Below are 42343 nucleotides of genomic sequence, written 5' to 3' on the forward strand. Positions count from 1 at the left end.
TCGAAGCCAAGACGTGGGGATACGTCTCTGACACCGGGGATGCGGCCATTGAGGCCACCGCCGGCGACGTCCTCCAGGTCGATATCACCAATGAACTGCCTGAGAGCACCTCCATCCACTGGCATGGCATCGCACTCCACAACGCAGCCGACGGTGTGCCCGGCATGACCCAGAACCCCATTGAACCTAGCGAGTCTTTCTCCTATGTTTTTGAAGTCCCCCACGGTGGCACCTACTTCTACCATTCCCACACCGGCCTGCAGCTTGATCGCGGCCTCCACGCCCCACTGATCATCCGTGACCCGCAAGACGCTGAGGACCAGGACGTCGAGTGGACCATCGTGCTCGACGACTGGGTGGACGGCATCGACGGCAGCAGTCCCGAGGATCAGCTGACCATGTTGACGGGGATGGACATGAGCGGCCACGGCGAGATGGACATGGGCGGCCACGACCAGATGGTGCACGGCACCCCGGATCAGGTACTGGGCGGGGATGCCGGCGATGTGATGTATCCGCACTACCTCATCAACGGACGTATCCCCCGTGCTCACCGGACCTTCGAGGCTCGCCCGGGCGACAAGGCCCGCCTGCGGTTTATCAACTCCGGCGGTGACACCATCTTCAAGGTGGCCCTCGGTGGTCACCGCATGACCGTCACCCACACCGACGGCTTCCCTGTCCAGCCCTGGGAGACCGAATCGATCTACCTGTCCATGGGCGAGCGTGTCGACGTCGAGGTCATCCTCGGCGACGGCGTCTTCCCGCTCACGGCTTTGGCGGTGGGTAAGGACGACCGCGCCTTCGCCGTCATCCGCACCGCCGGTGGCCAGGCCCCCCGCCCCGATGTCGACTTCCCCGAGTTGTCGTCCACCGGACTGCTTCTGTCCTCCCTGAAGCCAGCAGACCGTGCACTCCTACCCGAGGGCACACCAGACCGAGAAGTCAGCATCGACCTGGGCGGGCAGATGATGCCGTATGAATGGAGCATTCTCACCGACGGCCAATCCTCCTCCGCGACCGTGCAGGAGGGCCAGCGCCTGCGGATGGTCATGCGCAACAGGACCATGATGCCCCATCCCATGCACATCCACGGCCACACGTGGGCGCTGCCCGGCAGCGGCGGGCTACGCAAGGACACCGTCCTTCTCCGCCCGGGTGAAACCATGATCGCCGACCTGATCGCTGAGAACCCCGGTGAGTGGGCATTTCACTGCCATAACGCCTATCACATGGAAGCCGGGATGGTCAGCTCGCTTCGCTACGAGTAACCCCCACAGCAGGGTTGAGTGCCCAGGTGGGCAGAGTCGCTGCAGACCGCCCACCGGGCAGCACGATGACCTTCCTCGGTGTTGTGGTCTTCCGGGACAACCAGAACACCGTCTTCTTCCCCACCGGGTTACTGATGATCGGCATCCTGGCTGCGGCAGCTGCAGGTCTGATCTCGTTCGCTTCCTCGTGCGTCGGGTGCTGTTGCAAAGTTGGGCGGAGAGCCGAGACGACCCAGTTTCTCATTTCCTGATGGCCGCTGCGTGTGGGCGTTCTCAGGCCGTCTCGAAGACCCGGTTGGCGATCACCGCGTCCGGATTGGGGTGCCCATAAGCAAACATCGTGCCCTGACCTTTCCGTAATGAATGCATCGCCTCCATCCCTTTCAACGTCCGGTAGGCAGACGTCCGATTTTTGAACGCCCCCTTCGGTCCCAGGATTCTTTTAAGTCGGCCATGATCTCCCTCGAGAACGTTGTTCAGGTATTTCACCTGCCGGTGCTCCACCGTCTGAGGGCAGATTCCCTCCGCCTTCAGCTCGGCGATTGCCCTGGCTAGGGAGGGTGCTTTATCGGTGTTGATCACTCTGGGATACCCGGCTGACGCATTGGGTCTGAGGGCCTTGGCCAGGAAACGCTTCGCTGCGACCACGTTCCGCTTCGGAGAGAGGTTAAAGTCCAGGGTCTGGCCACCGGCGGTGATCGCCCGGTAGAGGTAGCACCACCTGCCGCCGACCCGGATATAGGTCTCATCCACCTGCCAGGAACTGGCCTGCCAGTCGGGTACCTGCCGGTACCACCGTGTTTGCTTGTCCAGCTCAGGGGCGTATTTCTGCACCCAGCGGTAGATCGTGGTGTGATCGACTGGCACACCCCGCTCGGTCATCATCTCTTCGAGGTCGCGGTAGCTCACGCCGTAGCGGCAGTACCACCGCACCGCCCACAGGATGATTTCACGGGGGAAATGACGACCGGAGAAGATACCCATGGTTGTGATTATTTCACGCCGGTCTTCCTACTGCCCCAACTTTGCAACAACACCCCCGGAAGTCATCACCACTCCCAAGCGAGTCAAAGACGAGCTCAATACACTGGCAGTCCAGGTCAACGCCTGTATCGATGAACACCTGATAAAGATCGGCGAGATAGCACAACGCCCGAGAAACGTCGGTAAAAACATCGATCTGATCATCTGTAGCTTTCGCCGTTAAGTGGCGGGGTTCTGTCGACGTTTCGTGGCGGCCTCCACTCCCGGGCGATGCTGGTGGGGCTGCGCTGGCTGGTGTTCCGTAAGCCGATCCCTGAGCGGGAACGGTGAGCATCACGTTCCTCGTGTTCGGACCGAAGGCCGTTCAGCAGGCGTCGGAGCTTGATCGCGAAGGCCGCGACCCATCAGGAGAGTTGCTCCTACGAGGACCGTCCAGATGCTGAGGATGTCAAAGGAGAGTCGTTCGGTGCCGCCGAAACCCAACCAGGGCACCTCGGTGCCCTCCAGCGCCGCGACGAACGCTGCGAAGCCGACCAGTGACACCACTAGCGCCACGATCGTGAGCCGGCGGAAGTGTCCTGGTCCAGCGACCATGGCGAGCAGTCCCATGGCCAGCCACTGCGCGACTGCCTGGCCGAGCGCGGCGCCGTCATGCACGTCAGGATGCGTATCCCACGGTGCCAGGCCGACTATCGCAACCAAGAGCCCGGTCAGCGCCATCAAGATCGTTCCGGCACGTCCTGCGCGACTGTCCCACCAGCCGTGCAGCAACACCGCGCCGATCATGATCAACACACCGGAGGCGACCATGCCTGCGTTGAATAGCGGGTGCCACGGAGAGCAGACGTCGCGCACCTGCTTGCCCTGTTCAGAGAACTGTCCACAGATGGTGACACCGAGGTCGCTGATGGCATTGTCAGTCATTGAGTACCCCTGGGGCCACCGCAGCGCGACCAGCAGCTGCACAGGGAACAGCACGGCGCTGGCCATCCAGGCCACCGCTCCGGCGCGGTATCGGTTCACGACATCATCCTCCTTGGGTACCATACGACCGTATGGGCAATGTTAACGACGGCCGCGCACGATCACAACCCCGCGCACGCGGCGCGGGGAGCACAGCTGGTGATGGACGCTGTGGTGCGAGTACTGGTCCGCGACGGCCTCGACGGCCTGTCAGTACGCCGGGTGGCCGCCGAGGCAGGCATCTCGATCGGCGCCGTCCAGGTGCTGTTGCAAAGTTGGGCGGAGAGCCGAGACGACCCAGTTTCTCATTTCCTGATGGCCGCTGCGTGTGGGCGTTCTCAGGCCGTCTCGAAGACCCGGTTGGCGATCACCGCGTCCGGATTGGGGTGCCCATAAGCAAACATCGTGCCCTGACCTTTCCGTAATGAATGCATCGCTTCCATCCCTTTCAACGTCCGGTAGGCAGACGTCCGATTTTTGAACGCCCCCTTCGGTCCCAGGATTCTTTTAAGTCGGCCATGATCTCCCTCGAGAACGTTGTTCAGGTATTTCACCTGACGGTGCTCCACCGTCTGAGGGCAGATTCCCTCTGACTTCAACTCGGCGATTGCCCTGGCTAGGGAGGGTGCTTTATCGGTGTTGATCACTCTGGGATACCCGGCTGACGCATTGGGTCTGAGGGCCTTGGCCAGGAAACGCTTCGCTGCGACCACGTTCCGCTTCGGAGAGAGGTAAAAGTCCAGGGTCTGGCCACCGGCGGTGATCGCCCGATAGAGGTAGCACCACGTGCCGCCGACCCGGATATAGGTCTCATCCACCTGCCAGGAACTGGCCTGCCAGTCAGGTACCTGCCGGTACCACCGTGTTTGCTTGTCCAGCTCAGGGCCGTATTTCTGGACCCAGCGGTAGATCGTGGTGTGATTGACCGGCACGCCCCGCTCCGTCATCATTTCCTCCAGATCGCGATAGCTCACCCCGTAGCGGCAGTACCACCGCACTGCCCACAGAATGATGTCACGGGGGAAATGACGACCGGAGAAGATACCCATGGTTGTGATTATTTCACGTCGCTCTTCCTACTGCCCCAACTTTGCAACAACACCTCTTCAATCCCATATAGACCCGTTGGGTCAAAATTGTTCACCGGGTCCCCACCAGCATAGGCATACCGATTCGCATTAACCGGATCCAAAGGTGCATCCAAAGAATCCTGCTGCGTCCACACCCCCTGACTCGGATCATAAAAACGAACACCAAACAAATAACGACCCGTACCACCATGATCAACCAAACCAAAACGGTAACGGAACGGATCAAACACATCACGCGGAACAACCGTAGTAATCTCATCACGAGCACCATAAGGATCAAACTCCTTAAAGTTAGCCGTCGTAGCGTTATCCTTCACCAAACGAATATCAGAATCCACCGGATCAGATAAATACATATGAACACTCTTCTGATCCGTATCACGCAAGAACAACGGATTACCGGTTACCGGGTCATGCTCCACAAAAGCAGTAGCCCCATCATGACGAATCTTCTCAATCATCGGATTACCATACCGGTCATTCAACCCGTGCGTATAAACAAAAGTACCCTCAGTAGAAGATTGTTGAGCAATCAACTGCTTCTGGCTCATACCAGCAAAGGTATTAGTCGTGGCATTAGACCCATCCTTGAGCTCCGAGCCCACATTCTGATTCACCGAATTGTACGAGAGGTTCACCGCATCAGTTGACGTCAAGTTACCATCAGCATCATAAGCCCAATTATCACTGGTCATTTGGTTCTGAGCGTTGAAGGTATCAGCCTCACTGATAATCTGCCCGTCACCGGTGCTCTGCACGGTCTTGATTTTATTACCACGAGCATCATAGGTGTACTCATACTTACCCTCTGGGCTACCCGGGGTATTGACAGTGAGCAAATGCCCCGCAGCATCATAGGCATACGAGGTGACAAAACCAGTGCCGGTGGCCATATTAGCCGTGTACAAGGCCTGAATCTTATCCACCGCGTTAGTAGCATTGACCGGACAAGAACGAGGGTCCACGCCCGGGACGTAGCAGTACTTCTTCTCAGTCAGAGTCCCTACGCCCTTAGGGTTAGTAGAGGTAACCGGTGCGCTTTTGGCTTTTTTGCACCTTCTCACCAATGAGATTACCCGGACGGTCAAAGTCTGAATGTTTCCAGACTTCCCAGTTATCAGCGCTAGTATTCGCATCAGCCCATACCAGGTATCTGCACCCAGCACGCTGGTGCCGTCGGTAACCAGGACGCGCTGCCCGGCGTAGCGGCTAATCTCGGGATGCTCTGCTTCACGCAGCCAGACATCGAGTTCTGAGTTGAGGCAGATATCCCCGCCCTTGTAGTCCACAATCTTCGCTTTGACGTCGGGGGAGAGGCTGACGTCCACGGTGTCTAGATGGGTGCAGAAGCCAACGGCTGGGGCTGTAGCGCCAGCAACCAAGTTGCTGGGTAGCTTTGCGGTGAGCACGCAGGTATCACTGAGGTGTACATCAGAGGCGCCGGCTTCGAGAAGCTCCTTCTCTAACAGGCGGGCCAGATCCCACTGCCCCTGGCTGGTGGGCACGGTGCTTACGCTGGTATCACTCTACGACGATATAGCGGTATAGCGTAGGAAACGGGTGGCAAGGGCATCTTGAAGGGTAGCTGAAGAAGTCATGACACCAGTGTAATTCACGTCTCCCTAGCCCATAACTTGGCAGCCGGGGCAACGGTAACTGATCCGGTCAACGTCCTCGGTGCGCTGAGTGAGGTGCCCGGGAGTGTAGCGGGCGGCGCCGACTCCCGCATCCGACATGTCCTCACGCACAATTGAGGCCCCGCACCGGTAGCAGGGGCGGCCGGCCCTGCCGTAACACCAGAGTGGGTCGGCACTGGTATGGGTGACGCGGTGGGGCCGTTGGCGGTTGGCATCTAAAATCAGGCGTGCAATGGTGAGGACGCCGGGTAAATCGGGGACCTGCCCCACCGGGGTCCGAGGGTCCACGCCTGCGAGAAAGAGGGTTTCTGCGCGGTAGATTGTGCCGATGCCGGCCAGGTTCTTTTGGTCTAAGAGGGCAACACCGATGGTGCGTTCGGGACGCCGCAGCAGGTTGGTGGTGGCACGCTCTAAGGACCAGTCAGGGCCCAGTAGATCAGGGCCGAGAAAGGCTAGGTGGTCTGCTTCTTGTTCGGTGGGGTAGACCTCAAGGAGACCCAATGCGAATCCTACGGCAGCAACCGGTGTGCTGCCTCCCAGCACCTGCCCCGAGGCGTCCAGGCGGGCATTAGCTTCGATGAGGGCGCGCACCTGCTCAGCCGGCCGCCGCCACTTCTCCTTGCTACCATCCGGGTTAGTGCCGTAGAGGTGCCAAATCCCCTCCATTTTGAGATGGGAATGAAGGGTGATTTCACCGATGCGGAGCAGGATGTGCTTACCCCTCGCCAGAGCTCCGTGGATGGGTTGCCCAGCTCCATCAATCTCGGCAAGATCTGGGAAACGCAAATCAGTTTTGTGGGCTATTCTGCCGGAAAGTCCCCGGTGTAGAGCTTGTGCCTGACGCCATACGGTATCGCCCTCTGGCATGGTTTCTCCTCTGCAGGTAACAGCCTGGTATGCACCAAGGGGTTAGGGTCTTGGGTGGTGTAAAAAAGTAAATTTCAGTAAGAACATACTAGTCCGCACGGTAATGCGTGTATAGTATCAATCATGCTACGCGCCCATCCTGGCGGCGGGTAGCCTACCTACCACACCCCCGGAATCTCGGTTGATCCCGGCGCATCTCCCCTCACGAGCGTCATACATCAGCTGGAGATTTCGCTCCCGGGCCGTCCCCCACATTGCGGTCCTTCCCCTACTTGGAGGTCACTGATGGTTCTGTTGACAGTCTTGATGGTTATTGTGCTGATGATGTCGGTTGGCGCGCTCTGCGTTCACCTGCATCGTAGTGTACGCGAATTCTGTGCGGGTTACGCAGAAGCAGCAGACTACGTGAGCACCTGGAACAAATGTTCATCGAATCTTCCTGACCGCGGGGTGCAACGCCGGGCCCCCTGCTTAATAGAGCCGGCTCGGCATTTTCTTCGCCTTTAGGCCGATCCGGGTGCGCTAGGTGAGGTCACGACGCCTGAAAAATAGCAGTCCCAGAACTATCACCGCTCCCACTAGCAGAGCTAAGTGAAGAACACCGGCCCCGTCCAAGCCGTGGGTGAGGGGTGAATTCCCGAACGCCCAGTGGTAGGGGGAGAAACGGTGCATCCACTCCCAGTCTGGGTTTTGATGGCCCAGGGCATTGAGCACATAGCCGGTGACGGCCAGGGCGGCACCCGCGCCGGTGGCTGCTTTGCGTGAGCCCGTCATGGCGCCCACCGAGAGGGACGCGGCTCCGGCAGAAAGCCCCAGCAGCCAGTAAGCGAGCACCATAGGCGCTATATTTTCTAGGTCGATGTTCAGATCACCGGGTACATTCCAGGCCCAGGTGGCAAGGCCTGCGGTGGCTGCCATGGCTGCGGTGCGTATGAGCAGGGCAAGAAGCATATTGAGGTAGTAGCCGCTGCGTGAAACGCTGTGGGCAAGAGTGAGTTCTAGCCGCCCATTTTCTTCTGCTCCGGCCACCGCGCTAGAACCCCAGCTGATGCTGGCGATGGTGATGAGCACAAAACCTAAGAGACCGTAAAGGGTGCTCTGCGCGTAGCCGGCACCGGTGGTGATAGCGTCGAAGCCAACCGTTTTGGTCAGGGCTTCGGGCATCTGGCTGACCATGGAGTTGGGGCCGCTGACGAGCCCAGCAATAGACCCGTAGAGGCCCAGGTAGAGGCTGGCGGCTGCCAGCACCCCCAGGCACCAGAGAAACAGCGCCCGCGAGGTGCTGCTCACTTCATTTCTCAGAATTTCAAAGCGCATGGCTACCCCTTTTGTGAGCGGTGACTGAACCAGCAGGTGTGTCTGTGCTGGTGCCGTCCTGGTAGTAGTGCAGGATGCTTTCTTCGAGATCAGGCTTTTCAAGGTTGAGTTCTTGCACGGTGTAGGTGCCCAGCAGGGAAAGGAGGGCCGGCACCGGATCACGCAGGGTGCCACGAACCAGGGTGCGGTTGCCCTCCTCTCTAGCCGTCAGGGTGGACGCCGGGAGTTGCCGGGCTAGCTGGCTTCGCAATTGATGTGCCACTAGCCCCTCTAGGCTGGCGTGCATTTGCTGACCAGCGGCGTCCCTCAGCTCTGCCACGCTGGCAAGAGCGAGCAGGCTACCGTCTTTGACCACGCCCACCCGATGGGCGGCATGCTGTATTTCGCTGAGAATGTGGGAGGAGAGAAAGACAGTCTGCCCGCGACCAGCCGCTTCGAGGAGTAGCTCCAAAAAGACCTGCTGGACCAGGGGGTCTAGGCCGCTGGTAGGTTCGTCCAAAATGAGCAGGTCAGGTTGGTGCATAAAGGCCTGAATCAAACCGATTTTTTGCTTGTTGCCCTTTGAAAGTTTTGAAATGGGGCGGTTCAGCTCGGCACCTAACCGGCGGATGAGCGAATCATGGTAGGCGGAATCAGCCACGGGGTTCAGCGCAGCAAAGTGCTTGAGCAGCCCCTTGCCGGTGAGGGAGGGGACCGTGAGGAACTCCCCGGGCAGATAGCCGATGTGCCGGCGCAGGGCGGTATTATCGCGCGGATTTTGGCCCAGCACCCGAATGCTGCCGCTCGTAGGGCGCAGGGCGTCAATGAGCATGCGCATGGTGGTCGACTTGCCAGCACCATTGGGGCCGACCAGGCCAAAAATTTCACCTCGGTCAACGCTAACATTCAGCTGGTTGACAGCGGTTTTTGCCCCAAAACGCTTGGTGAGGTCCCGGATGCTCAGGGCGGTATCGGTAGTCTTCACAGCTACCCCTTTCCTCTTTTAGGGTACACCTCAACGCACCATCGTGTGCCCTAGCCTCGGCGCATACGAAGTCCTCGGGGAGTGGGATAAAAACCGGCGGCAAGCAGGGCGGTGCGCAGGGTAATTACCGGGTGCTCGGCCAGCTCTCCCTGCGGGGCTTCAGCCCCGGGCAGGGGAGCCGGGGAGTCCAGGATATCCATGCCACCGGCGGTCTCAAGAGCAATTTTGTCGGCGGCTCCTGCCCGCACCAGCTCACCGAGCAGAGGCGCTGCGGCAGCAATGATGGCGGGGGAATCGGTGAAGGGCAGCACCGTTTTAGCGCCGCGTTCTAGGTAGAGAGCCAGCTGACCGTCCACCAGCACCACGCAAGCACCTGCCTTACGACCCGGGCGGTGTTTGACCGGTGTGCGCTCGGAGTCCCAGGGGGTAACTGCTGGCCAATCCAGGGTGGAGCCGTAAGGGTTAGCAGGGTCAGTGGCGGCCAGTAGGACGGTGCGATGTTTGGTACGCCGCACCGGGGTGTAGACCGGTGAAGCTGAGTTCTCAGCCTGATCAGTATCGGTGGTTACCTCGCCATCCCTGTCATATTCGCGTAGACGGTCCACGGTGCTGGCGCTTGCGAACTGGGCTGCCCCCAGCTGTTCGATGAAGTAACCGCGCCGTGCCAGTCCCTTTTCTTCAGCCACAGAAAGCACCCGGTAGATCCCGGCAAAACCGCCCGGCACATCCTCTACTGCTACCGCTCCACGGGTCAGTACCCCGTAACGGTCCATGAGAAGTTCAGCGCGGGCGTGAGCGGCGACGGTGGAGTCAAGGTCCTCGGTCTCAAGCCGGGACCAGCGGCCAGCGTCCACCGGGGCAGTGGCCGGTGCCGCGGTAGGCCGAGTGCCGGTAGCAACCCCAAACCGGGCACCAGAGAGGCGAGAAGCGCCGCGGCGCATTCCCACGCTGCGAGCGCGCGGAGCAGGCTTGCTCAGCTTATGAGCGGAAGAGCCGCCGGCGAGCATGGCACGCACCGGGGCAAAGGTGTCGTTGGTGGCAAGACCTGCCCAGACCAGGTTCCATAGGGCGGCGGAGATTTCCTTGTCAGGTGGTGGAGTTTCCCCGCTGGCCGTCGCCAGGGCAGTTAGCTGCGCCTGAATCTGGTGGAAGAAGAGCCCCCCAGAGAGCAGAGCGTAGACGGTCTGCTCCAGCGGGTCCAGGGCGGCGAGCGCTTCGGCACGCTCGGCTTCGGTGGGTAGGGTGAGTGCAGCAGTTTCGCCTAGGTGCAGGCTAATCCAACCGTCGTCGCCCGCTAGGGCGCCGTCCCCACTCCAGATGATGTCCCCAGCGCTCATGGCTTTATCGAGCAGTGCGGGGGTGTAGTCGCTGATGCGGGCACGCAACACGAGAGCTTCAAGGGCTGAGGCTGGCAGACGGACCCCAGCCAGTTGGTCCACGACGGTCAGTAGACCGTCGTAGCCGCTCAACATCGCCTTTTCATCGCGCCGCACGCGCGCCCCACTGGTGGCACCAAAAGTGCCGGGTGCAGCGGTGGTTTCAGTAATTTCCCATTCGCCCACGTGCTGCCAGGCGGGCAGGAATCGGGCATAAATATCCCCGGTCACCGGTTCCACATCGGCGCGTAAGGCCGCCAGAGAGCGTGCTCGCAGGGTGCGCAGCACCCCTGAATCTACCCACTCATTACCAGAAGTTTCGGCGGTGCCGGTACGGGCAAAGGCTAGCTCGCCGCGTAGCTCATCGGGTAAGAACTCACCGGAGATGACGCGGCGGTCAGCGGCCAGCGCTCGCAGGGCGCTATCCACAACAGAGACCCCCAGCCCCAGGGCATGAGCAACCTGGGTGGCGGTGAAGGGGGCATGGGTGCGCGCATATCGAGCTACCAGGTCGGTCAGCGGGTTCTCGACCTGCTCTAAGAAGGCAAGGGGCACCCCAATGGGCAGGGGCACACCCAGAGCGTCGCGCAGGCGGGCGGCGTCTTCAACGGCGGCATATACCTCGCGTTCGCGCAGCCGGAAGCGGAAGGCGCGGTTGGCTGCCACGAGATCTTCTAGGAAGCCGCGGGCGGTTTCGAGGGTGACGGTGCTTTCGGCAGGTGCTTCATCTGATGCTGTCTCCGACGCTGGGGTCGGGGAGCTGGCCGCCTCTGGCTGGCGCAGACGGGCGGCGGCATCCTCAGCGCTGAGCGGCCCTAGGCGCCGTAGCAGGTCAGCGGTGCCTTCCACCCCGCGCAGGCGGTAACCGGCAGCGGTGCGTTGCAGACGTTCTTCGGTGGAGCGGATAACATCCACATCCAGTAGCTCGCGCAGCTCGTCTTTGCCCAGGAGTTCTGCTAGCAGAGCCGGGTCTAGTGCCAGGGCAGCGGCGCGGCGTTCGGCCAGCGGGGAGTCGCCATCGTAGAGGAACTGAGCGACGTAGCCAAAGAGCAGGGTACGGGCAAAGGGGGTGGGGTTCTCGGTCTCAATTTCAGAAACCTTGACCTTCTTGCTCTCGATAGACCGGTGCAGGTCTAGAAGGGCAGGCAGGTCATAGACGTCCTGCAGACACTCGCGGGCGGTTTCAAGGAGCAGGGGGAAGCTGGGGTATTTACGGGCAACATCTAATAGTTGGGCACTGCGCTGTCGCTGCTGCCAGAGCGGAGTGCGGCGGCCCGGGTCCTTGCGGGGTAGCAACAGGGCGCGGGCGGCGTTTTCCCTGAAACGGGAGGCAAAGAGAGCTGAGTTGCCCACGCGCTCGGTGACGAGGTCTTCAAGTTCTTGGGGGTCAAAGAGAAAGAGATCCGCGCCGGGTGGTTCGGCTTCCATTGCGGGAATACGCAGTACGATGCCGTCATCGGCGGCCATAGCTGATGCATTGACTCCGTAGCGTTCTTCGGCGCGGACCCCCACCGCCAGCGCCCAGGGGGAGTGCACGGGCATACCCAGGGGTGAGTGGAGCACCACACGCCAGTCGCCCAGCTCATCGCGGAAGCGCTCTAGTACCAGGTGCTGTTCACTGGGGACGTCCCCGGCAGCTTCGACCTGTTCACGTACGTAAGCCATGAGGTTATCAGCTGCCCAGGCATCCAGCCCGGTTTCGCGGAGGCGAGTGTTGGCCGCGTCCGGGGCAGTTTTGATATCGGCGGCTAGCTCGCGGGTGAAGGTGCCCAGGGCTCGGCCCAGGTCCACGGGGCGGCCGGGCGAATCCCCATGCCAGAAGGGTAGGCGGCCGGGGACGCCGGGGGCAGGTGTCACGGTCACCCGGTCATGGCTGATATCTTCGATGCGCCAGGATGAGGCACCCAGGGCGATGACGTCCCCGGCGCGGGATTCATAGACCATCTCCTCATCTAACTCACCCACGCGCTTGGGTGCTTTAGAGTCTTCCGCGCCAGCAATAAAGACCGGGAAGAGGCCACGGTCAGGGATGGTGCCGCCGCTGGTGACGGCAAGCCGCTGGGCGCCGGGGCGGCCCTCGATGGTGCCGGCATCCCGGTCCCACACCACGCGGGGGCGCAGCTCTGCGAACTCATCCGAGGGGTACTTTCCTGCCAGCAAATCGAGGGTCGCCTCAAAGGCAGCTCTGGGCAAGGAAGCGAAGGGAGCGGTGGCGCGTAGTGCCTCAAACCAGGCCTCAACGCTGATGGGGCCCAGGGCGCAGGCTGCTACCGTCTGCTGGGCAAGAATATCCAGGGGGTTGGTGGGAATCGAGAGTGGTTCAATGTGCCCGCCCAACATACGCTGCACGGTGACGGTGGCATTCAGCAAATCGCCACGGTGTTTGGGGTAGAGGTAGCCGCGGGATGTTTCACCCACGCTGTGCCCGGCTCTACCTACTCGCTGTAGACCCGATGCCACCGAGTGGGGGGATTCCACCTGAACCACCAGGTCAACCTTGCCCATATCAATGCCCAGTTCTAGGGAACTGGTGGCGACCACACAGCGCAGCTGCCCTGACTTTAGAGCCTCTTCAATCAGGGTGCGCTGGTCTTTGGAAACAGAACCGTGGTGGGCACGAGCCAGTACCGGCGGCGCCCCGGTAGCGGTGCCCGAACCACCCGCCATCTGTGCTGGTGGGCGCTGAACTGAGGGCGACGCTCCAGCCAGGCGGGAGTCATCGGTTTCTAATCGGGCGGGAGCGCCCTGAGCCAGGGCACGGGCAAGAATGGCAGAGACCGATTCAGGCTGACCATGAGCGTTTGTCTGCTCAGAGCCAGACCCCGAATCAGCGCCGCTGACGGTCGTATAGGTTAGTGCCCCGGTGCGGGCATTGCCGGTGACTTCCCCTAGCTGCCCCCGAGCTTCCAACCGTCCGATGTAAATTTCGTTGAGGCGGGCGGTGAGCTTTTCTGCCAGTCCGCGGGAGTTAGCGAAGACGATGGTTGAGCGGTTAGCTTCCACCAGGTCTACGATGCGCTCTTCAACATGCGGCCAGATGGACGCCTGGTAGCCAGAATTATCCCGCGGCTGCTCAGCCGGTGGGGAAGACTCCACCTCTTCGATATTAAAACCGGCAGGTAGGGCACCCGAGGCTGGCTGGGTGAAATCAGAGTCGGTGAGCTTGGGTCCAGCAGAATGAACATCGGTGTCTAGTTCTTCTTCGCCGGGGAAGACTCCCACCGCGTCGAAGAGTGCCCGCTCGGCATCATGAGAGGGGCTGGCTGCTGTGCGAGGGGGCTGGGGGAAGTCATCAAAGAAGCCGTCACCGGCACCCGGTTCTGCTGGGCTGCTACCTGCGCCCTTGCCCACTGCTGGCCCCGTCACGGGTCTGATGCCCAGGGCGTCAGCCAGGGTGATGCCCTGGGGCAGGCTTTCCGCTAGACCCGCACCGGTGGCAGGGTCTGACTCTTGCGCCAGAGAGTCGGTGTGTATAGCCCCGTCATCATAGGTAGGGATAGCGGCTTCATAGTCCCTGACCCTTTTCTGGGTACGTTGGTTGAGCTGGTCTACAAAGCTGGGTTTGGTTGGGGTGTCTGTACCTGCCGCCCCAGCGGTGTTCGAGGCTGAAGAGTTGTTGACGAAGCCGCCGGCGTTAGGGCCGCCTAGCGCGGTCATATCGGGCACCGGCACCGAGACAGTTAGCTCCCACTTCTTTTCAGAGGGTGGGCGCACCACTTCAACGGGTGCGCTACCGCCCAAGAAACGAGCGACGGTTTCTACTGGTTCTACGGTGGCAGAGAGCCCAATGCGTTGGGCGGGGGCGGGCAGAATCTGATTAAGTCTCTCCAAAGTCACCGCCAGGTGCGCGCCACGCTTGGTGCCAGCCACGGCGTGCACCTCATCAATAATGACGGTGTGTACCCCGGTGAGGGTAGAGCGTGCCTTGGAGGTCAGCATCAAAAAGAGGGACTCGGGGGTTGTAATGAGAATGTCCGGCGGGGAGGAAATAAGGGCGCGGCGCTCCTTAGGCGGGGTGTCTCCGCTGCGCACTCCCACCCGCACCTCAGGCGGTTGAACCCCTAAGCTTTTTGCTGTTTGAGCAATACCAATCAGCGGGGCACGCAGGTTCCGTTCTACGTCCACACCCAGGGCTTTGAGGGGCGAGATGTAGAGAACCCGGGTACCGCCCACCGGTGCGGACGCCGCGCCCCCGCTGCCCTGGCCAGCAGAGCCGGCCTCGGCACGGGCGTCGTTTTCAAAGTGCAACCTATCGAGCGCCCAGAGAAAGGCTGAGAGTGTTTTACCTGAACCCGTGGGGGCAACAATCAGGGCATGCTGACCTGCACTAATAGCCTTCCATGCGCCGGCCTGAGCTGCTGTAGGCGCTGAAAACGCCCCGGTAAACCAGGTGCGTGTGGGGGCAGAGAAGTGGGCGAGGGCTTCGTGCGGTTGATCAGCGGTCATTGTCCCATTATCCCGTAGACCGGTCAGAAAGCACCCTTTGTATGCCAGGTGGCGAGCAACCAGTTCGAAGCGATGAGGCGGGTGTAAAATCAAAACCGTAAATATTTTCTTGGTAAAGGAATGTTATGGCGCTATCTGTCTCAGCCCGCGAAGAGCTCTTCATTACCCCACGCACCGTCTCTCACTTCACCGATCAAGAAGTCACCGATGAGATGCTGCGAGAGATTTACAACCTCACCAAAATGGGCCCCACCGCTTTCAACTCCCAGCCCCTGCGCATCACCTGGGTGCGTTCAGCAGAAGCCCGCCAGCGTCTGGCTGCCCACATGGTCGCTTCTAACCGGGCAAAAACCATCGCCGCACCCGTGACCGCTATCCTCGGCTTTGACCGCAACTGGTTCCAGCGCTTTGGCGAGTTCAATCCCCGTTCAGCGCCGAATATGCAGCCCATGTTTGAAGGTAACCCCGAGGCAGCTGACGGCACCGGGGCGCTTTCAGCCCATCTGCAGGCAGGCTACTTTATTACCGCCGTCCGCGCCCTGGGCCTGGACGCTGGCCCCATGACCGGTAGCGACCTAGCAGCTATCACCACGGAGTTCCTTGCCGACAAAAACCAGCAGGCCTTCCTCATCGTCAATCTTGGATACGGCATTGAGCCCAGCTACCCCCGCAACTTGCGTTTTGAATTTGAGGACGTCACCGAAACCATCTAGCTTTCCGGATTAAAGAGCTAAGGGCGGTAAAGCACGAGTGCTTTACCGCCCTTTCGCTAAGACTCATGGTGGCAGGCTTGAGTCTAGGGGTTTGCCCCTACCGCACCCACCGATAGCTGTGAAATCTGGCTGTTAGAGCAGGCTTCTGCGGGGAAGTTCAGCACCAGAGCCTGTGAAGCTCCGGGTGCCTGTACGGAGTACCCTGCCGAAGGCTGGGCTTGGCAACTTTCACCGAAGAGCTGCGCTCGGGTTTCGCGCAGGGTAGCGCTAACGCTCTGGTTAGTGCCCAAGACGGTGCCTGAGGCTGACCATTCAGTAGCTTGAGCTGCACTGGCGCCAATCTGGTGGTTTGAGGCGTCCACATAGTGCACCGATGGGTAGCCACTCATGGTGCAGTCAGACTCGCCAGTATTGGTGAAGGTGAGCGTGATGTAGCGAGAACCGGCAGCTCCAACTCCTTCGGCTACAGCCGCTGATATGTAGAGCTGGTCGTAGTCGCAGACGGCCACTCCTGCCGCAGAACTCGGTGCCTGGCGCGGAGCTTCACTAGCCTCTTGTGGTGGCTCGCCGGTGGAAACTGGGGTGGGTTCCACGGTGGTCACGGTGCCGGTGGGCACCGGTTGAGATGTAACCTCTGACCCCGGCGCAGGCGTTTTTTCAATAACCTGAGGAGAAGGAGCCGTTGCAGTGGGGCTGGGCTGGGCGCTGGGCGTAACCGTAGCAGTTGGGGTGGTGCTGGGAGCGCTGGTTGAGGACGCTGGGCTACTGGGGCTTACTACTTGTTCCTGGGAGTTAGACTGGGACGCACCGCAGGCACTCAGGAACAAAAGTGCAGCCAGACTGCCGAGGGCTGCGATTTTGGGGGATCTGATCATAGGCTGTCTACATCCCGGGTTGCAGGGTGATGTGAGCGCCGTCCATGCCCTCGGAATACTGGGTTTGGCAGCTGAGACGCGAGCATTCGTTGGCGACGTCGTCAATCATATCGAGTAGGTCTTCTTCCGCTTCTTCGCGGGGGAGGGACGCCTCAATGTGGTCGGGGTCAATAAAGGCGTGGCAGGTGGCGCAGGAGGCGTTGCCGCCGCAGGTTGCCAGCACGGGGAAACCGCCAGCGATTACTGCCTCAAGCATGGTCTGGTCTGATTCCCAGGTGAGCTCTTTGGTCTCACCGTTTTCGTCGGTGACAGTGATGTTTACGGTCATCGGTTTACTCCTCGTTTTTAGCGGCGGTCACCGGGCAGGTGGCCGTGTGTCTTCCCTCATTTTATGGGGGGCCAGGGGGCTGGCCCCTATTTTGTGGTGAATGCTACGTTCATGTGTCTCTTTGTATACCGTACATAGAATAATGGGGCACGAAAAAACCGGCCTCCCGAAGGAGACCGGCTTGTGATGTGCGCCCGAAGGGATTCGAACCCCCAACCTTCTGATCCGTAGTCAGATGCTCTATCCGTTGAGCTACAGGCGCATTTTGCATTAGCTGGTTTCATCAACCTGCCTCAGCAACAGGTAATACTTTACGCAGGTTCTTAAAGGTGCGCAAATTGAAATCCCGTGACGGTTGTCTCAGCTGGCTCCTTCGGTATGTAAATTCCTTGAGATAGCAAGGTTTTTGGTGTGAAAATTATTTTTAGAGGGGACTGGACCAACAGTTTTCTGTTGCCTGCGCCACGGGCCTGAGCGTTAGGTGTCGAAATATTTTGTCAGATGCAGAAAAAAACAATCAATCTGGGTACGCTGGTTACACACGATGAAGTGATGTGTGCACCGCTTGCACGACGCGTTCATTCATATCCATGGGTGGCGCGTTTTCTATTTTTGCCTGTTTGACTACGGCCTTAGGCGAAGAGGAGAAGCAGGTGCACGTCGTCCGGCACAGTGGAGTGCCGGTTGAACAAACCTAAAGGGGAAGCGTCAGATGACTGACTTTTCAATTGAAAACGTATCCGCCCAGGCACCCACCACGCATGCAGAGTTGCTGCAGTGGGTTGCTGATATTGCACAGATGACTCAGCCTGACCGCATCTACTGGGCCGATGGAACGCAGCAGGAATACGACCGTTTGGCGGGGGAACTGGTTGAGGCTGGCACCTTCCGTAAGCTGAGCGACCACGAATTCCCTAACTCATATGTAGCGTTTTCTGATCCCGACGATGTTGCTCGCGTTGAGGAGCGCACCTTTATCTGCTCAGAGACCGAAGAGGGCGCCGGCCCCACCAATAACTGGCGCGATCCTCAGGAAATGAAGCAGACCCTGACCGGTCTCTTCACCGGTTCCATGCGCGGCCGCACCATGTACGTCATCCCCTTTGTCATGGGCTCGGTGGACGCTACCAACCCCAAGTTCGGTGTTGAAATTACCGACTCAGCTTACGTGGTCTGCTCGATGCGCATCATGGCGACCATTGGCACTGAGGTCTTGGATAAGATGACCGCCACCAACGCTTTCTTTGTGAAAGCACTGCACTCAGTGGGTGCTCCTCTGGAAGCCGGTCAGCAGGATGTCCCCTGGCCCTGCAACCCCGAGAAGTACATTGTGCAGTTCCCCGAGAGTCGTGAAATCTGGTCCTTCGGTTCGGGCTACGGCGGTAACGCCCTGCTGGGTAAGAAGTGCTACGCCCTGCGTATCGCCTCAGCGATTGGCCGTGATGAGGGCTGGATGGCTGAGCACATGTTGGTTCTCAAGGTGACTAACCCAGAGGGTAAGAGTAAGTTCATGTCTGCTGCCTTCCCTTCAGCCTGCGGTAAAACTAACTTTGCCATGATGGACCCTACCGTTGAGGGCTGGAAGACCGAGATGGTGGGCGATGATATCGCCTGGATCGAATTCCGTGACGGTAAGCCCTTTGTGGTTAACCCTGAAGCAGGTCTTTTTGGTGTTGCTCCCGGGACCGGCTGGTCCACTAACCCCAATGCTATGCGCGCTGTCGCCAAGGGCAACACCATCTTTACTAACGTTGCGCTCACCGATGACAATTCAGTGTGGTGGGAAGGTAAGACCGATGAGGTGCCCGAGCACCTGATCGACTGGCAGGGTAATGATTGGACGCCGGAATCCGGCCGTCCCGCTGCCCATCCCAACTCTCGCTTCTGCACCCCCATTGCCCAGGCTGACATACTGGCTGAAGAGTACTACGCTCCGGATGGCGTGCCCCTGTCTGCCATCATCTTCGGAGGTCGTCGCAAGACCACTGTGCCCCTGGTGACCGAGGCAAGTAGCTGGGAGCAGGGTGTCTTCCGCGGTGTCACGCTTTCATCAGAGACCACCGCTGCCGCTAAGGGCGCTGTGGGTGTGGTGCGTCGCGACCCCATGGCGATGTTGCCCTTCATCGGCTACAACGCTGGTGAGTACATCCAGCACTGGATTGATCTGGGCAAGAAGCACGGCGAAGAAAACATGCCCAAGATTTACTACGTCAACTGGTTCCGTCGCACCCCTGACGGTGGCTTTGCGTGGCCCGGTTTTGGTGAGAACTCCCGCGTGGTTAAGTGGATCTTTGACCGACTGGAGGGAACTGCTGGCGGTGAAGAAACCTTCCTGGGTGTCGTCCCCGGCCCTGGTGACCTGGATGTCACCGGTCTTGATATCACCGAGGCTGAGTTGCAGGCTGCTCTGGCTGTCAATAAGGATGAGTGGGCACAGGAGCTGCCAGGCATGGACGAATGGTTGACCGCCCTAGGCGATAAGCTACCTGCTGAGATGCATGCCCAGCGTGACGCACTAGCTGAGAACCTGGCGTCCTAAACCAGACCTGTAAGAGGGGCTCTTGTTCATATTGAGCAAGAGCCCCTCTTTGGTGTTCGCTATCGTGGCTTCCTGTGAAGTTCATTCCAAAATCATTTTTTCTCTTGTGCTGGAACTTAAGGAGTATAAAACTGTAACAGTTACCATCCTTAGAGGTTCTTGTTCGTTATTTCCGAACTAATAAATAATCTCGATATTAAGGATCATCCCGGCTATCACTAGGAGCTACGCAATGCGACTCACCGCTTTTTCAGACGTCTCATTGCGCATCCTTATGCTTCTTTCTGGTCTTGACGGGCAGAAAGTCTCCACTCAGACCATTGCTGAGGGTGTGGGTACCCCCTATAACCACGTGGCTAAGTCGGTAGCTTTCTTGGTGAATATGGGCCTCCTCGAATCAACCCGTGGACGCACCGGCGGGGTTCTCTTATCGGACGCCGGTCGGGCGGCAACTGTCGGCCAGGTACTGCGGGCTACCGAGAACGGTGTGGCTATGGTGGAGTGCGAGGGCGGGTCTACCGACTGCCCTATGCGCCATGCCTGCTCCCTAAGGAGCGTTCTTGCTCATGCTCGTGAGGAGTTCTTTAAGTTGCTAGACCCTGTAGTCATTTCTCAGCTGCCCAACGAGAAGCAAATGGGGCCTGTCTTTGTGGAGTTGGGGTTGGGGCCTCTTGGTGGAGCAAGAAGTTTGCCCTCAGCCGCCTAGTGCTGATTGACGAAAACAAAACTGCTGACACAACCGGGTGTCAGCAGTTTCTTTTTCTTCTTTATTTCGCATTTATTATGCTAAATTGGGTGAGGTTGAGAAACACTCAGTTATTAAGGAGACGGATATGCTGTCCGAGAAGTCCCGCCCCGTCATCGAGGCCACCCTGCCCGTTATTGCGGAGCGCATTAATGACATCACCCCCGATTTTTACCAGCGCATGTTCACCGCCCGCCCTGACCTCATGGACGGCCTGTTCTCACGCTCATCCCAGCTAGAGGGCACTCAGCCCAAGGCACTGGCAGGCTCTATCGCCGTCTTTGCCTCCTACATCCTGGCTCACCCCGGCAAGTACCCCGATGAGGTGCTCTCCCGCGTCGCCCACAAGCACGCTGCTCTTGGCCTGCGTGAAGAAGAGTACCCCACTGTTTACAAGTATCTCTTCGAGGCAATCGCAGCTAACCTGGGCGATATTCTGACTCCCGAAATCGCTGAAGCCTGGACCGAGGTTTACTGGCTCATGGCAGATGCCCTCATTAAGCTCGAAAAGGGGCTTTACGCTGTTCAGGCGAACAACGCCATGTTCGCCCCCTTCGCTATTGTGAGCCGTGAAGAGACCGGTGAGAACGTGGTTGTTCTGACCCTTGAGCCCGCCAACGCTATCGCCATGACCGACGCTGTTGCCGGCCAGTACGTCTCTATCATCACTAAGGCTAAAGACGGTCTGCGTCAGCCTCGCCAGTTCACCCTGCTGCCCTCTGAGAAGAACCAGCGCCGTGTTGCTATCAAGCTGGACCTCGAGGGCGAGATGACTCAGATTCTGCACGAGAAAAAGGTGGGCGACATCCTTCAACTCTCTAACCCCTACGGTGATGTGACCCTGGGTGTTTTCGGCGATTCAGAAAATCAGCCCCTCTACCTCTTCTCAGCAGGTATTGGCGTGACCCCCATGATCGCTTTCCTTTCAGAGCTGGCAGCTGCCGGCTCCAAGCGTGAGGTCATTGTGGTCCATGCTGACCGCTCTTTCACCACCTGGCCTCTACGCGATGAGATGACCGAGTACGTCAACCTCATCGAGAACGCCAAGCTGGTTTCCTTCGTTGAAGCAGGCGGCGAAGGCAATTTCGAAGGCCGCGTAGACATTAGCAAGCTGGGCGTCCCTGCTCACGCTTCAGCCTACCTCTGTGGCCCGCTGCCTTTCATGCAGGGTGTGCGCTCCCAGCTCATTGAGGCTGGTGTTCCCGGTACCAACATCCAGTACGAGATCTTCGGCCCTGACCAGTGGATGCTGCACGACCAGGCACGCGGCTAGTCTGGCCTTAATATAGAGCACCTCCTTAAAATGAAGAAGCGGTGGGCACGTAAATCGTGTCCACCGCTTCTTCTTATCTTTGGTTAGCTTTCGCGAACGATTGCAAGAATCTCATCGCGGACACGCTCCATGGTCGCTTGGTCCGGCGCTTCAAGGTTGAGGCGCAGGAAGGGCTCGGTGTTAGAAGGGCGCAGGTTAGCCCACCAACCTTCGGTCTTGTGCTCGAAGGTGGTGCCATCCATGGTATTGATGTCCACGGTGTCGCCGTAGTGGTCGGCAACGCGGGCAATGGCGCCGGCCTTATCCTCAAGCTCTGAGTTAATCTCACCGGAGGGGACATAGGGGGAGTACTTCGCACCAATCTCTGAGAGCGCCTTCTTGGAGGTGCCCAGTGCTGCCAGCACGTGCATAGCAGCTAGCATGCCGGTGTCAGCGTTGAAGAAGTCCTTGAAATAGTAGTGGGCTGAGTGCTCGCCGCCGAAGACGCCATTTTCTTTTGCCATGACAGCCTTGATAAAGGAGTGGCCTACACGGGTCTTGATGGCCTTGCCACCCTTAGCCTCAACCAGCTCGGGTACAGCCTTTGAGGTAATCAGGTTGTAGATGATGACTGGCTCTGCGTTGCCTTCTGCCTGGGCGCGGGCGATTTCACGCTCTGCAACCAGTGCGGTAATCGCTGAGGGGGTGACAGGTTCACCCTTTTCGTCGATGACGAAGCAGCGGTCGGCGTCGCCGTCAAAAGCAAGACCGATATCAGCGCCGTGCTCAACTACTGCTTTCTGTAGATCTACCAGGTTGGCAGGCTCCAGAGGGTTAGCAGGGTGGTTGGGGAAAGAACCGTCTAGCTCGAAGTAGAGGGGAACGATATCCAGGGGCAGACCGGGCAGGATGGTGTCGCCCAGCACGGCGGGGGTGGTCATGCCGCCCATGCCGTTACCGGCGTCCACTACAACCTTGAGGGGGCGGATGCCCGAGAGGTCCACCAGGTTGCGCAGGTATTCGGAGTAGCCCTTCAGCACATCCTTTTCGCTGACCGTTCCTGGGGTTTCAACGGTGGGTATGGTGCCCCCGTTCAGGTATTTCTGTGCCAGGTCGCGTACCTCGAAGAGACCGGATTCTGAGGAGATGGGCACCGCACCGGCCTTGGACATTTTCATGCCGTTGTACTCGGCGGGGTTGTGCGAGGCGGTGAAGGTAACACCGGCTGCATTCTCTACACCGCAGGCGTAGTAGAGCTCATCGGTAGAAATCAGACCGATGTTAATGACGTTTGCGCCGCGGGCAGTGGCGCCTTCAGCGAATGCTTCCATGAATTCGCTGCCTGAGGGGCGCATATCGGCACCGACCAGGACGTTCTGGCCCGCCAGTTCAAGCACGTCAACGAAGGCAGCGCCGGTGGCGCGAACGGTTTCTGCGGTGATGGTTTCCCCCACAATGCCGCGAACATCGTAAGCCTTAAAAGATGCAGTTAAATCAATAGTATTCACAGGGCTAGTCTAGTAGTCTGGACAGGTTCTACGGCTTAGGTCAAGGCTAATTCTGCTGTGATTTATGGCGATAAACACCCGGGGGTAAACCCTGCATAGCTGTCGGCGACAAGGGGTCCATGGTTTCATAGTGAGTATGGGTGAATTATTTTCTCTTGATAATCCGATTCAGAATTATGCGTGGGGCTCACGTGAAACGCTGGGGCTCATGCGTGGTGTGCCCGTACCCACTGAAGCACCTGAGGCTGAACTGTGGGTGGGCGCTCACTCGTCTGCACCCTCCCTGGCACACGTGGACGGCGGCGCTCAGCCGTTGGACACGCTGGTGGCGCAGAACCCCGACCGGTTTCTGAACCCGAGGCGAGAGAACGATACTTTCCCTTTTCTATTCAAAATTCTTGCCATTGAGTCGCCCCTGTCGATTCAGGTTCACCCCACTGCTCAGCAGGCTGCTCGCGGGTATCGGGAAGAAGAGGCGCGTGGAGTTGCCCTGGATGACCCTACCCGCAATTACAAGGACCAGTTCTCTAAACCAGAGACCCTTATCGCACTGACCCCCATGCGCATTCTCACCGGCGTGCGGGACTTCGCTGAGTTACGTGGCTTTGCTACCACCCTCAAGCTGGACTGGCTCAACGGCGTTCTGGCCCAGGCAAAGACTCCCCGTGATCTGCTGGTTGCGATTGTGCGTATTCCTCATGACGCCGCTAGTACAGCGACCGCTAAAACCGTCAAAGCTGCCAAGAAATGGGCTAAAAAGCATCGGGACGTGCAGGAGCAGAACTCTGCAATTGCCGGTGCGGTTGAACTGGTTGCCCTGGTGGACGCTAAGTACCCGGGGGATCGCGGTCTGCTGTTGGCTTTGGTGATGAACCTGCTGCACCTGAAACCCGGCGATGCTGTCTTCACTCCTGATGGTCAGGTGCACGCCTATGTTTCGGGTACGGCTATTGAGCTGATGTACCCCTCCGATAACGTGATGCGAGCGGGCCTGACCAGCAAGCACGTTGATGAAGAAGAACTTATCACCGTTTTGGGCGAGCACCAGAACATCCCTACCATTCAGCGTCCTGCCGCGGGTGCCCTGGCAACCTACACCATGTGGGATGAGCGCTTAAGCGTCACCCGCCTGAGCGTCACAGAGGGCGAAGAGCTCGCCCTTCCCCTGGAAGGCGTTGCTGTGACTCTCTGCACAGCTGGCACCGTGGTGGTGCGTGATGAGACCAAGACCTTTACCCTCACCGGCACCCAGTCTGTCATGTACGTGGGCGATCCTGGCCAGCTAAGTGTTGCGGGGCAGGGCGAACTCTACATAGCTGCCCAGCGCTAGACCCCCTCTGACATCTACTAAGATAGGGGTGTATCTCGCACGTAACCATCGTGCCCAGCGCTATCAAGGACCAGTATGAAAATCATCCTGACTGTCACCGGCCTCGACCATGAAGGCATCATCGCAGGCGTCACCGGCAAGCTCGCCGAGCGCAAGGTTAATATCGAAAACCTCTCCCAGACTCTGATGCAGGGCTACTTCACCATGATTCTGCAGGGCAGCTTTGATGAAAACCAGCAGTCCATCACCGAGCTACAAGAAGCTATGAAGCCGGTAGAAGAGCAGCAGCAGGTGCAGATTCGCATCCAGTCCGATGCCATTTTCCAGGCCATGCATACCCTCTAGGAGCACCATGTTTTCCGATCGTTCAAGCTCCGTTCTTGAGACCCTGCAGATGATTGACGAGGACCGCCTCGATATCCGCACGGTCACTATGGGTATCTCCCTGCTGGATTGCGCTGACTCAGATGGCGCCGTCGCCCGCCAAAAAATCTACGACAAAATCACCTCCCGCGCTGCTCGCCTGGTGGAGGTAGCTGAGGGCATCGAAGCTGAGCTGGGCATCCCCATCATCAACAAGCGCATTTCGGTGACCCCTATCGCTCTGGTTGCCGGCGCCAGCCAAGACGAAGACTACGTAGAGTTCGCTAAGACCCTAGACGCCGCCGCTAAGGCTGTAGGGGTTAACTTCATCGGCGGTTTCACCGCTCTGGTTGATAAGGGCGCCACCCCTGCCGATGAGAAGCTGATGCGTTCCATTCCGCGCGCGCTCAACGAGACCGATGTGGTCTGTGCGTCCGTCAATATCGGCTCATCTCGCGCCGGCATCAACATGACGGCGGTGCGTACCATGGGTGAGATCATCCGTGAAACCGCTGAAGGTTCAGCGGAGGCTCACGGCTTCGGTTGCTCCAAGCTGGTGGTCTTCGCCAACGCTGTTTCAGATAACCCCTTTATGGCAGGTGCCTTCCACGGCGTCCAAGAGGCAGACACCGTGGTCTCTGTGGGCGTCTCGGGCCCCGGCGTCATCAAGCGAGCACTGGAAAGCGCTCGCGGTGAATCCTTTGACGTCTGCGCTGAGGTTATCAAGAAAGCAGCCTTCAAGATTACCCGCATGGGTCAGCTGGTAGGCACCCTGGCGGCTGAACGCCTGGGTGTTGAATTCGGCATCGTCGATCTGTCCCTGGCACCTACCGCTGAGGTGGGCGATTCGGTGGCGCACGTGCTGGAAGAAATGGGCCTGGAATCGGTGGGTACCCACGGTACCATTGCCGCCCTTGCTCTGCTCAACGACGCGGTGAAGAAGGGCGGGCTCATGGCCTGCTCGCACGTAGGTGGCCTATCTGGCTCCTTCATCCCGATTTCTGAGGATATCGGTATGATTGAAGCCGCTGCCGCCGGCAAGATTACCTTGGATAAGCTAGAGGCCATGACCGCTATCTGCTCGGTAGGTTTGGATATGGTGGCTATTCCCGGTGACACCCCGGCGTCCACCATCGCGGCCATGATTGCCGACGAAGCGGCAATTGGCGTCATGAACCACAAGACCACCGCCGTGCGTGTCATTCCTGCTATCGGACTAGAAATCGGTGACATGGTGGAGTTCGGTGGCCTGCTGGGTCGCGCCCCCGTCATGCCTACCCACCCCGAATCGGCTGAGCTCTTTGCCGCTCGCGGCGGTCGCATTCCCTCACCGGTGCATGGCTTCCGTAACTAGACCTCTTGATTAAAACTGCGGCCCCCTATTCAGCTGATAGGGGGCCGCAGTTTTTATGTGGCTAGTCGCCGTTATCTCCGTCAGTTCCGGGTTCTGGGCGTCAGGCGCACTGTCACCTTGGGGAGGAACCAGCCGATGAGCGGACCGATGGTGAAGGCAATGAGTAGAGTACCGATACCGAACTGGCCACCCATGGCGATACCGGCAAGCACTACGCTGACCTCTAGCAATGAACGCACTAGCCAGACCGGGCGTCCGGTCACCCGCACCAGGCCGGTCATAAGACCATCGCGCGGACCGGAGCCGAACTGCGCACCCAGGTAGAGAGCATCAAAGAAAGAGAAGAGCAGGATACCCGCCAGCAGGTAGGCCCACTGCAGCAATGTATGAGAGGGGTCGGGAATTAAGCCCATAGCAACATCCGCTGAAAGACCCACCAGCACGGCGTTAGCCAGGGTGCCCAGCCCTGGCATCTCTTTGAGGGGAATCCAAAAGAGCAGCACCACAAAAGAAGTGATGATGGTAATCAACCCGTAGGAGGCTCCGGTGAGTTCCATGATGCCTAGAGTGAGCACATCCCAGCCCAGGGCGCCCAACCCTGCCTTGATGAGAAGAGCGCAGGACGCGCCAAAGCCGATCAGTCCGATGACGAGCATGGGTAGGCGCAGGGCCAGCTTGCCAGCTCGTAGCTGCTGCAGTGGCGTCAGATGGGCCAGGGATGAGGGGCTTGTTTGGGGCATCCTTCCATCATAGGGTTTGCCGTCAGTTCTCTGAAAACACCGGTGTGATGCAATCAATTTTTGAGATGGAAACCCTTGTTGTCGACAGCAAAAATCGGTGATTTAGAGCGGTGAAAAATATAGAAGGGATATTCTACTAAGCCAATCTCAACCTCTGCAGAGACGGTCTGTCTACAAAGACTGCAGTTCAATAGGAATACTGTATCTAGTGGTTGTATTTCTAAGGAGCTACTAGATGTTGTTGTCAAATGTTGATCGTCTTGAAACGGCTATCGAACAGTTGAGGGCTCAGGATTCTGCGGTCATTCATGAAAACGCTAATAAGGACGCCACCGTTTTCAATACCCAGCGTGATCTCACCGCTGGTGCTGTGGCTAAAACCTATGCCCTTACCCGTCTACTTCCTCCCCGGGTGGCTGAAGCCCACGAGCGAGGTGACATCCATTTTCACGATCTGGACTATTCCCCCTACTCGCCCATGACCAACTGCTGCCTGATCGATATTGACGTCATGCTGCGCCAGGGTTTCCGCATCGGCAACGCTAACGTCGAGTCGCCCCGGTCTATCAATACTGCCACCGCTCAGATTGCCCAAATTATTGCCAACGTTGCTAGCTCCCAGTACGGGGGCTGCTCGGTAGACCGCATTGATGAGGTGCTGGCACCCTACGCTCAGCTCAACTACCGCAAGCACCTGGCGGAGGCTACCCTCTGGGTAGAGCCGGCCCGGCAAGAGGACTACGCCCGCATCAAAACCGGTAAAGACATTTACGATGCTATGCAGTCTTTGGAGTACGAAGTCAACACCCTCTATTCCTCTAATGGACAGACTCCTTTTGTGACCTTGGGCTTTGGTCTGGGCACTGGTAGGTGGGAGCGGGAGGTTCAGCGGGCTATTTTGCAGGTGCGTCTGGCAGGTATCGGCAAGGACGGTTATACCGCGATTTTCCCCAAACTGGTCTTTGGGTTGCGTCGGGGCATCAACCTCGAAAAGGGGGACCCCAACTACGACCTCAAGCAGCTGGCCCTGGAATGTTCGGTCAAGCGGATGTACCCGGATGTGCTCAGTTACGACAAAATTGTGGAACTGACCGGTAGCTACAAGGTGCCTATGGGCTGCCGTTCTTTTCTGCAGAGCTGGCAGGACGAGGCAGGGCAAGAGGTTAGCGCCGGTCGTATGAACCTGGGGGTCGTCACCCTTAACCTGCCCCGCATCGCGCTGGAAACTACACCCCAAGCTAGGGTAGGGGCGTCGGCTTTGAGCGAGCAGGAGCGGCAGGGTGCCTTAACGGATTTCTGGAACCTTCTAGAGGACCGGCTTGAAACTGCACGGCAGGCTCTCTTTTACCGTGCTGAGCGCTGTACGCAGGCACTGCCTGAGAATGCCCCTATCCTTTACCAATACGGAGCCTTTGGGCGGCGGGTAGAGAAAGGGGAGTCAGTGACCCCTTTTTTTACTGGCTACCGCGCCACTATTTCCCTGGGCTACATTGGGCTTTATGAGGTGGGCACGGTCTTTTTTGGCCCCGACTGGGAAGCTAACCCGGCGGCTAAAGCCTTCACCTTGGAGGTTCTAGCGCGGCTCAAGCAAAAGGCTGCTGAGTGGAGCGAACATACCGGGTTCTGGTTCTCCGTCTACTCGACGCCCAGTGAATCCCTGACCGACCGCTTTGCCCGGCTAGATTCTGACCGTTTTGGGCCGGTTGAGCACATTACCGATAAGGGCTACTACACCAACTCTTTCCACCTGGACGTTCGAAAGAAGGTCAGCCCCTTTGAGAAGCTGGACTTTGAGAAGGACTACCCTGCCTACGCTTCGGGCGGCTTCATTCATTACTGTGAGTACCCGCCCCTAACTCATAACCCACAGGCACTGGAAGCTGTCTGGGATTATGCCTATGACCGGGTGGGTTACCTGGGAACCAACACTCCCATTGATGCCTGTTTTGAGTGCGGTTTTGGCGGAGAGTTTGAGCCCACGGCAGACGGTTTTACCTGTCCTCAATGCGGCAATGCTAACCCGGAAACCTGCGATGTGGTCAAGCGGACCTGCGGTTATCTGGGGAACCCGGTTAAGCGTCCTATGGTGGCGGGGCGCCACCGCGAAATTGTCGCTCGGGTTAAGCACTATGACGGGAGCAAATCCCTAGCTGAGGGCGGTTTCTTCGATGACTAGCCTGACAAGGTCGGACGAGTCCCCGCGGCAGCCTCCCGCTGACGGTAGTTGGAATTCAGCCCGGTTTTCAGCCGACTACCTGGCTAGCTACCAGCCTTTCAGTTTCACAGACGGGCCAGGCGTCCGCTGCGCCGTCTATGTCTCTGGGTGCCCCTTTGCCTGCGCGGGCTGTTATAACCGGGCGGCCCAGAGTTTCCGTTACGGGCAGCCTTTTACCGAACAGATGGAGCAGCGCATTATGGCTGACCTCGCACAACCCTATGTGCAGGGGCTTAGCCTATTGGGGGGTGAACCCTTTCTCAACACCGGGCTCTGCCTGCGCCTGGCTCGGCAGGTGCGGGCAGAGCTACCTGATAAGGATATTTGGTGCTGGAGCGGCTACACCCTGGAACAACTTCGGGGTTCGGTGAATGCCGGTAACACCGACCAGGGAGAGCTGTTAGAACTCATCGATGTGCTGGTAGACGGCCCCTTTATCGAAAGCCGCAAAGACCTCTCTCTGGCCTTCCGCGGCTCCAGCAACCAGCGCGTCCTTCACCTGAAGACCGATGAGGCAGTCCCTACCTAACAAACCCTGTCATCATTGCCTCAAAAGCTAGGCGGGGGCTGGCATTGCTCTGCAGACGGCGCCGGGTAGCGGCAACAGCGTCCAGGCGGGCAAGGGTGTGTTCTGCGGAGCCAGCTGCTGCATAGTCGTAGAGGCCCTGGCCCAGGTGGGCGTTGATGAGCGCCGAATCGGTGCGCAGCTGTAGGGTCAGCACATCCCTCAACACGGTCTGAATATCAGCCAGGAAACGGTCCAGGGTATCAGTCTGTATGCGCTTGGCGCGACGTTTCTGATCCTCTTCTAGCTGACGTAACTGCGAGCGGTGAGTGGGCGAGAGCCGCTCACCGTCCTCGTAGCCTAAGGACGTCAGCAGAGCAGCTCGCTCCGTGTCATTACGGGCGCTAGCATCTGCTTCAGCTTCAGCTTCGGCAATGGAAATCAGTTCGTCGGCTGCTTCCATCGCAGCAGCCACGGTAGGCAGGGAGATCGGTAGACGCACCACCCTACTGCGGCGCTTACGCGCATCTTCATCCTCGGCCAGCCTGCGAGCTACCTCAAGGTTGCCTTGAGACATACGGGCCGCCAGTTCAGCGGCCTCCGGCGCGTGCCCACCTGAGACCAGAGCGGCAGTAACAGCATCAGTGGTGGGTACCCTTAGGTTTACCGGGCGGCAGCGTGACCTGATTGTCACCAGCACATCGGCGGGGGAGGGCGCAGTCAACAGCCAAATAGTATGTGGCGGCGGCTCTTCAATCGCTTTGAGCAGCACGTTCGAGGTGCGTTCAGGCATGCGGTCCGCATCCTCAATCAGCATGACGCGCCAGCGCCCCACTGCCGGGCGATCTTGCGCCCGCACCACAAAATCACGAGCCTCGTCGATAGTAATCTGCGTTTTTTCGGTTCTGAAATGCACAAAATCCGCGTGGGACCCACTCAGCACGGTCTGGCAGGAACGGCAGGTACCACAGCCGCGCTGGCCGAGTTCGCGCTCGCAGAGCAGGGCAGCTGCAAAGGCGAGGGCTGCGGTCTCCCGCCCGGCTCCGGGCGGGCCGGTAAAGAGCCAGGCATGGGTGGGGCGTTCATCGGCGGACGCCCGCTGCAGGGCTGTCAGCGCATCGGGCTGGCCGATGAGGGTATCCCAGACGCTCATGAGAGCACCTTCAAGGCTGCTGCTAAGACGTCCCGGTGCACTTCCTGAACAGACCGTGCACCGTCAATCACCGCGTAGCGTGCGGGGGCAGCCGCGGCGCGGGCGCGGAAGGTTTCGTGCAGGGCCGCGTAGAAACTATCATCTGCTGATTCCATACGATCAGCCTGGCCGCGGGCACCGGCGCGCTCGCGGCCTTCTCCTAGAGGAACGTCCAGTAGCACGGTGGTGTGGGGCAGAAGATTGGAAGTGGCCCAGAGACTCAGGTCGACAATGTTCTCGACGCCCAGACCGCGCCCTGCACCCTGGTAGGCAGCTGACGAGTCGATGTAGCGGTCGCAAAGCACCACTTTGCCCTCTGCTAGGGCTGGGCGAATTTTCTGGTGGGCATGGGCAGCTCGGGAGGCCGCGAAGATGAGCGCTTCGGTGTGAGGGTCCACTTCCCCTTGTCCGTGTTCCAGCACTAGAGCGCGCAGTTTTTCCCCGATGTCGGTGCCTCCTGGCTCACGGGTCACCAGCACATTAAAGCCGCGGTCTGTCAGTGCCTGGGCCAGCAGTCTGATCTGAGTGGTCTTGCCCGACCCATCACCACCTTCAAAGGCAATGAAAAAGCCGCTACCGGTATTCTGCCCGACAGTGGCGTCAATTTCTGGAGTGTAGTTTAGCGCGTGTCTCACGGGTATAAGCCTACCAAGGCCCAGCGATGGTCACGGTTGCCCGAGTCTTAGCAGTTGAACTTTTGTGACTACGGATGAGCCCGGTGGGCGTAGGCTAGTGTTCATGACTGAACAGAAGCTATCCCCTGAAACCCTGGCCGTCTCTGCCGGCCGCCCTGCTCATGAGCACGATGCCCCGGTCAACACTCCGATTATGATGACCTCCACCTTCCGTGGTGCTGGCACCGTCGATACGATTAACGACAAGGTATACGCGCGGTTTGATAACCCCTCCTGGAATGGGCTCGAAGAGGTTATCGCTGATCTTGAGGGGGCCTCTCTGCCCGGTCTACTTTTTGCTTCGGGTATGGCCGCGGTTGCCGCTGTTGAGGATCTCGTGCCGGTTGGCTCCGCTATCTTGATTCCCAAGCATGCCTACATGGCTTCTATTTCTATCGCTAAGAAGCTTGAACGCCGTGGTATCACCGAGGTGATCCGCATTGACTTGGACGATACTCAGGGAGCTATTGAGGCGATGGAAGCTGCGGCTGCGGCTCGCGGGGTGACCGCGCAGAACATTGATTATGCAGCGCCTCAGGTGCTGCTCTGGTTGGAAAGCCCCACCAACCCCATGCTGGAGGTGGCTGATCTTCCCGCTCTCATTGAGGCAGCCCAGCGTCTTGGTGTGGTTACCGCTGTTGATAACACCTTTGCTACTCCGCTGCTGCAGCGCCCCCTGCAGTTGGGCGCTGACATTGTGGTGCACTCGGCCACCAAGTTCATTGCGGGGCATTCGGATGTGGTACTGGGCCTGGCCGTCACCAACCGCCCTGAAATTCGCGCCGTCATGCTGGAGCACCGCTCACTCAACGGCGCTATTCCCGGCCCCTTTGAAGCCTTTTTGGGGTTGAGAGGCGCACGCACTTTGGCCCTGCGTATGAAAAAATCAGTTCAGAACGCCCAGGTTCTTGCTGAGCGTCTGAGCCAGCACCCCGCTGTTGAAGAGGTCCGCTACCCAGGTCTTCCCACTGACCGCTACCACGAACGCGCCAAGGCGCAGATGGACGGCTTCGGCGCTATCCTCTGCGTGGTGCTCAAGGCTGATGTAGCCCAGACCGAAGAGGTGATGAACCGCCTGCATCTCTGGACTCCCGCAACGTCCTTAGGTGGCGTAGAATCACTGATTGAGCGCCGCCGCCGTCACGGATCCGAGCCGGTCAGCATCCCTGAGTCGCTTTTGCGTCTATCGGTGGGTATTGAGAATGCCGATGATCTTTACGCTGACCTTGACCAGGCGCTGACCCTTCTGACCGACTAAGGAAAAGGCACTATGCGCCCCTACGAACTTGTAATCTTTACACAGTATTATGTTCAGTTGATACTGGCTGTGGCTTTGGCTGCCGTCGCAATTTTTGCTTTCATTGAGGCTACTCGTGCTAGCGGGTATGCCTACCAGAGTGCTTTTAAACGTACTAAGGGTTTCTGGATGGGTGTTACCGGGGCCTCCGCAGTTTTCTTGGTTCTCATGGCGGTGCAGGCTTCACAGTTCGTGGGTGGCTCCCTCTTCATACAGCTCATTGCGGCAACTGCCGTAGGAGTCTTCCTGGCGGACGTCCGCCCGGTCGTTTCGGTGCGTCGCCGCTAAGACCTCTGCACCCCTGCGGGCGTAGGTAGCTGTCTGCGAGTCTGTGCGTTGAACCCACACAGTTCATGGTGAACTGCCCGTACTACGAGCGGTTTTCGTGAATCTGTGTGGGTTTACCTTTTATTTGCAGGGTTTAAGTGGGATAATGATGCTATGACTTACAAATTGGTACTGCTCCGTCACGGGCAATCAGAATGGAACGAAAAGAACCTCTTCACCGGGTGGGTAGATGTGGCACTGACCGAAAAGGGTCGTGCTGAGGCTACTCGCGGCGGCGAGCTGATGAAGGAGCGCGATATCCTCCCCGATATCGTCCACACCTCTCTGCAGCGTCGCGCTATCAACACCGCTAACCTGGCTCTTGACGCGGCTGACCGTCACTGGATTCCCGTCAAGCGCAACTGGCGCCTGAACGAGCGTCATTACGGTGCGCTCCAGGGCAAGGACAAGACTCAGACCCTAGAGACCTACGGTGAAGAGCAGTTCATGACCTGGCGTCGTTCCTACGACATCGCTCCTCCCGTTCTTGATGATAATGATGAGTTCTCACAGGCTAACGATCCCCGTTACGCTGACATTGAAAACGCTCCTCGCACCGAGTGCCTCAAAGACGTCCTCGAGCGTATGCTCCCTTACTGGGAATCAGACATTAAGGAAGATCTGAAGGCTGGCAAGACCGTTCTGGTCGCTGCGCACGGTAACTCCCTGCGTGCCCTGGTCAAGAAACTTGAGGGTATTTCAGATGAGGACATCGCCGGTCTGAACATTCCTACCGGTATCCCCCTCTACTACGAGCTGGATGAGAACTTCACGCCTGTTGGCCCCGGCGAATACCTGGACCCCGAGGCAGCTAAGGACGCCATCAAGGCTGTAGCTAACCAGGGTAAGAAGTAAATCTTTCACCTAGGCTAGACCTTAAAGCCGGACGCCGGCACCCACTGGGGTGCCGGCGTCCGGTTTTTGTATTTTCTGGGCGGAATTGCCGAGTTTTACAGGCCGTGGGGAACCGCGTTCCAGTCACCGGTGACCAGGTAGGTCACCTTGCGAGCTACTGAAACCCCGTGGTCGCCGAAGCGCTCTAGGTAACGGGAAGCGAGAGTGACGTCAACTGTTGTCTGTGCGGGGTGGTCCCAGTCGTCGGCTGCCATGCGGTTGAAGACCTCTACGTGTAGTTCGCTGATACGCACCTTGTGCTTGGCAATATCTTGGGCGTGCGAGAGCTCGCGGGTTTCGAGTAGAGCAATCACGCTATCGATGATTTTTTTATCCAGTTCAATGATTTCAGTGAAAATGGGGGTGATGGAATCGGGAAGCACGGGGGCAGGGTAGCGCATGCGCGCTACCTGGGCTACGTGGCGTGCAAGATCACCCATGCGTTCTAGGGAGGAGCTCATGCGCAGAGCACCTACAATCATGCGAAGGTCAGAAGCAACGGGCCCCTGCAAAGCCAGAATGTCGATGGAGCGTTCGTCCAGCTCATTCTGCATGAAGTCAATGCGAGCATCGTTGGAAATAACTTCTTCGGCTTCTTGGATATCAGTTTCTAAGAAGGCGTTGGAAGCACGTTCTAGAGCTTCTTTGACGAGGGTTGCGATTTGAATGAGCTCTTCGCCCACATGCTGGAGTTCAGCTTGGAAGACTTTACGCAAGAGCGCGTCCTTTCCACACGGGTACATTAGCGGTGTGCAGCGGCGCGCGGCCGATGCTTACCCTTTAGAGTCTCAGGTTCATGTGAACGAAACTCTATACGTGGGTAAACGTTAGTTGAACCCACGGGATTATTGGTGGTTTTCGTGCTTAAAAGATGACGGCGCCCCCTAAGCTGATAGGTGTGAACTTTATCGTAAGCATTTTATGCGCAGCTCTTCTGGGCCTGGTGGTGGGCGCTGTCAGCATCCTTGCTGTGCAGCGTAGCGAGCGGCAACGGGCTCGGTGGGCTGATGTTGGGGAACCTACCGTAAGTGACGGTGCTGCTGAGGTACTGGCTGTGATTGGCAGGGCCTACGTGGTGGTGGACGCTGTGGACGGCGTGGTGCAGGCTTCTCCGGGCGCCTATGCCTTGGGCCTGGTAAGGGGCCACACGGTGGTTGCGGAGGAGATGCTGGAGCTGATCGATCAGGTTCGCACCAAGGGTGCTATCGCTGAGAAGGAGATTGTGCTGACTCGCGGTTTTTATGAGGAAAACCGTTTGGTCATTGATCTGAGAGTTGCACCGGTAGGTGATGAGTACATTTTGGTCTTGGCTGATGACCGCACTGAGATTACACGCGCCCAAACCGTGCGTACTGACTTCGTCGCTAACGTTTCCCATGAGTTGAAGACACCGGTGGGTGCTATTGGTTTAATGGCTGAAGCTATTGAAACTTCGGTCGATGACCCGGAATCAGTGCTTTATTTCTCTAGTAAGCTCAAGAAGGAATCCCAGCGTCTGGCTGCCCTGGTGCAGGATGTCATTGAGCTATCCCGCCTGCAGTCTGCTGACGTGGTGCTGACTTCTACCCTGGTTGATATCAGTCAAATGGTTGCCGATGCGGTGGACCGCAACCGGCTAACGGCAGAAGGCAAAAATATCAATTTGCTGGTGGGCGGTCGATGTCTACGGCCCGTGCACGGTGATCCTGAGCTGTTGGGCACTGCGCTGCGTAACTTAATTGAAAACGCTATTCGTTACTCCCCTGAGAATACGAAGGTGGGCATCGGGGTGAGTGTGAAAGAGGGCACTGTTAGAATCTCAGTGAAGGATGAAGGCCCAGGCATCCCCGAAGATGAGCAAGATCGAATTTTTGAACGGTTTTACCGTGTTGACCCTGCCCGCTCACGCCAGACCGGTGGGACCGGCTTGGGGTTGAGCATCGTTAAACATATCGTGGGTCAGCACGGTGGTGAGGTTACCCTCTGGTCAAAGCAGGGTGAGGGGTCGACCTTCACCATTGCCCTGCCGTTGGTTGATGAGGCCAGTGAACAAGATTTGCTGGGAGAGAGCACCGAAACCGGTGCGCTCTCCCAGGTAGTACAAGATAAGTAAATAAGATAACGCTGGATTTTCAGCGAAAACTATAAGGACGCAGAAGACGTGACCCGAATTTTAGTGGTTGAAGACGAAGAGTCGCTGAGTGATCCCCTTGCCTTTTTGCTGGGACGGGAGGGCTTCGATGTTCAGGTCGTAGATAACGGGCTGGACGCTGTTACTGAGTTTGAACGCAATGGTGCTGATTTGGTGCTGCTGGATGTGATGCTGCCGGGCCAGTCTGGGATGGAGGTCTGTAAGCAGATTCGGTCAAGCAGCGCGGTACCCATCATCATGCTGACGGCCAAGGATTCAGAGATTGATAAGGTGTTGGGCCTTGAGCTGGGCGCCGATGACTATGTCACCAAGCCCTATTCCTCGCGTGAGCTGATTGCTCGTGTGCGTGCGGTATTGCGTCGCCAGGGTGAAGCTGAGGAGCAGGACTCGGGCGCTCTTGAAGGTGGCCCGGTGCGTATGGATATTGAGCGGCACGTGGTTACTGTTACGGGGGAACCTATCTCGATGCCCCTCAAGGAGTTTGAGCTTCTTGAAATGCTCCTGCGCAACGCGGGTCGTGTCATGACCCGTTCTCAGCTGATTGACCGGGTGTGGGGTGCTGATTATGTAGGGGATACCAAGACCCTTGACGTCCATATTAAGCGTCTGCGTTCGAAGGTCGAGCCTGACCCCTCATCCCCGCGTTATGTAGTTACGGTGCGCGGCCTGGGCTATAAGTTTGAGCCCTAAGCCCGCCACTTTCTAGGGCCATTAAAAAAACTAAGCCCCTCGGTGTAGCACCGAGGGGCTTAGTTGTATGCGCTTGCTTAGCGGTCTGCTTCTTCTGAAGCTGAGGCGCTAGCTGATGCTGCATTGGGCAGGTAGGGGGCATACTCATCGTATGAGCCGTCCAGTACCGGCACATTGAAAGTAGTGGACTCATCAGTGACGTTGGAGGAAACTTTAACATCCATCAGGGTCATACCGGGGTTAGCGCCGGTCTCGGCCAGGGTGGTTGCCTGATCTTCGTCTTCCAAGCGAACTTCGCTATTTGCCTCAACATCAACGGTGACGGTTTCAGTGGGGAAGGCGAGGGTGACGGTGGCGTTCTCATCGGTCTTGTTCAGAATGGTGCCCAGGAGGCGGCCTTCTTCTGCTTCGCCAGAGGAAATCACCATGATGTTACGCAACTGAATGTCTTCGTCACCCAGGTTAGCCATCTGGCCATCTGATGCTGAGTAAATAATGGTGGTGGGCTGCTCGTAAATGTAGCCGCAACCGGTTGCTGTCAGCATGAATGAAGCGACCAGAGCAGAGGCACCTGCTCGTTTAAGGGTCTTAGAAGCTGCAAACTTCACGGCTTGTACTCCTTGTATAGGTTCGAAGGCTTCCCGCACTCGGCGGGAAAAGTGTGTATGCACAGTTTTGTGTCGTTGGGTCACATTCTATCTGGTTTGCCGACGGAACGTCTGTATCAGAGCCGTGAGGCACTAAAAGAATGCACAGGTGTGGTCAATATTAGTCTTTAAACTACACGATAAACCTCTCATGATAGACTAGATAGGCTGAAAGGGGTTTATCCATATGGTTTTTGAGGTTGGCGAGACCGTCGTTTACCCTCACCACGGAGCTGCAACAATCGAAGAGATTAAGATGCGCAAAATCCGTGGCGAAGAAAAGATGTACCTGAAACTCAAGGTTGCTAATGGCGACCTGGTGATTGAGGTTCCCGCAGAGAATGTTGATATGGTCGGCGTGCGCGATGTCGTTGATGAGCGAGGCCTTCAGGAGGTCATTAACGTTCTGCAGGCAACCGATACTGAAGAAGCAGCTAACTGGTCGCGCCGGTACAAGGCTAACGTTGAGAAACTGGCGTCCGGTGATGTTTTGAAGGTTGCTGAGGTCGTACGCGATTTGTGGCGGCGAGAGAATGATCGTGGTCTGTCTGCTGGTGAGAAGCGCATGCTGGCTAAAGCACGTCAGATTCTTTCCTCTGAGGTAGCCCTGGCGAAGGACATCGAAGAGTCCGCCGCTGAGGTAGAGCTCGATAAGATCCTCGAAGCGGTCTAAATCGGGTATGCTCACTGACTGTGAGCGAGAATTTTTTTGATGCAGCGAGCACCGAAACCGTATCTAACGGTTCGGTGCTCGCTCTTGTTATTGTGGCAGCCGGTTCTGGGTCCAGGCTAGGCGCCGCGGTGCCCAAGGCCGCGGTGAAGGTAGCGGGTAAGACGCTGTTGGAATGGGCGCTTGAGGGTGCTGGGTCTGCCGGAGTAGCGGCCCGCATCGTTGTCACCGTCCCACCGGGGGACAGGGACTTGAGGCTGGTCTGCCAGAAGTTTGGTGCCCTAGCGGTTGAGGGTGGAGCTACCCGCGCAGAGTCGGTCACCGCCGCACTCACAGCGCTTTCAAGCGCTCAGCCCCAGCCTGGCTCTAGTGATGCGCTACCCACCGCCGTCCTGGTGCATGACGCTGCTCGTTGCTTCACTCCGGCCCAGGTTTTTCATCGGGTAGCCAGAGCCCTTGCTGAGGGGGAGCGTGCTGTTATACCGGTAGTGCCGGTGGTGGATACGATTAAGACTGTAGATGATCGGGGCTATGTGACCGGGACACCGGCCCGTACTGATCTGCGGGCGGTGCAAACTCCGCAGGGGTTTGACCTTCCCACCCTGCTAGAGGCTCACCGTCAAGTGGGGGGTCTGCCGCCGTCCGTAGCTGAGCGCATTACCGATGATGCCATGCTGGCAGAAACACTTCAGATACCGGTGGCAACGGTAGCTGGAGCTAGCGAATCTTTCAAAATTACAACCCCGCTCGATTTTGCCCTTGCACAAGCATTGCACGGTGGGGCAGATAAGGAGACTGCATGATCCCCCGCATTGGAACAGGTACGGATGTTCACGCTTTTGGTCAGGAGGGTACCGAGCTGTGGGTCGCCGGTCTGCACTGGCCGGGTCAGCTTGGCTTATCTGGCCACTCGGATGGCGACGTGGTAGCTCATGCTGCTGCTGATGCGCTTTTCTCCGCTGCAGGTCTGGGGGATTTAGGGTCTAATTTTGGTGTGGACCGACCTGATATGGCAGGTGCTTCCGGTGTGCGTATTCTTTCGGAGGCAGCGGAGCTTGTACGAGCTGCCGGTTTTGATATTGGCAATATTGCTGTGCAGCTGATTGGTAACCGGCCCAAGTTTTCCCCTCGGCGGGAGGAGGCTAACCGCGTCCTCTCTGAGGCTGCGGGTGCCCCGGTCACTATTACGGCTACCACCACCGACGGGTTGGGGCTAACTGGCAGGGGGGAGGGCGTGGCGGCTACCGCCGTGGCTCTGATTTATGCGCAGGATGATAGCCCCCACTAAGCTTCAGGGGCTTGCTAGCTAAAATAGTCCCCCTCAGGGCGGCCGGGGAAGCCATCGAGAAGGTAGCTGTGTGCCCCCTACTCTTGTTATTCATGCATATTCTCCTGAAGGCATTCGGCAAGGTTCTGTGCGCCTTCTACGCTCATGACTCGATCCCGACTACCCACCCAGATACTGACATCACTGTCTTGAGGCAGACGATGAAAACTAAAGCCACATGCCGATATGAGGCGCAGAAGGCTCTCTTCTCATTGCTCACCTCTTGCACCGTATGGCCTTCAGCTACCGGCAGCCGGGTACCAGTCGGTAAACTGGGGTATGTGACTATACGTTTTTACGATTCAGCAACTTCCACCATCCGCGACTTTCAGCCGGTTCACCCGGGCGAGGCGCGCATCTACTACTGCGGTGCCACCGTGCAGGGTGCACCTCATATCGGGCATATCCGCTCCGGCCTGGTCTTTGACCAGTTAGCTCGTTGGCTGTCCTACCGCGGGCTGAAAGTTACCACCGTTCGTAATGTCACCGACATCGATGACAAAATTCTGGCCAACTCCGCATCCTCTTGCGAGGATAGCTACACCGGAGACCACCCCCGCGAAGAGTGGTGGGCGCTGGCCTACCGTTTCGAAAAGATTTTTGGACAGGCTTATGCCGCCCTCAATATTGCACCTCCCATCTATGAGCCGCGTGCCACCGGCCATATCCCGGAGATGTTCACCCTTATTCAGCGTCTTATCGACCGCGGCTATGCTTACCCTGCCCTCGATGACTCCGGCGATGTCTACTTCGATGTGCGCTCCTGGCCGCAGTATGGTTCGCTGACGCACCAGAGCATTGATGATATGCAGGACGCCCCCGACGCCGACCCCCGCGGTAAGCGTGATCCCCGTGACTTCGCCCTGTGGAAGGGCTACAAGCAGGGTGAGCCGGAAACCGCATCGTGGGTTTCTCCCTGGGGAAAAGGGCGCCCCGGCTGGCACCTAGAGTGCTCCGCCATGGCGGGTAAGTATCTGGGGGAAACCTTCGATATTCACGGTGGAGGTCTAGACCTGCGTTTCCCCCATCACGAGAATGAGATGGCACAGTCCCAGGCAGCCGGCTACGGGTTTGCCAACTTTTGGATGCACAATGGCCTGGTCACCTATGAGGGCGAAAAAATGTCCAAGTCCATTGGTAACACCGTCTCCCCCGAAGACATGCTGGCTGCAGCCCGCCCCCTAGCGGTGCGCTACTACCTGGGCCAGGCGCACTACCGCTCGGTCCTGGACTACCGCCCCACCTCCCTTGATGAAGCCCGTATTGCAGTAGAACGTATTGAGGCTTTCCTGGCAAAGACTCAGAGCTATCACAGCGCTAGCTCCGCCGTCCCTGCAGCTTTTGCTGAGGCGATGGATGATGATCTGGGTATCCCCCAAGCGCTCGCCGTCCTGCATGAGAAGGTTAAGGCCGGTAACGCTGCGCTGGTAGCTGGCGGTAGAGCTGAAACCGAAGCCTCAGAGGTGTACGCCATGGCAAAAGTGTTGGGCCTGGTGGAACTCATGAACTTTGGTGGGTCGGTAGATACCGGCGGGGAACATGCCGCTCTGGACTCTCTCATTCAGACTATGCTGGCCCAGCGAACCGAGGCGCGTGCCGCCAGGGATTGGGCGAAGGCCGATGAAATTCGTGATGCCCTTGCTGCCGCAGGCGTGGCGATTAAGGACGGGGCCAGCGGTTCCACCTGGTCACTCGGTTAGCGTCCGCAACCTGCCGTGCCCCAGCTCTCGTCCCAAAGATGCAGTGCTGTCGGTAAGCTAGTAGACAAGCAAGAATCTTTCAAACAAAGGAATACTATGGCTAAGGCTGGCTCGCGCCCCGGCGCAACCACCAAGAAGAAGGGCCCCTCTAAGGGCACCGGCGGTCACGGCCGTAAGGCTCTAGAGGGCCGCGGGAGCACTCCCAAAGCAGAGGACCGTGTCTATCACAAGGCGCACAAGATGAAGCGTGCTGCTGAGAATCGTCAGGTAACCAACACCGTGCGCTCACGTTCACCCCGGCTGGGTGGCAAGCGCGCCTCTGATGAGCTGGCTACTGGCCGTAACTCTGTGCTTGAGGCTTTGCAGACCGGCATCCCGGCTAAGACCCTCTTTGTGATGTCCCGTATTGAGGTCGATGACCGCGTGCGTGAAATTTTGACCGAGGCTAATAAACAGGGTCTACCAATCCTTGAAATTGGTCGAGGCGAGCTGGATCGTCTCACCGATAACTCGGTACATCAGGGCGTGGCACTGCAGATCCCTCCGTATAAGTACCCCGATGCGGGCAACATGGTGCTGGATACGATGGACCGCTGGTACGACAAGAAGATGGATACCCCTCCTCTATTTGTTGCTCTGGACGGTATTACCGATCCGCGCAACCTGGGTGCGATTATCCGTAGCGTGTCTGCTTTTGCTGGTAATGGTGTCATTATCCCTGAGCGTCGCAGTGCGGCTATGACCGCTTCAGCCTGGAAGACTTCTTCGGGTGCCGCGGCTCGTATTCCCGTTGCGAAGGCGACCAACCTGGTGCGTGTCATTGAGCAGGCAAAGGACGCTGGTATCTTCGTAGTGGGTCTGGATGGAGGCGGCGATGTCGATCTTCCTAACCTTGAGCTGGCGTCAGAACCACTGATGATTGTGGTGGGTTCTGAGGGTAAGGGGCTTTCACGTTTGGTGACCGAGAAGTGCGATCAGATTGTATCCATCCCGATTAGCTCAGCTATGGAATCCCTCAATGCTTCTATGGCTGTGGGTATCTCTCTCTACGAGGTATCCCGTCGGCGCGCTGCCTAGAGAACGTTAGTTTTCGTTCTCGAAATAGATAACGCCCCAGAATTCTTTGCAGAATGTGTTTGCGGAGGGTTTTGGGGCGTTTTTCTGCTTTAAAAACCCTTTTTAGAGTACTTTTAAAAGAAATTTATATGTGCTGGGTCATAGACTCAAGCCATAGACCTGCTTCACTCAAACGCTCTGACCAGTGCATACGCAGACCACACCCACCTCAAGGGCACTCAAAACCACCACTTGGCACCCCTTTGTGAGGCAAAAAGCCTCTTTTTCGATTTGCGCCCCTGTTTGAACCTGCGTAAAGTATTACCAGTCGCCGCGGCACAGGGATAAAAACCTG

Annotated in this window: 37 protein-coding genes and 1 tRNA gene (1 of these 38 cut by a window edge); 21 read left to right on the top strand and 17 right to left on the bottom strand. The window is 58.2% G+C overall.

Translation table 11 applies throughout. From position 1 onward, the window contains the following. Nucleotides 1–1271, top strand: partial view of a multicopper oxidase family protein gene (locus VVR27_RS06865; protein WP_368547680.1) — the 3' portion only. It extends 205 nt beyond the left edge of the window; only the last 1271 of its 1476 coding nucleotides appear in the window; its start codon lies beyond the left edge, outside the window; its stop codon occupies nucleotides 1269–1271. A 273-nt stretch (nucleotides 1272–1544) separates the two neighbouring features. Here the strand turns inward: VVR27_RS06865 and VVR27_RS06870 are convergent, their stop codons facing one another. Continuing rightward, a complete protein-coding gene (locus VVR27_RS06870; protein WP_368547681.1) occupies nucleotides 1545–2255 on the bottom strand; it encodes an IS6 family transposase in 711 nt (236 codons plus the stop codon). Between VVR27_RS06870 and VVR27_RS06875 the strand changes: the two genes are divergently transcribed. Then, the gene (locus VVR27_RS06875) at nucleotides 2254–2478 is read left to right on the top strand and encodes a hypothetical protein (RefSeq protein WP_368547682.1); all 225 of its coding nucleotides are present in this window, start codon (nucleotides 2254–2256) and stop codon (nucleotides 2476–2478) included. The genes VVR27_RS06870 and VVR27_RS06875 overlap by 2 nt on opposite strands. A 110-nt stretch (nucleotides 2479–2588) precedes the next feature. Here the strand turns inward: VVR27_RS06875 and VVR27_RS06880 are convergent, their stop codons facing one another. The 7 genes from VVR27_RS06880 to VVR27_RS06910 form a co-directional block, all read right to left on the bottom strand. Then, nucleotides 2589–3278 (bottom strand): DUF998 domain-containing protein, encoded by a 690-nt coding sequence (locus VVR27_RS06880; RefSeq protein WP_368547683.1) that lies wholly within the window; start codon nucleotides 3276–3278, stop codon nucleotides 2589–2591. Between the two features lie 278 nt (nucleotides 3279–3556). Beyond that, on the bottom strand, nucleotides 3557–4267 hold the full coding sequence (locus VVR27_RS06885) for an IS6 family transposase (RefSeq protein WP_368547684.1): 711 nt from the start codon (nucleotides 4265–4267) through the stop codon (nucleotides 3557–3559). Between the two features lie 8 nt (nucleotides 4268–4275). Beyond that, nucleotides 4276–5814, bottom strand: a complete 1539-nt coding sequence (locus VVR27_RS06890) for an RHS repeat-associated core domain-containing protein (RefSeq protein WP_368547685.1) — start codon at nucleotides 5812–5814, stop codon at nucleotides 4276–4278. A 117-nt stretch (nucleotides 5815–5931) separates the two neighbouring features. Further along, nucleotides 5932–6813, bottom strand: a complete 882-nt coding sequence (locus VVR27_RS06895; protein WP_368547686.1) for a DNA-formamidopyrimidine glycosylase family protein — start codon at nucleotides 6811–6813, stop codon at nucleotides 5932–5934. Between the two features lie 522 nt (nucleotides 6814–7335). Then, complete coding sequence (locus VVR27_RS06900) at nucleotides 7336–8130, bottom strand: ABC transporter permease subunit (RefSeq protein WP_368547687.1); 795 nt, start codon at nucleotides 8128–8130, stop codon at nucleotides 7336–7338. Then, complete coding sequence (locus VVR27_RS06905) at nucleotides 8120–9094, bottom strand: ABC transporter ATP-binding protein (protein ID WP_368547688.1); 975 nt, start codon at nucleotides 9092–9094, stop codon at nucleotides 8120–8122. Before VVR27_RS06905 ends, VVR27_RS06900 begins: the two co-directional genes overlap by 11 nt. A 50-nt stretch (nucleotides 9095–9144) precedes the next feature. Next, nucleotides 9145–14916 carry a DEAD/DEAH box helicase gene (locus VVR27_RS06910; protein WP_368547689.1) on the bottom strand — a complete coding sequence of 1924 codons (5772 nt, stop codon included), beginning with the start codon at nucleotides 14914–14916 and terminating at the stop codon, nucleotides 9145–9147. Nucleotides 14917–15041: 125 nt separating this feature from the next. Between VVR27_RS06910 and VVR27_RS06915 the strand changes: the two genes are divergently transcribed. Next, the gene (locus VVR27_RS06915) at nucleotides 15042–15629 is read left to right on the top strand and encodes a malonic semialdehyde reductase (RefSeq protein WP_368547690.1); all 588 of its coding nucleotides are present in this window, start codon (nucleotides 15042–15044) and stop codon (nucleotides 15627–15629) included. 83 nt (nucleotides 15630–15712) lie between these two features. Here the strand turns inward: VVR27_RS06915 and VVR27_RS06920 are convergent, their stop codons facing one another. The 3 genes from VVR27_RS06920 to VVR27_RS06930 form a co-directional block, all read right to left on the bottom strand. Next, the gene (locus VVR27_RS06920) at nucleotides 15713–16504 is read right to left on the bottom strand and encodes a DUF4232 domain-containing protein (RefSeq protein WP_368547691.1); all 792 of its coding nucleotides are present in this window, start codon (nucleotides 16502–16504) and stop codon (nucleotides 15713–15715) included. Nucleotides 16505–16511: 7 nt separating this feature from the next. Further along, the gene (locus VVR27_RS06925) at nucleotides 16512–16832 is read right to left on the bottom strand and encodes a 2Fe-2S iron-sulfur cluster-binding protein (protein ID WP_251380205.1); all 321 of its coding nucleotides are present in this window, start codon (nucleotides 16830–16832) and stop codon (nucleotides 16512–16514) included. A 189-nt stretch (nucleotides 16833–17021) separates the two neighbouring features. After that, nucleotides 17022–17094, bottom strand: a tRNA-Arg gene (locus tag VVR27_RS06930). A 450-nt stretch (nucleotides 17095–17544) separates the two neighbouring features. On the opposite strand from VVR27_RS06930, the gene VVR27_RS06935 reads away from it, so the two are divergent. The 3 genes from VVR27_RS06935 to VVR27_RS06945 all read left to right on the top strand — a co-directional run bounded on the left by VVR27_RS06935 (nucleotide 17545) and on the right by VVR27_RS06945 (nucleotide 21389). Next, nucleotides 17545–19371, top strand: coding sequence for a phosphoenolpyruvate carboxykinase (GTP) (locus VVR27_RS06935; protein ID WP_368547692.1), 1827 nt, complete (start codon nucleotides 17545–17547; stop codon nucleotides 19369–19371). A gap of 232 nt (nucleotides 19372–19603) precedes the next feature. Next, nucleotides 19604–20077: an Rrf2 family transcriptional regulator gene (locus VVR27_RS06940; protein ID WP_368547693.1), complete on the top strand. Its 474-nt coding sequence runs from the start codon at nucleotides 19604–19606 to the stop codon at nucleotides 20075–20077. Nucleotides 20078–20204: 127 nt separating this feature from the next. Next, the gene (locus VVR27_RS06945) at nucleotides 20205–21389 is read left to right on the top strand and encodes a globin domain-containing protein (RefSeq protein WP_368547694.1); all 1185 of its coding nucleotides are present in this window, start codon (nucleotides 20205–20207) and stop codon (nucleotides 21387–21389) included. Nucleotides 21390–21472: 83 nt separating this feature from the next. On the opposite strand, the gene VVR27_RS06950 is transcribed toward VVR27_RS06945, so the two are convergent. Then, complete coding sequence (locus VVR27_RS06950) at nucleotides 21473–22876, bottom strand: phosphomannomutase/phosphoglucomutase (RefSeq protein WP_368547695.1); 1404 nt, start codon at nucleotides 22874–22876, stop codon at nucleotides 21473–21475. A gap of 136 nt (nucleotides 22877–23012) precedes the next feature. On the opposite strand from VVR27_RS06950, the gene manA reads away from it, so the two are divergent. From manA to VVR27_RS06965, 3 genes are all read left to right on the top strand, one after another. Next, nucleotides 23013–24206 carry a mannose-6-phosphate isomerase, class I gene (manA, locus tag VVR27_RS06955; protein WP_368547696.1) on the top strand — a complete coding sequence of 398 codons (1194 nt, stop codon included), beginning with the start codon at nucleotides 23013–23015 and terminating at the stop codon, nucleotides 24204–24206. Between the two features lie 75 nt (nucleotides 24207–24281). Further along, the gene (locus VVR27_RS06960) at nucleotides 24282–24551 is read left to right on the top strand and encodes an ACT domain-containing protein (protein WP_237203361.1); all 270 of its coding nucleotides are present in this window, start codon (nucleotides 24282–24284) and stop codon (nucleotides 24549–24551) included. 7 nt (nucleotides 24552–24558) lie between these two features. After that, on the top strand, nucleotides 24559–25923 hold the full coding sequence (locus VVR27_RS06965) for a PFL family protein (protein ID WP_346871752.1): 1365 nt from the start codon (nucleotides 24559–24561) through the stop codon (nucleotides 25921–25923). Between the two features lie 80 nt (nucleotides 25924–26003). Here VVR27_RS06965 and VVR27_RS06970 read toward each other — a convergent pair whose 3' ends face one another. Beyond that, nucleotides 26004–26663 carry a YitT family protein gene (locus VVR27_RS06970; protein WP_368547697.1) on the bottom strand — a complete coding sequence of 220 codons (660 nt, stop codon included), beginning with the start codon at nucleotides 26661–26663 and terminating at the stop codon, nucleotides 26004–26006. Between the two features lie 235 nt (nucleotides 26664–26898). Here VVR27_RS06970 and nrdD point away from each other — a divergent pair, with 235 nt between their 5' ends. Together nrdD and nrdG are read left to right on the top strand one after the other, a co-directional pair. Further along, nucleotides 26899–28839: an anaerobic ribonucleoside-triphosphate reductase gene (gene nrdD, locus VVR27_RS06975; RefSeq protein WP_368547698.1), complete on the top strand. Its 1941-nt coding sequence runs from the start codon at nucleotides 26899–26901 to the stop codon at nucleotides 28837–28839. Continuing rightward, on the top strand, nucleotides 28832–29407 hold the full coding sequence (gene nrdG, locus VVR27_RS06980; RefSeq protein ID WP_346924401.1) for an anaerobic ribonucleoside-triphosphate reductase activating protein: 576 nt from the start codon (nucleotides 28832–28834) through the stop codon (nucleotides 29405–29407). The genes nrdD and nrdG overlap by 8 nt, the downstream gene beginning before the upstream one ends. On the opposite strand, the gene VVR27_RS06985 is transcribed toward nrdG, so the two are convergent. Together VVR27_RS06985 and tmk are read right to left on the bottom strand one after the other, a co-directional pair. Continuing rightward, nucleotides 29400–30536 carry a DNA polymerase III subunit delta' gene (locus tag VVR27_RS06985; RefSeq protein ID WP_368547699.1) on the bottom strand — a complete coding sequence of 379 codons (1137 nt, stop codon included), beginning with the start codon at nucleotides 30534–30536 and terminating at the stop codon, nucleotides 29400–29402. The genes nrdG and VVR27_RS06985 overlap by 8 nt on opposite strands. Then, complete coding sequence (gene tmk / locus VVR27_RS06990) at nucleotides 30533–31210, bottom strand: dTMP kinase (RefSeq protein WP_368547700.1); 678 nt, start codon at nucleotides 31208–31210, stop codon at nucleotides 30533–30535. Before tmk ends, VVR27_RS06985 begins: the two co-directional genes overlap by 4 nt. A gap of 103 nt (nucleotides 31211–31313) precedes the next feature. Between tmk and VVR27_RS06995 the strand changes: the two genes are divergently transcribed. From VVR27_RS06995 to VVR27_RS07005, 3 genes are all read left to right on the top strand, one after another. Further along, nucleotides 31314–32507 carry a PLP-dependent transferase gene (locus VVR27_RS06995; RefSeq protein ID WP_346871748.1) on the top strand — a complete coding sequence of 398 codons (1194 nt, stop codon included), beginning with the start codon at nucleotides 31314–31316 and terminating at the stop codon, nucleotides 32505–32507. Nucleotides 32508–32519: 12 nt separating this feature from the next. Continuing rightward, a complete protein-coding gene (locus VVR27_RS07000; RefSeq protein WP_368547701.1) occupies nucleotides 32520–32834 on the top strand; it encodes a DUF2516 family protein in 315 nt (104 codons plus the stop codon). Between the two features lie 153 nt (nucleotides 32835–32987). Then, a complete protein-coding gene (locus tag VVR27_RS07005; RefSeq protein WP_368547702.1) occupies nucleotides 32988–33728 on the top strand; it encodes a phosphoglyceromutase in 741 nt (246 codons plus the stop codon). A gap of 95 nt (nucleotides 33729–33823) precedes the next feature. On the opposite strand, the gene phoU is transcribed toward VVR27_RS07005, so the two are convergent. Next, nucleotides 33824–34483 (bottom strand): phosphate signaling complex protein PhoU, encoded by a 660-nt coding sequence (phoU, locus tag VVR27_RS07010; protein WP_368547703.1) that lies wholly within the window; start codon nucleotides 34481–34483, stop codon nucleotides 33824–33826. Nucleotides 34484–34665: 182 nt separating this feature from the next. Between phoU and VVR27_RS07015 the strand changes: the two genes are divergently transcribed. Further along, entirely contained in the window at nucleotides 34666–35859 is a 1194-nt protein-coding gene (locus VVR27_RS07015) for a sensor histidine kinase (RefSeq protein ID WP_368547704.1), read from the top strand. 48 nt (nucleotides 35860–35907) lie between these two features. Beyond that, nucleotides 35908–36588: a winged helix-turn-helix domain-containing protein gene (locus VVR27_RS07020; protein WP_368547705.1), complete on the top strand. Its 681-nt coding sequence runs from the start codon at nucleotides 35908–35910 to the stop codon at nucleotides 36586–36588. A gap of 77 nt (nucleotides 36589–36665) precedes the next feature. Here VVR27_RS07020 and VVR27_RS07025 read toward each other — a convergent pair whose 3' ends face one another. Next, nucleotides 36666–37196 carry a hypothetical protein gene (locus VVR27_RS07025; protein ID WP_368547706.1) on the bottom strand — a complete coding sequence of 177 codons (531 nt, stop codon included), beginning with the start codon at nucleotides 37194–37196 and terminating at the stop codon, nucleotides 36666–36668. A 226-nt stretch (nucleotides 37197–37422) separates the two neighbouring features. On the opposite strand from VVR27_RS07025, the gene VVR27_RS07030 reads away from it, so the two are divergent. From VVR27_RS07030 to rlmB, 5 genes are all read left to right on the top strand, one after another. Then, the gene (locus VVR27_RS07030; RefSeq protein WP_346871742.1) at nucleotides 37423–37908 is read left to right on the top strand and encodes a CarD family transcriptional regulator; all 486 of its coding nucleotides are present in this window, start codon (nucleotides 37423–37425) and stop codon (nucleotides 37906–37908) included. Nucleotides 37909–37928: 20 nt separating this feature from the next. Next, a complete protein-coding gene (ispD, locus tag VVR27_RS07035; protein WP_368547707.1) occupies nucleotides 37929–38708 on the top strand; it encodes a 2-C-methyl-D-erythritol 4-phosphate cytidylyltransferase in 780 nt (259 codons plus the stop codon). Next, nucleotides 38705–39193, top strand: a complete 489-nt coding sequence (gene ispF / locus VVR27_RS07040) for a 2-C-methyl-D-erythritol 2,4-cyclodiphosphate synthase (RefSeq protein ID WP_368547708.1) — start codon at nucleotides 38705–38707, stop codon at nucleotides 39191–39193. Before ispD ends, ispF begins: the two co-directional genes overlap by 4 nt. Before the next feature lie 320 nt (nucleotides 39194–39513). Further along, nucleotides 39514–40932 carry a cysteine--tRNA ligase gene (gene cysS / locus VVR27_RS07045; protein ID WP_368547709.1) on the top strand — a complete coding sequence of 473 codons (1419 nt, stop codon included), beginning with the start codon at nucleotides 39514–39516 and terminating at the stop codon, nucleotides 40930–40932. Nucleotides 40933–41028: 96 nt separating this feature from the next. Then, nucleotides 41029–42009 carry a 23S rRNA (guanosine(2251)-2'-O)-methyltransferase RlmB gene (gene rlmB, locus VVR27_RS07050; RefSeq protein WP_368547710.1) on the top strand — a complete coding sequence of 327 codons (981 nt, stop codon included), beginning with the start codon at nucleotides 41029–41031 and terminating at the stop codon, nucleotides 42007–42009. The last annotated feature ends 334 nt before the right edge of the window (nucleotides 42010–42343 follow it).

It is taken from the genome of Rothia sp. LK2492 (assembly GCF_040946345.1).
GTDB classification, from domain to species: Bacteria; Actinomycetota; Actinomycetes; order Actinomycetales; family Micrococcaceae; genus Rothia; species Rothia endophytica.

Coding starts and splice junctions, on each gene's coding strand:
- VVR27_RS06875 (WP_368547682.1), top strand. CDS start 2,254: ATGGTTGTGATTATTTCACGCCGGTCTTCCTACTGCCCCAACTTTGCA.
- VVR27_RS06870 (WP_368547681.1), bottom strand. CDS start 2,255: ATGGGTATCTTCTCCGGTCGTCATTTCCCCCGTGAAATCATCCTGTGG.
- VVR27_RS06885 (WP_368547684.1), bottom strand. CDS start 4,267: ATGGGTATCTTCTCCGGTCGTCATTTCCCCCGTGACATCATTCTGTGG.
- VVR27_RS06895 (WP_368547686.1), bottom strand. CDS start 6,813: ATGCCAGAGGGCGATACCGTATGGCGTCAGGCACAAGCTCTACACCGG.
- VVR27_RS06900 (WP_368547687.1), bottom strand. CDS start 8,130: ATGCGCTTTGAAATTCTGAGAAATGAAGTGAGCAGCACCTCGCGGGCG.
- VVR27_RS06910 (WP_368547689.1), bottom strand. CDS start 14,916: ATGACCGCTGATCAACCGCACGAAGCCCTCGCCCACTTCTCTGCCCCC.
- VVR27_RS06915 (WP_368547690.1), top strand. CDS start 15,042: ATGGCGCTATCTGTCTCAGCCCGCGAAGAGCTCTTCATTACCCCACGC.
- VVR27_RS06920 (WP_368547691.1), bottom strand. CDS start 16,504: ATGATCAGATCCCCCAAAATCGCAGCCCTCGGCAGTCTGGCTGCACTT.
- VVR27_RS06925 (WP_251380205.1), bottom strand. CDS start 16,832: ATGACCGTAAACATCACTGTCACCGACGAAAACGGTGAGACCAAAGAG.
- VVR27_RS06935 (WP_368547692.1), top strand. CDS start 17,545: ATGACTGACTTTTCAATTGAAAACGTATCCGCCCAGGCACCCACCACG.
- VVR27_RS06940 (WP_368547693.1), top strand. CDS start 19,604: ATGCGACTCACCGCTTTTTCAGACGTCTCATTGCGCATCCTTATGCTT.
- VVR27_RS06945 (WP_368547694.1), top strand. CDS start 20,205: ATGCTGTCCGAGAAGTCCCGCCCCGTCATCGAGGCCACCCTGCCCGTT.
- manA (WP_368547696.1), top strand. CDS start 23,013: ATGGGTGAATTATTTTCTCTTGATAATCCGATTCAGAATTATGCGTGG.
- VVR27_RS06960 (WP_237203361.1), top strand. CDS start 24,282: ATGAAAATCATCCTGACTGTCACCGGCCTCGACCATGAAGGCATCATC.
- VVR27_RS06965 (WP_346871752.1), top strand. CDS start 24,559: ATGTTTTCCGATCGTTCAAGCTCCGTTCTTGAGACCCTGCAGATGATT.
- VVR27_RS06970 (WP_368547697.1), bottom strand. CDS start 26,663: ATGCCCCAAACAAGCCCCTCATCCCTGGCCCATCTGACGCCACTGCAG.
- nrdD (WP_368547698.1), top strand. CDS start 26,899: ATGTTGTTGTCAAATGTTGATCGTCTTGAAACGGCTATCGAACAGTTG.
- nrdG (WP_346924401.1), top strand. CDS start 28,832: ATGACTAGCCTGACAAGGTCGGACGAGTCCCCGCGGCAGCCTCCCGCT.
- VVR27_RS06985 (WP_368547699.1), bottom strand. CDS start 30,536: ATGAGCGTCTGGGATACCCTCATCGGCCAGCCCGATGCGCTGACAGCC.
- VVR27_RS06995 (WP_346871748.1), top strand. CDS start 31,314: ATGACTGAACAGAAGCTATCCCCTGAAACCCTGGCCGTCTCTGCCGGC.
- VVR27_RS07000 (WP_368547701.1), top strand. CDS start 32,520: ATGCGCCCCTACGAACTTGTAATCTTTACACAGTATTATGTTCAGTTG.
- VVR27_RS07005 (WP_368547702.1), top strand. CDS start 32,988: ATGACTTACAAATTGGTACTGCTCCGTCACGGGCAATCAGAATGGAAC.
- VVR27_RS07030 (WP_346871742.1), top strand. CDS start 37,423: ATGGTTTTTGAGGTTGGCGAGACCGTCGTTTACCCTCACCACGGAGCT.
- ispF (WP_368547708.1), top strand. CDS start 38,705: ATGATCCCCCGCATTGGAACAGGTACGGATGTTCACGCTTTTGGTCAG.
- rlmB (WP_368547710.1), top strand. CDS start 41,029: ATGGCTAAGGCTGGCTCGCGCCCCGGCGCAACCACCAAGAAGAAGGGC.